This is a genomic window from Streptomyces sp. SLBN-31 (assembly GCF_006715395.1).
In the GTDB taxonomy this organism is placed as follows: Bacteria; Actinomycetota; Actinomycetes; order Streptomycetales; family Streptomycetaceae; genus Streptomyces.
The window spans coordinates 3,518,253-3,575,923 of record NZ_VFNC01000002.1; the positions used below are offsets into that span (position 1 = coordinate 3,518,253).

Here is a 57,671-nt window from a genome sequence, read left to right on the forward strand (position 1 = left end):
CACCTGGACCCGACCCCCGTTAGGCACCTGTATGCCCTGTGGCGCAAGGGAGCCGCCCGTCGTCCGGCGATCGCAGAGACGGTACGCACTCTGCAGGAGATGTGGCCGGAAGTGGCGGCACAACCGTCCCGCTGACCCCTCCCTCACCAACTTCCGGCAGTCGCGCGGAAGGCGGGAACCCACCCCGAACACGGTTCGTCCAACCCGCAGGCTGCCGGATGAGTCTCCGCCGTGCGGTGTCGGCCCTCGCTGCTGGCTGCGATCGCTGACCTACCCTCTCCGCCGTACTGCGGCCGGCAGCGCAGCCGCCATCGGCGCGCCCCCTCCAACAGCGCCGATGGCGGCCCCTTCTTGATCTAGCGTGCGCATTGTCTTGACTGGCAGAAACTTTCTGGATATCTCATCTCCACGGAAGTTTCCTTCAGCGGATCTTCTCCGGAAGGAGCGCACGTGCCCTCCAGACGTACCGTTCTCGCCGCGACGATGGGTGCCACCGCGGCCCTCGCAGTCGGCGGCACCGCCCGGGCCGACGACGACCGGCTGCGCGCCCTCGTCGCCCGTATGACGCTTGAGGAGAAGGTCGGCCAGCTCTTCGTCATGCGGGTCTACGGCAACTCCGCCACCGACCCCGCCCAGGCCGACATCGACGCGAACCTCAAGGAGATCGGCGTCCGCACCGCGGCCGAGCTGGTCGCCAAGTACCGCGTCGGCGGCATCATCTACTTCACCTGGGCGCACAACACCGAGAACCCGCGCCAGATCGCCACGCTGTCCAACGGCATCCAGCGCGCGTCCCTCGGCCTGCCCCGCGGCCTGCCCGTGCTGATCGCCACCGACCAGGAGCACGGCATCGTCTGCCGCGTCGGCAGGCCGGCCACCCTGTTCCCCGGCGCCATGGCCATGGGCGCCGGTGGCTCCCGCGGGGACGCCCGCACCCTCGGCCGTATCTCCGGCGGCGAGCTGCGGGCCATCGGCATCAATCAGGACTACTCCCCCGACGCCGACGTGAACGTCAACCCGGCCAACCCGGTCATCGGCGTACGGTCCTTCGGCGCCGACCCGGACGCGGTGGCCGCGCTGGTCGCCGCCGAGGTCCAGGGGTACCAGCGCTCGCGGGTCGCCGCGACCGCCAAGCACTTCCCCGGGCACGGCGACACGGCGGTCGACAGCCACTACGGCTTCCCGGTCATCACCCACACCCGGGAGGTGTGGGAGAAGCTGGACGCCGTCCCGTTCCGGGCGGCGATCAGGGCGGGCATCGACTGCATCATGACCGCGCACATCCAGTTCCCGGCCCTCGACGACTCCGGTGACCCGGCGACCCTTTCCCACCCGATCCTCACCGGCATCCTGCGCGGCGAACTCGGCTACGACGGGGTCGTGGTGACCGACTCCCTGGGCATGGAGGGCGTCCGCACGAAGTACGGCGACGACCGCGTCCCGGTCCTCGCCCTCAAGGCCGGCGTCGACCAGCTCCTCAACCCCCCTGACCTCGCCGTCGCCTGGAACGCGGTCCTGAAGGCCGTACAGGACGGGGAGCTGACGGAGGCGCGGCTGGACGAGTCGGTCCTGCGCATCCTGCGGCTGAAGTCGAGGCTGCGGCTGTTCGACGACCCGTACGCGCGGCAGGCCGACGTGGACCGCAGGGTGGGCACGAAAGCCCACCTGGAAGCGGCCGACCGCATCGCCGACCGGACGACGACCCTGCTGGTCAACGAGGGCGGTCTGCTGCCGCTGTCCCCACGCACTCAGAAGAAGGTTCTCGTCGTCGGCGCCGACCCGGCTTCTCCCTCCGGCACCACCGGCCCCCCGACCGGCGTCCTCGCGGCGGCCCTCACCGAACTGGGCTTCACGGCGACGGCCTTGTCGACGGGCACGACCCCGTCAGCCACCACGGTCGCCAAGGCGGTCACGGCGGCGGGGAACGCGGACGCGGTGGTCGTCGCGACCTACAACCTCACCGCGACGAGCGCCCAGAAGACCCTCGTCGAGCAGCTGGTGGCGACCGGGAGGCCGGTGGTCGCCGTCGCGATCCGCAACCCCTACGACGTGGCCCAACTACTGACCGTGAAGGCCCACTTGGCGTCCTACTCGTGGACCGACGTCGAACTGCGCGCGGCGGCCCGGGTGATCGCCGGGAAGGTCGCGCCGCGCGGACGGCTGCCGGTGCCGGTGCAGCGGGCGGACGACCCGGCGCAGGTGCTGTACCCCATCGGATACGGACTGTCGTACTAGAAGGGACGTAGGGCACCGTACGTCGCACAACCGGCGTACGCCCCCCAAGGGGCCCAAAGCATCCCGCGCGTCTGGCGTGCGCCCGCTGTGGCGGGTCACGCTGGGCGGGGGGTATGTGGGGGGAATGCGATGCGTGCGAGATGGTCGGTGGGGGCGCTCGGCGTGCTCCTGTTCCTGGTCGCCGGGGTGTCGAGCGGGTGCGGGATGCTGCCGCGGTCCGGTCCGGCCGGGGACGGGGTGAGCGGGACGCCGACGGGGAGCGCGGCGGTCGCCTCGGCGCGGCCGTCGGGGTACGGCGCGGTGTTCCTCGCCGTCGACGAGTGCAGTTCCTTCGGCACGAGCACCTTCACCGAGGTGCCGTGCACCAGCGAGCGGGCGGCGGCCCGGGTGGTGGCCCGCTTCGACGGCGCGGTCGCCCAGGGGCCGCTGTGCCCGGCGACCACCGACTTCGTGCTGCACATCAGCGAGCGGAGCCCGTCGTCCGACGAGGACGGCGACGGCTCGGTGCCGCAGGGCTACGCATGCATGCGCAACCTGGAGCCGCCGCATCCCGGCGATCCGGGCGGCGGGGGCGGCCCGCGCACCATCGTCGGCGACTGCGTCTACGGCTCCGGCGACGGACAGGTCCGCGAGACGGCGTGCGACGGCAGCGGAAAGAGGAAGCCGCAGTACGAGGTGGTGAAGGCGGCGGCCGTGCGGGCCGAGTGCCCGCGGGACACGGCCCTGTACGTACGGCTGAGGGGGACGGACCCGGTGGGCTGCGCCCGGCGGCTGTGACGACCGCCGGGCGCAGCACGCGGGTTACGGCCGCAGCGCCGGCTCGCGGTCGACGTCCCGCACGTCCAGCGCGGCGTCGAAGCGGGCCAGCGGCTTCGCCTGCGCCGTGGACACGGCCGGGACACCGGCCCACTGAAGGATGCGGGCGGTCGCGAAGGTCTTCTCGTCGGCGACCAGACCGGCCACGTTCGCGCCGTGGTTCATGCCGGGCGCGGTGAGGACGTAGGAGTCCTTCGCCCCCTTGTCGACGCGGAACCGCTCCGAGCCCCACGGATCGTTCTGGCCGTACACGTAGAGCGTGTGACGGGCGTCGTGGCGCACCCAGTTGTCGACGTCCCGCATGGCCCACGGCTGGAACCGGGTCGGGATCTCGCGCGGGACGAAGTTCCGGGGCGGCTGGTAGCCGTAGCGGACGTACCGCTTCTCGATCGACGGGAAGTGGATGGTCGGCGCGCCGAGTTGGGTGGCCGCCTGGTAGTAGTACGGCGTGTACGGCTCCAGGCCCTGGTCGGCGTAGGCGGAGAAGCCGGAGATCGTGTCGATGGAGTTCCAGATCTGGTCGTCGCTCGCGCGCTGGGCGTCCGGCGGGATCAGGCTGTCGTCACCGCAGTTGGCGAGCAGGTTGTACTGCCAGAAACCCCACACGTAGTCGAGGACGACCGCCTCGTACGCCTTGTCGAGGCTGCCGACGGTGGTGAAGGTGTAGCCGTTGTCGGCCGCGTACGCCGCGTACTTCTTCTCCAGCGGCTCCCGGCGCACCAGGGCCTCGCGCTGCACCGCGTTGAGCCGGTCGCGGCACTGCTTGGTGCCGACCTTGGTGAAGAAGCGGTCGTAGGCGGAGTCCTCGCTGTTGACGACGTCGTTCGGGGCGACGTAGGCGACGGTGCCGTTCATGTCGCGGGGGTAGAAGCGCTCGTAGTACGTGGCGGTCATGCCGCCCTTCGAGCCGCCGGTGGCGATCCAGTTGGCGGAGTAGATCGGCTTCAGCGCCTGGAAGATGCGGTGCTGGTCGCTGGCCGCCTGCCAGATGTCCAGCTTGGACCAGTCGGCCGGCGCGGGACGGGACGGGGTGAAGAAGCGGTACTCCATGGAGACCTGGTTGCCGTCCACGATCTGGGTGGGCTCGCGGCGGCTGGCGTTCGTGGAGACGTTGTAGCCGCTGGTGTAGAAGACCGTCGGGCGGCTGACGTCCTTGTGCAGCACGGTGATCCGCTGCTGGAAGGTGCCCTTGGACGGGTGCCGGTGGTCGACCGGCTGGGTGTAGTTCAGGACGAAGAAGCGGTAGCCGGGATACGGCTTCTCCTCGATCATGCTCATCCCCGGTATGGAGAGCAGCCGATCCTTGATGTCGGTGCCGGTGGCCTCCGACTGGGCGGCGGTGGCCGCTCCGGTCGTGCTCAGCGTGCCTATCAGCACCGCGAGCGCGAGCAGCCATCTGAGCGCCTTGCGCATGCACCCTCCCCTGTGAGTACAGATGTCCGCCGGAAGCTAACCGAGCAACGGACGCGTGCGAAAGGGGAGTTCAAGAAATACCCGTGAGAATCCTGTGATTCAGCAAAGGATCCAGCCGGAGCTGACCGTGCCCCGGCCCACGGAGCCGGTGATCCACACGCAGCGGTGTCCGGCGTGCACGGTCACCGGGCCCGCGTGGTGGCTGTAGCGGCCCCTGTCCACGACGGGGCGGTTGCCACGCGCCTGGACGCCGACGGACATGGAGCGCCTGGCGGTCGACGGCTTGGCGGGGAAGGTGACGGCGCAGACGTAGCCGTCGTGCTTGTAGACGTGCACGACCCCGGTGGAGAACGACAGGTCCTTCACCTTGCGCCCCCCGCAGTACGAAGCGGCCTGCGCGTCCCCGGGCGCCGCGAGCGCGAGCAGTGCGGACGCGCTCAGCACGGCCATGCCGAGCGCGATCCGCCGACGTATCGCACCAGTGTCCACCGTCGTCCCTCCCCTACCGCCGCCAACGAACGTACTGATGTACGGACGCATGACGTATGTCGGATGGTTGCACGACGGTCAGTGGGAGGCGGCGACGGGCTCCTCGGGGTCCGGCTGGCCGATGAACGTCCGCCACAGCTCGGCGTACCGGCCGTCGCGGGCGAGGAGTTCCTCGTGCGTGCCGTCCTCGACGACCCGCCCGTGGTCCATCACCACCACCCGGTCCGCCCGGGCCGCGGTGGTCAGCCGGTGGGCGACCACGAGCGTCGTACGGCGGCCGGCCAGCCGGTCCGTCGCCAGGTTGACCTGCGCCTCCGTGGCGAGGTCGAGGGCGGCGGTCGCCTCGTCGAGGAGCAGGATGTCGGGGTCGACGAGTTCGGCGCGGGCCAGGGCGATCAGCTGCCGCTGGCCGGCGGAGAGGTTGCGGCCGCGCTCGGCGACCCGGTGCAGGTAGCCGCCCTCCAGCGTGGCGATCATGTCGTGCGCGCCGACCGCGCGGGCCGCCGCCTCCACCTCGGCGTCGGTGGCGTCGGGGCGGCCGTAGGCGATGGCGTCGCGGACGGTGCCCTGGAAGAGGTACGCCTCCTGCGGGACCACGCCCAAGCGGTGGCGGTAGGCGGTGAGGTCCAGCGCCCGCAGGTCGGTGCCGTCGACCGTGACCCGGCCGCCCGTGGGGTCGTAGAACCGGGCCACCAGCTTCACCAGCGTCGACTTCCCGGCGCCCGTCTCGCCGACGAACGCCACCGTCTGCCCGGCGGGAATCTTCAACTCGATGCCGGCGAGGGCCTCTTCGTCGTCACCGTAGGCGAAGTGCACGTCCTCGAAGGCGACTTCGCCGCGCAGGGACGGGACGTCGAGGGGTTCCTCGGCGGCCCGGGTGGAGGTCGGCTCCCGGAGCAGTTCCTGGATGCGGCCGAGGGAGACGGTGGCCTGCTGGTAGCCGTCGAAGACCTGGGAGAGCTGCTGGACCGGCGCGAAGAACAGGTCGATGTAGAGGAGGTAGGCGACCAGGGCGCCCGTGGTGAGCGTGGTGTCCTCCACCCGCCCCGCGCCCGTGTACAGCACGGCGGCCGCCGCGACGGACGACAGCAGCTGCACGAACGGGAAGTAGACGGAGATCAGCCACTGTCCCCGGATACGGGCCTGGCGGTAGCTGTCGCTGCGCTCCGCGAACCGCGCCCCGCCGTCCCGCTCGCGCCGGAAGGCCTGCACGATCCGCAGCCCGGAGACCGACTCCTGAAGATCGGCGTTGACCAACGCGACCCGCTCACGGGCGAGTTCGTACGCCTTCACGCTCGCCCGCCGGAAGAAGTACGTGCCGACGATCAGCGGCGGCAGCGTGGCGAACACGACGAGCGCCAGCTGCACGTCGATCACCAGCAGGGCGACCATGATGCCGAAGAAGGTGACGACGGAGACGAAAGCGGTGACCAGGCCGGTCTGCAGGAACGTGGAGAGGGCGTCGACGTCGGTCGTCATCCTCGTCATGATCCGGCCGGTCAGCTCCCGCTCGTAGTAGTCGAGGCCGAGCCGCTGGAGCTGGGCGAAGATCTTCAGCCGCAGCGCGTACAGGACCCGCTCGCCGGTGCGCCCGGTCATCCGGGTCTCGCCGATCTGCGCCGCCCACTGGGCGAGCACGGCGGCCAGACCGAGCAGCGAGGCCGCCCAGACCGCGCCGAGGGCCAGCGCGTTGACCCCCTTGTCGATGCCGTGCCGGATCAGGACCGGCAGCAGCAGGCCCATGCCGGCGTCGACGGCGACCAGCGCGAGGCTGATCAGCAGCGGCGGCCCGAAGCCCCGCAGCAGCCGCCTGAGCCCGTAGGACACCTCGGGCCGCACTGCGCTTGCCTCGTCGATGTCCGGGATGTCGGTCGCCGGGGGCAGCGCCTCGACCTGCGCGAGGAGTTCGGGGGTGGCCGGCATGCCCTCCGTCGCCGTGTCGCGCGGCGTGCGCTCGCCGGCCCACAGCCGCGGAGTGATGCCCCGCTCGGCGTCGAACTCGGCGTCCAACTCCTCCCGGACGGAGGTGTCCTCGCGCGGGCAGGCGGGCTGGGTGTGGCCGGGCGAGACCCCGCCGAGTTCGTCGGGGTCGGTGAGCAGGCGGCGGTACAGGGCCGAGCGTTCCTGGAGCTCTTCGTGGGTGCCGATGTCGGCGAGCCGGCCGTCCTCCAGGACGGCGATGCGGTCGGCGAGGTTCAGGGTGGAGCGGCGGTGGGCGATGAGCAGGGTCGTACGGCCCCGCATGACCTGCTTGAGGGCCTCGTGGATCTCGTGCTCGACCCGGGCGTCCACGGCCGAGGTGGCGTCGTCGAGGACCAGCAGGCGGGGGTCGGCGAGGATCGCGCGGGCGAGGGCGACGCGCTGGCGCTGGCCGCCGGAGAGGGTCAGGCCGTGCTCGCCGACCGTGGTGTCGTAGCCGTCCGGGAGCTCCGCGATGAAACGGTCCGCCTGGGCGGCGCGGGCGGCCGTCAGGATCTCCTCCTCGGTCGCGTCGGGGCGGCCGTAGGCGATGTTGTTGCGGACGGTGTCGGAGAAGAGGAAGGAGTCCTCGGGGACCAGGCCGATCGCGGCCCGGAGCGAGTCGAGGGTGAGCTCGCGGACGTCGTGGCCGCCGACGAGGACGGCGCCGTGGGTGACGTCGTAGAAGCGCGGCAGCAGCAGGGAGACGGTGGACTTGCCGGAGCCGGAGGAGCCGACGACCGCGAGGGTCTCTCCGGGGCGGATCTCGAAGGACAGGCCCCGCAGGACGGGGCGCTCGTCGTCGTAGCCGAAGGACACGTCGTCGAACTCGACGGTCGCGGGCGCGTCGGCGGGCAGCGCCTTCGTGCCGTCGGTCATCGACGGCTCGGTGTCGATCAGCTCCAGGACGCGCTCGGTGCCCGCGCGGGCCTGCTGCCCCACCGTGAGCACCACGGCCAGCATGCGGACGGGGCCGACGAGCTGGGCGAGGTAGGTGGAGAAGGCGACGAAGGTGCCGAGGGTGATGTGCCCGCCGACCGCCAGCCAGCCGCCGATCGCGAGCATGGCGACCTGGCCTAGGGCGGGGACGGCCTGCAGGGCCGGGGTGTAGGTGGAGTTCAGCCGGATGGTGCGCAGCCGCCCGGCGAAGAGCCGTCGGCCGACCTCGCGCAGCTTCGCGGTCTCCTGCTCCTCCTGCCCGAAGCCCTTGACCACGCGTACGCCGCTGACGGCGCCGTCGACCACGCCCGCGACGGCGGCGGCCTGGGCCTGGGCGTACCAGGTGGCGGGGTGCAGACGGGAGCGGCTGCGCCGGGCGATCCACCACAGGGCGGGGGCGACGGCGAGGGCGACCAGGGTGAGCGGCAGCGACAGCCAGGCCATGATGACCAGGGAGATCAGGAAGAGCAGGATGTTCCCGATGGTCATCGGGAGCATGAAGAGCAGGCCCTGGATCAGCTGAAGGTCGCTGGTGGCCCGCCCGACGACCTGGCCGGTGGACAGCTCGTCCTGCCGGCGGCCGTCGAGCCGGGTGATCGTCCCGAACATCTCGGTCCGCAGGTCGTGCTGGACGTCGAGGGCGAGGCGGCCGCCGTAGTAGCGGCGGACGTAGGTGGCGGCGTAGACGAGGGCGGCGGCGCCGAGCAGGGCGCCGACCCAGGGGCTCATGGAGCGGCTGTGGTCGCCGATCACGTCGTCGATGATCACCTTGGTGATCAGCGGGACCACGGCCATCACGGCCATGCCGGCGAGCGAGGAGCCGAGCGCCAGGACGACGTCCTTCGGATACCGCCACGCGTACGCGGCCAGTCGCCGTGCCCATCCCCGTTGCTCGCTCACGCGGGTGCCCTCCGTCGAATGTCCTGGTCTGCCGGAAGGCACCAACACACGAGGAAGCGGATTTCATCCCTCCGCAACAAAACGGGGCGCGGCGCTCGGCTCCGTACCCGCGGGTCGGCTCAGATCCGTACCCGCAGGTGGTAGAACCGCGTCGTCTGTACCGCGTTCTGGTTGTCGTCGCTGACCAGCAGCACCTTCAGGCGGCCCTTCGAGTACCCCGTGACGGCCATGCCCTCGATGTTGTCGAGGACCGGGTTCGGCTGGGGCTGCCTGGCGGTGGCGCCGAGGGAGGGGCAGGCGGCGATGTCGGCGAGGAGGGTCTTCCGGATCGGCCGGAAACCCGGCTGACCGGTCAGGTTCTCGACGCCGGAGGTGTCCGTGGCGTGGCGCGGGTCGGCCAGGTAGAGGCGGACGGTGTTGCCGACGCCGGAGGTGAAGCCGCGTTCCAGGACGAGGAGGCGGCCGTCGAGGGTGGCCTGGACCTCGGGGACGCCGAGGCCGGGGTCGACGGGATAGGCGTACTGGGCCGCCGGGCGGAAGTGGCCGCCCTTGGCGCGGGTCCAGGTCTGGAAGCGGACGAGGATCGCCGAGTCGCCGGAGAGCGCGTTCTCCATCGAGGCCAGGAGGGTGCGGCCGCCGGGCAGGAGGGTCAGGCCCTCGAAGGTCTGGTTGGCCGTGGCCCGGCCGGCGGGGGCGATGAGGAGCGGGGACGGGACCGGGAGCCGGTCGAGGATCCTGCCGTCGGCGCTGTAGCGGCGGATCGACGGCTCGGTCTCGGAGCTGATCAGGCGGGTGCCGTCCCGGTCGATGGCGAGGCCCTCACTGTCGAGCGCGGCGCCGCTCTCGTCCGCGAGCGGGACGACCCGCTTCGGGGCGAGGGTCCGGGCGTCCAGGTCGAACAGGGAGGAGCGGTCCTCCAGGGCGGCGATCGAGCCGTCCTCGTCCACCGCGAGCGCGGAGAAGTTGCCGACGAAGGTGCCGTCGTACGTCGTCTTGTCGAGCGCGTCGGAGAAGCGGTCGAGGGAGACGGTCGGCGAACAGGCATGAGAGGCCTGCGGGGTGGCCGTGGCGGGCCCGGCGGCGGAGAGACAGGTGGCCGCCGCCAGGGCCGCGGTGGTGGTCGCGAGTACGGTTCTCAGGCGCATGGGCGCCACCGTAGGGCGGGACGGTGACGAGCGGGAGACCGACGGGCGTCAACTGGCCGCGAGGTCCTTGTGGATGACCTTCGCCACGCCCTGGATGGTGTTGATGCCGTAGCTCATGGTGCTGTTGCCCCAGGTGAGCACCGTGATCATGTAGTCGTGGCCGCCGCCGTTGAACGTGCCGAGGCTGTGCACCCGCCAGCCGTGCGTGGAGCGCTGCAGCCAGCCGTTCTTCACATGCCAGGTGACCCCGGACGGGGTGCCGTACGGCGTTCCCCAGCGCTGCGAGGAGATGACCTGGCCCATCAGCTTCAGGATGTAGGCACGGGAGTTGTCGCTCAGCACCGAGTTCTTGCCGGTGATCAGCTTCAGCAGCTTCTGCTCGTCGGTGACGTTGACCTGCGTCAGCCCCCAGTATCCGTCGGCGCCGGGGACGGTCTTCGTCATCCCGGCGGCGGTGAGGAAGCCCTTGATCTTCGTCAGGCCGAGTTGCTTCCACAGCTTGCTGGCCGCCGTGTTGTCCGACTGGGTGATCATGACCTTGGCGAGCGAGACCTCGGTGTCGGTGAGGTAGCGGTTGTGCTTCTTCGCGTCCCACAGCAGCGTGGCGAGGATGGTGACCTTGACGATGCTGGCGGAGTCGTAGGAACTGGTGGCGCGCAGCGAGCAGGTCGTGTTGGTGGTGCGGTCGTAGAGGCCGACGGCGATGGTGCCCGAGCGGCCGGCGACGGCGGCGGTGATGTCCTTCTGCAACTTGGTGGCCAGGGCGGCCTTGGAGGACGTGCAGCTGACGGCGGTGGCGGCCGCCGCGGGCGTGGCGGCCACGACGGGTATGAGGACGCCGAGTCCGACGGCGCCGGTGACGAGCGCTCTGGCACGTCTGGTGGAAGTCCCGAGATTCATGCCCCTGTTGACACACAGGTTCGGGTGAAAGGTTGTACGCGTCACCGGCCGCGTTGGGCAAAGCCTGTCCAATGTGCTACCGCGGCTTGGCCGATTCACAGCCGGGAGCAAGGTCCGGCACAGCCCGCACCCACGCCCCCTCTGCACGATGCACTCGTGACATCTGCCACCGATCCGCATCCCCCCACCGAGCCCGCGTCCGCCGACTGGCCGCCGCCCGCCCCACCGACGGCACCCCCGGAGCAGGCACCGCGCTGGTCGCTGCCCGCCCTGCTCGCGATCCTCGTCCTGGCGGCCGTCCTGTACGCCTGGAACCTGTCCGGGTCCGGCATGAACACCTTCTACAGCGGTGCCATCTGGGCCGGCACGCAGAGCTGGAAGGCCTGGTTCTTCGGCTCGCTGGACCCCGGCAACTTCCTGACCGTCGACAAACCGCCGTTCGCGCTCATGGTCATGGGCCTGTCGTGCCGCGTCCTGGGCTTCGGCACCTGGCAGATGATGGTGCCTCAGATCGGGGCCGCCCTCGCCACGATCTGGATCCTGCACTCCTCCGTGAAGCGGGTGTCGGGCCATGTCGCGGCGACCGTCGCCGCGCTGGTGCTGGCACTGACCCCGATCACCGTCGCCATCAACCGCGACAACAACCCCGACACGCTCCTGGTGTTCCTCATGGTGGCGGGCGCGGCCCTCGCGCTGCGCGCCACCCGTGACGAGCGGCTGCTGCCGCTGCTCGGCGCGGCGGCCTGCTTCGGACTGGCCTTCAACACCAAGCTGCTCGCGGGCTGGATCGCCCTGCCGGCCGTCTTCGCCCTCTACGTCTACGCCTCGAAGGCCCCCTGGGCCAGGCGGATCGTCAACCTCGCACTGGCCGCCGTCGTGCTGGCCGTCTCCAGCTTCTGGTGGGCGATCGCCGTCTCCCTGGTCCCGGCCGACGACCGGCCGTACATCGGCGGCTCGACGGACGGTTCCGCCTGGGACCTGATCATGGGCTACGACGGCCTCGGCCGCGTCTTCGGCGGCGAGGGCAACGGCGGAGGCGGCGGTGGCGGAGGCGGCTTCTCCGGCTCCGCGGGCCTCGGCCGCATGTTCAACGACATCCTCGGCGGCCAGATCTCCTGGCTGCTGCCCTTCTCCGCGATCGCCCTCGTCGGCGGCCTGGTGCTGTGCGGGCGGGCCCCGCGCACCGACCTGAAGCGGATGGCGCTGGTGCTGTGGGGCGGCTGGACCGTCCTGCACTACGTCATCTTCGCGACCGCCCAGGGCACCATGCACCCGTACTACACGACCGCACTCGCCCCGGGCATCGCGGCACTGTGCGGCGGCGGTGGCGTGATGCTGCTGGACGCCTTCCGACGCGACCGGCGCTGGGCGTGGGTCCTGCCGGTCGCCTTCGGCGTCACCGGCCTCTGGGCGATCGTCCTGCTGCGCCGCGCCTCCGGCTGGAACGGCTGGCTGTGGCCGGTGGTCGGCGCCCTGACGGCGGCGGGCATCGTGGGCATGCTGGTCCTGCGGTCCGGCAACCGGGGCCGGCTGCTGACGGTGTCCGTGGCGGCGGCCGCGGTCGCCGCCCTCGCGGGTCCGACGGCGTACGCGGCGTCCGAGCCGTTCGGCTCCACCGGCGGCGGCATGGGCGGCACCAACCCGACGGCCGGCCCCTCCACGGGCAGCGGCTTCGGCGGACCCGGCGGCGGCACCCGGGGCGGCTTCCCGGGCGGTGGCGAGATGCCGGGCGACATGGGGCAGAACCGACAGAACGGCCAGGCGGGCGGTTTCCCCGGGGGCGGCGAGCTGCCGGGCGGCGGTGAGCCGGGCGGCGGGCAGGCGATGCCCGGCGGCGGCAACGGGGAGCTGCCCCAGCAGGGCAACGGGACCGCTTCGGGCCAGACTCCGGGCGGTACGGCACCGGGCGCGACCGGTGAGGCCGGGCAGCGCGGCGGCATGGGCGGCGGGCCGGGCGGCATGGGCGGCGCGGACAGCGAGCTCATCGCGTACCTGAAGAAGCACCGGGACGGCGCCAAGTGGCTGCTGGCGGTGTCCAACTCCCAGTCCTCCGCGCAGATCGAGCTCAGCGCCAGGGAACCGGTCATCTCCATGTGGGGCTTCACCGGCTCCGACAACGCGATGACGGTCGCCAAGCTCAAGGAGCTCGTGAAGAAGGGCGAGCTGCACTACGTCCAGATCGGCGGCGGCATGGGCGGCCCGGGCGGTGGCAACAGCGTCAGCACCGCGGTGTCGAACTGGGTGAAGAAGCACGGCACGGTGGTCAAGGAGAGCGCCTACAGCAAGAGTTCGACGTCGTCCTCCACAGCGGGCACGTCGGGCACGGACTCCTCGTCCCTGTACCGGCTGGACCCGTCCGACGCCGGCTGACGCGCGGCGACCTTACGAGAACGGCTCCCGACCACCCGGTCGGGAGCCGTTTTTAACGTCCAGTTCATCGACAAGCCCGCATGTCCATGTCACCCTCCCTGTTGCCGCCTTCAATCAACCCGCGTAGATGGGACAACCTTTATGCCGGCGACACGCGTACGGCGATGGAAGTCGGTGGCCCTGGCCACCGCAGCCGTGATGGCGGGCCTCACCGCCCCGGCCCTGACGGCCTCCCCGGCCGCCGCCACGACGACCGCGTACGACTCGACGTACTACAAGAACGCGGTCGGCAAGACGGGCACGAGCCTGAAGTCGTCCCTGCACACCATCATCGGCTCCGGTGTCACCAAGCTGTCGTACTCGGCGCTGTGGGACGCGCTGAAGAAGACCGACCAGGACCCGGACAACAGCAACAACGTGATCCTGCTGTACTCGGGCATCTCCCGCAGCAAGTCGCTCAACGGCGGCGACAGCGGCGACTGGAACCGCGAGCACGTGTGGGCCATCTCCCACGGCGACCTCACCACCTCGACCGGTCCGGGCACCGACCTGCACCACATCCGCCCGGAGGACGTCGCGGTCAACGGCAAGCGCGGCAACCTCGACTTCGACGAGGGCGGCTCCACCTTCACCAACAGCGGCGGCAGCAAGGTCGACTCGGACTCCTTCGAGCCGCGCGACGCCGTCAAGGGCGACGTGGCCCGCATGATCCTCTACATGGCCGTCCGCTACGAGGGCGACGACGGCTTCGCGAACCTGGAGCCCGACGACAAGGTGGCCAACGGCTCCAACCCCTACATCGGCAAGCTCTCGGTCCTCAAGCAGTGGAACGACGAGGACCCGCCCTCCTCCTTCGAGGAGAACCGCAACAACGTCATCTACAACACGTACCAGCACAACCGGAACCCGTTCATCGACCATCCGGAGTGGGTGGACGCGATCTGGTAGGTGCCGCCGCTGCTGCACTCCCCTTCTTCTCACGGGGAGTGCAGCCCGACTCGTCATCTCGAACGGCATCCAGTCGACACCGCGTTCCCGCAGTCAAGCACGCAATTGTCGCAGGGGGTTCGGATGCCCCGGCATGTTCCCGACGCTCAGCACCTGCACTCCCCCGGCCTGCTGCACCGGTTCCCTCTCCTCCTCCGGCTCGAAGCCTTTCACCCGTCCACTTCGCTCTCGTCGTCGTCCAGAAGCCACCCGCGCTCAACCATGCGCTGCCTGAGCCGCTCCACCTGTTGAGCAGAGGGTTTCCGGACGGACAGCGCCGCCGCCATCCCATTGCGCACCACGTGCCGCTCATGCCCGAAGGCGGCCTCGACCACGACGCCGAGATTCCGCTCCGACAGGACGTCCCAGAGGATGACGAGCAACGGGTCGTAGTCGGCGTCGCCTTCGCGCACCCCCTCGGGAAACACCGCACGCAACTGAGCGACGACGTCGGCGAGATACGGCTCGACGTGCATCGGTCCTCCCACGGAAACCCTCACTCCTGTCACGCTCCGGGCCCTCGGACCAGGGGTGGGCGGTCGGGGTCGTACAAATCCGCGCCCGACGCGAGCAACACCCCCAGCCCGTCGGCATGGAGAGCTGTCCGCTCAGAGGGATAAGCGGGATGGGCGCCGACGATCTCGATGAGTTCGCCGGCATCCGCGCCCTGAACGGCCACATCGATCGGGTCCGCGAGGCCCAGCCCGGGTGCAGGCAGGGCCAGCACAAGGCTGTTGAGACGGGAGGGCGGTACGTACGGCCTCTTGTAGCCGATCACCATTCCCGGGTCGAACAGGCACACGCCCCGCAGCGCGGCCACGGTGATGGCCGGCACCTTCGCCCATCGCGGATCGGCCGACCGCATCGTGATGCAGAGCTCGCGGACCGGCGCCTGCCCCTTCGCCCGCCGGAACGGTGACAGCCCGTAGGTGAAGCCGGTCACGAACCCGCGCTCGGGCACGCCCGAGCACACCAGGGCGAAGACGCGCCCGTCACCGGGCACACGCGGTGGAACCTCCTCGACGTCCGGCTCCGCGCCGAACCTCGTCCTCAACCGCTCCATGAAACGCCCGAGCCGCTCGTAGCCGTCCGTTGGCACCACCTGGCCCTAGCCTCCCCTCATGCGAACCGTGCACCAGCAGGACGAGCGTGGGACGGTTCAAGTCTCGATGGACAAGGCTTTCGGCCCCCGGCCGACAGGGGCGGGGGCCGGAAGCCTTCTCACATCACGGCCGACGGTCGTGTGTCATGGTCGCCGTCAGTCCAGCCGCTCAGGACGGACTCTGTCGACCAGATGCACCAACGCTTCCTCCGGGCTCCCGCCATAGAGGGCGAGAAACGCATCGTAGGCGCCGTACGTCCGGCCCCCCTCGGCGACGAGGAGCACAAGAGGACCGGAAGCCGCCGTGCCCACGGGCGTCAGCTTCTCTCCCGTTCGCTGCTCGTATCCCCTCAGCTTTTCGCCGTTGACGATGCGACTCGCCCGCTCGGCGTTCACTTCGCAGCTGTGCGTCCCCGGATCGAGCGGATGGCGCGGGTAATCGAAGCCTGTTCCGTTGAATTCCTCGACGAAACGCAGCGCCCTGGGCGAGCAGTGGATTCCCAGCTCATCCCATACATCCCTGACATGTCGAATGTCCGCCTCGGAGGCCACCCACCGGGCGTCCTCCGCCAGGATGTCCGCCAGCCTTTCCCGCAGCCCTGCCTCGCGGGGGCTGTCCGGCCGCTCCGTCACTCGCGCCGCCTCCTCCCAGAATTCTTCCGCACCAATCGCACGACGGGAACGGTGCTCAGTCCGCCGCAGCCAGCGGTGTGCCGTCCACGATCGAGAACCCCTGGCACGGCGCAGGCGTTCCGCGAGAGGTATCTGATCCGGGGGCGATCTCGTCCAGCCCCTTGCCGCCCAGGCCGACGTAGGCATGGCCGTCCGGGCGGAGGCCGTTTCAAAGAGTTACTGATGCGTCGGCGCGAACATCCGCAGCAGTGCCGGGAGTACGACGACCGCCGGGCCCGGGGAGGCGAGCGCCTTCGTCAGGTCCTGTTCCAGGGTCTCGGGGGTGGTGCGGACCCCCGGGACGCCGAAGGCCTCCGCGAGGGCGACGAAGTCCGGGCGGGTCAGTTCCGTCGCCGTGGTCTCGCCGAAGGCGTCCGTCATGTACTCGCGCAGGATGCCGTAGCCGCCGTCGTCGACGATGAGCCAGGTGACGTTCAGGTCGTGCTGCCTCGCCGTCGCCAGCTCGGCGACGGAGTACAGGGCGCCGCCGTCGCCGGAGACGGCCAGCACCGGCCGGGTCGGGTCCGCGACGACGGCTCCGAGCGCGGCCGGGAAGGCGTAGCCGAGGCCGCCGGCGCCCTGGGCGGAGTGCATGGTGTTGGGGCGCCTGGGGTCGAAGGCGGACCAGGCCCAGTAGGACAGGATCGTCATGTCCCACAAGGACGGGGCGTCGGCGGGCAGCGCCGCGCGGATCGACGACAACAGGCCCTGTTCCAGGGAGAGTTCCTGGGCGGCGAGGCGCTCGCCCACCCGGGACAGCAGCTCCCGCACCCGCTCCGGCGCGGTGGCGTCCTCGCGCGGCGGCACCGTCTCCAGCAGGGCCTGGAGCGCGAGGCGGGCGTCGGCGTGGATGCCCAGCGCCGGGTGGTTGGCCTCCAGTTTGCCGAGGTCCGCCTCGATCTGGATCACCCGGCCGCGGGGCCTGAACGTGTGGTAGTTCGAGGAGAGTTCACCCAGGCCCGAGCCCAAGACGAGCAGGACGTCCGCGTCTTCGAGGAAGTCCGTGGTGTGCCGGTCCTCTAGCCAGGACTGGAGGGACAGGGAGTGGTTCCAGGGGAACGCGCCCTTGCCTCCGAAGGTGGTCACCACCGGGGCCTGGAGGCGCTCCGCCAGCTGCCTCAGCTTGCCCGAGGCGTCCGCCCGCACCACTCCGCCGCCCGCGAGGATCACCGGACGCTCGGCGCGCGAGAGCAGGTCGGCGGCCACGGCGGTCAGTTCGGGCCGCGGGGGCAGCTCGTCGGGCGTCGCGTCCGCCGCCGTCACCACCGGCAGCGCCGTCGCGGCCGCGAGCACGTCCTGCGGGATCTCCACCCACACCGGCCCGTGCGGGGCCGTCAGCGCCGACTTCCAGGCCTCCGCGATCGCCGAGGGGATCTGGGACTGGGCGCGGACGGTGTGCACGGACTTGACCACGCCCCGGAACGAGGCCGCCTGGTCCGGCAGTTCGTGCAGGTGGCCTCGGCGGCCACCGCCCAGCCCGGCCGTGGGGACCTGGCTGCAGATCGCCAGTACGGGCGCGGAGGCCGCGCGCGCCTCCTGCAGCGCCGCGAGCGAGGTCAGCGCGCCGGGGCCGGTCGACAGCAGCAGCGGGGCGGCCTCGCCGGTGATCCGGCCGTAGGCGTCCGCCGCGAACCCCGCGTTGTTCTCCACGCGCAGGCCCACGTAGCGCAGGTCGGAGCGGCGCAGGGCGTCGAAGATGCCGAGCGCGTGCTGGCCGGGCAGGCCGAAGACGGTCGTCGCGCCGAGCCCGGCGAGCGTCTCCACGACCAGGTCTCCGCCGGTGCGCCCGGGCGGAGGGTTCAGCGCGGCCTCCGTCTGGGCCGGCGTCGGGCGGAGCTCCAGGTCGTGGTCGTGGGTCACTTCGCGCGGGCCTCGGCAATCTGGCGGGACATGATGGTGGTCAGTTCGTACGCCGTGTGGGACGCGGCCACCGACGTGATCTCCGCGTGATCGTACGCGGGCGCCACCTCCACGACGTCCGCCGAGACCAGGTTGCAGGACGCGAGGCCGCGCAGGATCTCCAGCAGCTCGCGGGAGGTCATGCCGCCCGCCTCGGGGGTGCCGGTGCCGGGCGCGTGGGCCGGGTCCAGGCAGTCGATGTCGATGGAGATGTACAGCGGGCGGTCGCCGATGCGCTGCCGCAGCTGGTCGGCCACCTCGTCGGCGCCGCGGCGGTAGACGTCCGCCGAGGTGACGATGCCGAAGCCCATCTTCTCGTCGTCGGTGAGGTCCTGCTTGCCGTAGAGCGGGCCGCGGATGCCGACGTGGGAGAGCGCCTCGGTGTCGAGGATGCTCTCCTCCACCGCCCGCCGGAACGGCGTGCCGTGCGTGTACTCGGCGCCGAAGTAGGTGTCCCAGGTGTCGAGGTGGGCGTCGAAGTGGAGCAGCGCGACGGGGCCGTGCCGCTTGGCGACGGACCTGAGCAGCGGCAGCGCGATGGTGTGGTCGCCGCCGAGCGTCATCAGCCGGGCGCCGGTGCCGAGGAGGTCGTCGGCCGCCGCCTCGATCGTCTCGACGGCCTCGTTGATGTTGAACGGGTTCACGGCGATGTCCCCGCCGTCCGCTACCTGGGCGAGGGCGAAGGGGGACGCGTCCTGCGCCGGGTTGTAGGGGCGCAGCAGCCGGGACGCCTCGCGGATCGCGTTGCCGCCGAAGCGGGCGCCGGGCCGGTAGGAGACGCCCGAGTCGAACGGCACGCCCACGACGGCGACGTCGGTGCGGCCGACCTCGTCGAGGCGGGGCAGCCGGGCGAACGTCGCGGGTCCGGCGTACCGCGGGACGCGGGAGGAGTCGACGGGGCCGCGGGGCGTCTCGTTGCTGCTCATGGGGTCATGCCTACTTTCCTACGCTTCGTCGCGTATGCGCTGCTTCCGCTACGACTCTAGTGGGCGGCCGGAACCGGCCCGTTGCCGAAGCCGACGGCACCGGCCGCTTCGACAGTAGGTGGCCGGACGGCGGCGGCGAAGTGTACGTTTCATCCATTCGAGCCGTACGGGATGGAGGAAACGCACATCATGCCGGAGCCGGCCGTCCCGCCCACGCCGCCCGTGACCCTGGCGGCCCTGCTGGCCCGCGAGGACCTGGCGCTGCGGCAGATCGCGGGGCCCCGTGACCGGGCCACGGCGATCCACTGGGCCCACGCCTCCGAGATGGCCGACCCCTATCCCTATCTGCTGGGCGGCGAACTGCTGCTGACGGCGGGGGTGCACATTCCCGAGGCGGCGGGTTCGGGCACCTCCTTCGACGACTACGTCTCCCGGATCGTCGCGGCGGGCGGCGCGGCCCTCGGCTTCGGCGTGGCGCCGGTGCACGACACGGTGCCGCGGGCGCTGGTGGCGGCCTGCGACGCGTACGGGCTGCCGCTGGTCGAGGTGCCGCCGCAGACCACGTTCTCGCAGGTGGGCCGGGCGGTGTGGCAGCTGATGGCCGAGGCCCGGCTGGCGGAGCTGCGCCGGGTGACGCAGGCCCAGCGGTCCCTGGCGGCCGCCGCCTCCCGCCCGGACCCGGTGCCGTCGGTGCTGCGGCAACTGGCCCGGCGGATCGGAGGGCGGGCGGTGCTGTACGGGCCGGAGGGTGCGCGGGTCGGGGCCGCGGGGCGGCCGGCGGGGAGCGGCGCCGAGGAGGCGCTGGACGCGCTCGCGGAAGTGGTGCGCCCCTCGCGGCCGGGGACTCCCGCCTCGGCCACCGAGACCGCCGCCGGCGTCCACCTCGCCGCCTACGCCCTCGGCACCGGTCAGGGCTTCGTCCTCGGTGTCGCCGCCCCACGGCGCGAGCAGGGCGACCACACGATCGCCTCCGTCGCGTCGGTGCTGCTGTCGCTGCTGACCGGTGAGCACCACGAAGGCACCGGCGCCGCCCGCTCGTCGGCGCTGGTCCGGCTGCTGCTGGGGGCTGCGCCGGAGGACGTCGCCCCGCTGCTCGGCGCCGGCCGCTGGCTGGTCGTGCACGGCTGCCCGGACGCGGGGTCCGCCGACGCCCTCGCCGCCTCCGCCCTCGGTACGGCGCTCGGGTCGCCGCTGGTCGACCCGGCGGACGATGTCGTACGGGTGCTGCTGCCCGCCGACCGCGATCCGGACCCGCAGCCCGGCTGGACGCTCGGCGTCAGTGCCGCCGTCGGCCCGGACGCCTTCCCCGCCGCGGACGCCCAGGCCGCCGGCGCCCTCGCCCGCGCGCGGGCCACCCGCGGCGCCCTGGTCCGGCACGGCGAGCGGGCGGCGCTCGCCGACCTGGTGCCGGAGGACCTGGCAGCCGCGCACGCCCGTACTCTCCTCGCGCCGATCGCCGGCACCCCGGCCCTGACCGAGACGCTGCGCGCCTGGCTGTCGCTGCACGGCAGTTGGGACCGTACGGCCGTAGCGCTGTCCGTGCACCGCAACACCGTCCGGCAGCGGATCGCCCGGTGTGCGGCGCTGCTCGGCACCGACCTGGACGATCCGGACGTCCGCATGGAGCTGTGGTTCGCGCTGCGGCGGCAACAGGCGGCCGGCAATAGGTAGCGGTGCTCAGGACGATGAGTACGTGACCCGCGTCGCAGCGTCCGGGACGCCAGGGACGCGCACAGTCGGCTGCCTCACAATGGGTTTCATGCCGATACCCGGGACACCCAGCCGCGCCGAGCTCGTCGACCACCTCGTACGGACCCGCATCGCGGGCGACGTGGCGACACCCCGCGAGAACAACCTCAACCACTACCGGAAGCTGGCGAACGGCGACCGCCACTACTGGCTCGGGCTGGAGCTCGGCGACCGCTGGCGGGACGAGCAGGACGTGCTCGCGGTGATGGCGGAGCGGGTCGGCGTCAACGACGACCCGGAGTACCGGTACGGCCAGGACACCATCGACCCCGAGCTGACGGTCGCCGCCCTGGAGCGGATGGCGGGCCGGCTGCGCAAGGCGGCCGAGGGCGGGCAGCGGGTGCTGCTCGCGACCGGCCACCCGGGCGGCCTGCTCGGGGTGCACAACGCCACGGCCGTCGCGCTGCGGGCCGCCGGCTGCGAGATCGTCGTCATCCCGGACGGGCTGCAGACGGAGGAGGGTTACGTCATGCAGTTCGCGGACGTGGCGGTCCTCGAACACGGCGCCACCCTGTGGCACACGCACTCCGGCGAGCCGATGCGGGCCATCCTCACCGCGCTGGAGCGCGAGGGCCGCCCGCTGCCCGACCTGGTCGTCGCCGACCACGGCTGGGCGGGGTACGCCGGCCGGCACGGAGTGGACTCCGTCGGCTACGCCGACAGCAACGACCCGGCCCTGTTCCTCGCCGAGGCGGAGGGAACCGTGCAGGTGACGGTCCCGCTCGACGACCACGTGGTCAGCCCGCGCTACTACGACCCCATGACCGCCTACCTGCTGGCGGAGGCCGGTCTCGCCTAGCCCGAGCCCCGCCTAGATCCCTGCGATCGAGGCGGGCGCCCGCTCGGCGCGGGACAGGGCCCGGACGACGTCGGCCGGGCCGTGGCGGCGGACCGCGAGGCGGGTGAGCAGGTCGATCACCGGGGCGGTCACGGACTCCGGGAAACCGGGGGTCGGCAGGCCCACGCTGCACGCGAGGTCGTCGCTGTGGACGACGAGTTCCATCGCCCGGGTCAGCAGCAGGTCGTCCAGCTCCAGCGACCACTCGCCCCAGGTGGCCACGTGCACGGGGCGTTCGGCGGGGACGTCCGGCAGCAGGCCCCGCAGCACGGCGAGGACCTCGTCGACGCGCCGGCGCAGCGCCTCGTGCCCGTCGGCCGCGGCGGCCTCGCCACCCTGTCGGATGCGCCCACTGACCGGTGCGTCGACGCCGGCGTCCAGCCAGGTCACCCGCTCCAGGTAGTAGGCGCGCAGGGAGACGACCGGCTCGGCCGGAACGGGCGCGGCGAGCATCCCCGGCAGCGCGAACTCCGGCCAGAACATGTGCCCGGCAAGCCCCCTCACGCTCCACTTCGGCAGCACGCTCGGCCTGTCCCACGCCTCGGCGACGGCGGGCTCGGCCACCAGGCGGCCGGCGATGTCCGCGGCCTCCAGGTAGGCCTCCCGGATGCGTCCGCCCCGCCGGTTCCACGACTCGGTCATGGACTCATCCCACCCGGAACGCCCCGCCGCCTCAACCGAATTCAGCGCGGGACGCGCACCACGCCCTCCTGGATGACGGAGATGGCGAGGCGGCCGTCCTGGGTGTAGATGCGGGCCTGTCCGAGGCCGCGTCCGCCGTGCGCGGACGGCGACTCCTGGTCGTACAGGAGCCATTCGTCGGCCCGGAAGGGCCGGTGGAACCACATGGCGTGGTCCAGCGAGGCGCCGACGACGTCACCGACCGCCCAGCCGCCGCGGCCGTGCGCGAGGAGGACGGAGTCGAGGAGGGTCATGTCGGAGACGTAGGTGGCGAGGACGACGTGCAGGAGGGGGTCGTCGTCGAGCTTGCCGTTGGTGCGGAACCACACCTGGGAGTGCGGTTCGCGCGGTTCGCCGAACTTCCCGTACGGCGGTTCCTCGACGTACCGCAGGTCGACGGCCTCGCGGGCCTCCAGGAACCGCTCGACGACCGCCGGGGCGAGGTGGTCGTAGCCGCGCAGCCGCTCGTGGGAGGTCGGCAGCGTCGCCGGGTCGGGCGCGGGCGGCATGGGGGCCTGGTGGTCGAGTCCGTCCTCATGGGTCTGGAAGGACGCCGACAGGTGGAAGATCGGCTTGCCGTGCTGGACGGCGACCACGCGGCGGGTGGTGAAGGAACGTCCGTCGCGGATGCGGTCGACGCTGTAGACGATGGGCGCGCCCGGGTCGCCGGGGCGCAGGAAGTACGCGTGCAGGGAGTGCGCGGGGCGGTCGGCGGGGACCGTGCGCCCGGCGGCGACCAGTGCCTGCGCCGCCACCTGTCCCCCGAAGACCCGGGGGACGACGGCGGAGCGGGACCGGCCGCGGAAGATGTCCTCCTCGATCTGCTCCAGGTCGAGCAGATCGAGGAGGTCCTGAAGTGCCTGGCTCATGGCGTCCAGTTGTAGCGGCCGGTGGTTGCGGTGGGCTTACAGACCCATGTCCTTGGCGATGATCGTCTTCATGATCTCGCTGGTGCCGCCGTAGATGCGGTTGACGCGGTTGTCCGCGTACAGGCGGGCGATCGGGTACTCGTTCATGAAGCCGTAGCCGCCGTGCAGCTGCAGGCAGCGGTCGATGACGCGGTGGGCGACCTCGGTGCAGAACAGCTTGGCGCTGGCGGCCTCGGCGGGCGTCAGCTCACCGGCGTCGAGGGCCTCCAGGGCGCGGTCGGCGACCGCCTCGGCGGCGTCCACCTCGGCCTTGCAGGCGGCCAGCTCGAACTTGGTGTTCTGGAAGGAGGCGACCGGCTTGCCGAAGACGGTGCGGTCCGTCACGTACTGCTGGGCGAACCGGACGGCGGCCTTGGCCTGCGCGTAGGCGCCGAAGGCGATGCCCCAGCGCTCGGAGGCGAGGTTGTGGCCGAGGTAGTAGAAGCCCTTGTTCTCCTCGCCGAGCAGGTCCTCGACGGGGACCTTGACGTCGACGAAGGCCAGCTCGGCGGTGTCGGAGGTGCGCAGGCCGAGCTTGTCGAGTTTGCGGCCGATGGAGTAGCCCTCGGACCTGGTGTCCACGGCGAACAGGGAGATGCCGTGGCGGCGGTCCTCGGCGGTGGGCGCGGCGGTACGGGCGCACACGATCACGCGGTCGGCGTGGACGCCGCCGGTGATGAAGGTCTTGGAGCCGTTGAGGACGTAGTGGGTGCCGTCCTCGCTGAGCTTGGCGGTGGTCTTCATGCCCGCGAGGTCGGAGCCGGTGCCCGGCTCGGTCATCGCCAGGGCCCACATCTCCTCGGCGGAGACGAACTTCGGCAGGAAGCGCTTCTTCTGCTCGTCGGTGGCGAGCATCTTGATGTACGGCAGGGCGAGCAGCACGTGCACGCCGGAGCCGCCGAAGTGGACACCGGCACGCGCGGTCTCCTCGTACATCACGGCCTCGAACTTGTACGAGTCGATGCCGGCGCCGCCGAAGTCCTCGGGGACGTTGATGCCGAAGAGGCCCAGCTCGGCGAGCTTGTAGTAGAAGTCGCGCGGCGCCTGGCCGGCCGCGAACCACTCGTCGTAGACGGGGACGACCTCGGCCTCGATGAAGGCGCGAAGAGTCTCCCGGAACGCCTCGTGGTCCTCGTTGAACACCGTACGGCGCACTCCGCCACCTCCAGCTGGCTCGATAGCTCCATGTCTAAGCGCTTGCTCAGATCACTAAGGTACCGGCGGGTAGGGAGGGGCGTCCAGAGGAGATCCCGTAACGCTCGTCACTCCGCCCCGGCCGCCGCGAACGCCCCCCTGGCCATCCGGTGCAGCAGCTCGGCGGTGGCCCCGCGGCCCGGCAGGGAACCCGGGCGGCCCAGGTGCGGGGTGGAGTTCAGCAGGCCGAAGACGGAGTGGACGGCGGAGCGGGCGGCGGGCTCCGCCAGGCCCGGATAGACCTCGCGCAGGACCGAGACCCACAGCTCGACGTACTGCCGCTGGAGCTGGCGCACCAGCTTGCGGTCGCTGTCCCGGAGGCGGTCCAGCTCGCGGTCGTGCAGGGTGATCAGGGGACGGTCGTCGAGCGCGAAGTCGATGTGCCCCTCGATGAGCGAGTCGAGGACCGCCTCGGCCGGAGTGCCGTCCACCTCCGCGAGCCGACGCTTGGCGCCGGTCAGCAGCTGGCCGCTGATGCCGACCAGCAGCTCGGCCAGCATGGCGTCCTTGCCCGCGAAGTGGCGGTACAGACCGGGGCCGCTGATGCCGACGGCGGCACCTATCTCGTCGACTCCGACCCCGTGGAAACCGCGCTCGGCGAACAGCCGCGCGGCCTCCTTGAGGATCTGCTCGCGGCGGGTGGGGGCGTCGGTTCTGGTGGCCATGAAGGCAATTCTAGACAGGGAGGTTAGCGGTCGTTAACCTAAAGGAAATGGTTAACGCTCATTAACAGTCGACCACTGGGTGAGGGGACCGCAAGGATGCACGAGGCACCGGAGCTTCACAGCGCGGCCGACCCCGCGTCGGAGGCCTGGAAAGCCAACGAGCGGGCTCATCGCGCGCTCGCCGAGGAGCTGCGCGGCAAGCTGGCCGCGGCCCGCATGGGCGGGGGTGAGAAGGCGCGGGCGAGGCACACCGCGCGCGGGAAGCTGCTGCCCAGGGACCGGGTGGACGCCCTGCTCGACCCCGGCTCGCCCTTCCTGGAGCTCGCGCCCCTCGCCGCCGACGGGATGTACGACGGCGCGGCCCCCGCGGCCGGGGTGATCGCCGGGATCGGGCGGGTGAGCGGCCGCGAGTGCGTGATCGTCGCCAACGACGCCACGGTCAAGGGCGGCACGTACTACCCGATGACGGTGAAGAAGCACCTGCGCGCCCAGGAGGTGGCCCTCGACAACCGCCTGCCGTGCGTCTACCTGGTCGACTCCGGCGGCGCCTTCCTGCCCATGCAGGACGAGGTCTTCCCGGACCGGGAGCACTTCGGGCGGATCTTCTACAACCAGGCCCGTATGTCCGGTGCCGGTATCCCGCAGATCGCCGCCGTCCTCGGCTCCTGCACGGCCGGCGGGGCGTACGTCCCCGCGATGAGCGACGAGGCCGTGATCGTCCGCAACCAGGGCACGATCTTCCTCGGCGGACCGCCGCTGGTGAAGGCGGCCACCGGCGAGGTCGTCACGGCCGAGGAGCTGGGCGGCGGCGAGGTGCACTCCCGGATCTCCGGCGTCACCGACCACCTCGCCGAGGACGACGCGCACGCGCTGCGGATCGTGCGGAACATCGCGGCGACGCTCCCCGCGCGCGGGCCGCTGCCCTGGGAGGTCACCGAGTCCATCGAGCCGAAGGTCGACCCGTACGGCCTGTACGGCGCGGTCCCGGTCGACTCCCGCACCCCGTACGACGTGCGCGAGATCATCGCGCGCGTGGTCGACGGCTCCCGCTTCGCGGAGTTCAAGGCCGAGTTCGGGCAGACCCTGGTCACCGGGTTCGCCCGCATCCACGGACACCCGGTGGGCATCGTCGCCAACAACGGCATCCTGTTCTCCGAGTCCGCCCAGAAGGGCGCCCACTTCATCGAGCTGTGCGACCAGCGCGGCATCCCGCTGCTGTTCCTGCAGAACATCTCCGGGTTCATGGTCGGCAAGGACTACGAGGCGGGCGGCATCGCCAAGCACGGCGCCAAGATGGTGACCGCGGTGGCCTGCACGCGCGTGCCGAAGCTGACGGTCGTGGTCGGCGGCTCCTACGGCGCGGGCAACTACTCGATGTGCGGCCGGGCCTACTCGCCCCGCTTCCTGTGGATGTGGCCCGGCGCCAAGATCTCCGTCATGGGCGGCGAGCAGGCCGCCTCCGTCCTCGCGACCGTCAAGCGGGACCAGTCGGAGGCGCGCGGCGAGGAGTGGCCCGCGGACGACGAGGAGTCGTTCAAGGCGCCGATCCGGCAGCAGTACGAGCGCCAGGGCAACGCCTACTACGCCACCGCCCGCCTGTGGGACGACGGCGTGATCGACCCGCTGGAGACCCGCCAGGTGCTGGGTCTCGCGCTGACCGCGTGTGCCAACGCGCCGCTGGGCGAGCCCCAGTTCGGCGTCTTCCGGATGTAAGGGGGGAGGGACCATGTTCGACACAGTGCTCGTGGCCAACCGGGGCGAGATCGCCGTCCGCGTGATCCGTACGCTCCGCTCACTGGGCGTGCGCTCGGTGGCCGTCTTCTCCGACGCGGACGCCGACGCCCGGCACGTCCGCGAGGCCGACACGGCGGTACGGATCGGTCCGCCGCCCGCCTCCGAGAGCTATCTGTCCGTGGAGCGGCTCCTCGAGGCCGCCGCCCGCACCGGCGCCCAGGCGGTCCACCCCGGCTACGGCTTCCTCGCGGAGAACGCGGCCTTCGCGCGCGCGTGCGCCGACGCCGGGCTGGTCTTCATCGGGCCGCCCGCCGAGGCCATCGCCCTGATGGGTGACAAGATCCGTGCCAAGGAGACGGTGCAGGCGGCCGGAGTGCCTGTCGTGCCCGGCGGCCGCGACCCGGAACTGGCGGAGGCGGCCCGCGCTTTGGGCGCACCCGTGCTGCTGAAGCCGTCGGCCGGCGGTGGCGGCAAGGGCATGCGCCTGGTGCGCGACCTGTCCGTGCTGGAGGACGAGATCGCCGCCGCCCGCCGTGAGGCCCGCGCCTCCTTCGGCGACGACACACTGCTGGTGGAGCGCTGGGTGGACAGCCCCCGGCACATCGAGATCCAGGTCCTGGCCGACGGCCACGGCAACGTCATCCACCTCGGCGAGCGCGAGTGCTCGCTGCAGCGCCGGCATCAGAAGATCATCGAGGAGGCGCCCAGCGTGCTCCTCGACGAGGCGACGCGGTCCGCGATGGGCGAGGCCGCGGTGCAGGCGGCGCGCTCGTGCGGGTACCGGGGCGCGGGCACGGTGGAGTTCATCGTGCCGGGCGAGGACCCGTCGTCGTACTACTTCATGGAGATGAACACCCGGCTCCAGGTCGAGCACCCGGTGACCGAGCTGATCACCGGCCTGGACCTGGTGGAGTGGCAGCTGCGGGTGGCGGCGGGTGAGCGACTGCCGTACGCGCAGGACGACATCACGCTGACCGGGCACGCCATCGAGGCGCGGGTGTGCGCCGAGGATCCGGCGCGCGGGTTCCTCCCCTCGGGCGGCACGGTGCTGAGGCTGGCCGAACCGCAGGGCGACGGCGTCCGCACCGACTCCGGGCTCAGCGAGGGCACGGAGGTCGGCTCGCTGTACGACCCGATGCTGTCCAAGGTGATCGCGTACGGGCCCGACCGGGCGACGGCGATCAGGAAGCTGCGGGCGGCCCTGGCGGAAACCGTGACGCTCGGGGTGCAGACCAACGCCGGGTTCCTGCGCCGGCTGCTGGCGCATCCGGCGGTGGTGGCGGGCGAGTTGGACACCGGGCTGGTGGAGCGCGTGGTGGACGACCTCGTCTCCACGGACGTGCCCGAGGAGGTGTACGAGGCCGCGGCGGCCGTACGCCTGGACGCGCTGCGGCCGCGCGGGCGGGGCTGGACCGACCCGTTCTCCGTGCCGAACGGCTGGCGGCTCGGCGGCACGCCCAGGCCCGTCGGCTTCCCTCTGCGCGTGCAGGACCCCGTCGAGTACGTGCCCCGCGGCACCCACACCGTCACCGACGACACCGTCTCGGTCACCCTCGACGGTGTCCGCCACACCTTCCACCGCGCCGCCGACTGGCTCGGCCGCGACGGCGACGCCTGGCAGGTGCGCGACGGCGACCCCGTGGCCGCGTCCCTGACCCGCGCGGAGCACGCCGGCGCCGACTCGCTCACCGCGCCCATGCCCGGCACGGTCACCGTGGTGAAGGTCGCCGTCGGCGACGAGGTGGCCGCGGGCCAGTCCCTGCTGGTCGTCGAGGCGATGAAGATGGAGCACGTCATCTCCGCCCCGCACGCCGGCACGGTCGCCGAACTGGACGTCGCGCCGGGCACCACGGTCGCCATGGACCAGGTGCTCGCCGTCATCACCCCGGCGGAGGAGGACCAGTGACGCTCCCCATGGTCGTACCGGCCCCGGACCTGCCCGCAAGGGTCCGCATCCACGAGGTCGGCGCGCGCGACGGCCTGCAGAACGAGAAGTCGACCGTGCCGACGGAGGTGAAGGCGGAGTTCGTGCGCCGCCTGGCCGACGCGGGACTGACGACGATCGAGGCGACCAGCTTCGTGCACCCCAAGTGGGTGCCCCAACTGGCCGACGCGGAAGCGCTGTTCCCCATGGTCCGCGACCTGGCCGTGGACCTGCCCGTCCTGGTGCCCAACCAGCGCGGGCTCGACCGGGCCCTCGCCCTCGGCGCGCGCCGCGTCGCCGTCTTCGCCAGCGCCACCGAGTCCTTCGCGAAGGCCAACCTCAACCGCACGGTCGACGAGTCCCTCGCGGTGTTCGACCCGGTCGTGCGGCACGCCAGGGACGAGGGCGCCCATGTGCGCGGCTATGTCTCGATGTGCTTCGGCGACCCCTGGGAGGGCGCGGTCCCGGTCCCCCAGGCCGTCCGCGTGTGCCGGGCGCTGATGGACATGGGCTGCCAGGAGCTGAGCCTCGGCGACACCATCGGCGTGGCGACACCGGGACACGTGGGCGCACTGCTCGCCGCGCTGAACGCGGAGGGCGTGCCCACCGACGTCATCGGCGTGCACTTCCACGACACCTACGGCCAGGCCCTCGCCAACACCCTGGCCGCGCTCCGGCACGGCGTCACGACCGTCGACGCCTCCGCCGGCGGACTCGGCGGCTGCCCGTACGCCAAGTCCGCCACCGGCAACCTCGCCACCGAGGACCTCGTGTGGATGCTGCGCGGTCTCGGCATCGACACCGGAGTCGACCTCGGCCGTCTCGTCGCCACCAGCGCGTGGATGGCCGAACACCTGGGCCGACCCAGCCCTTCCCGCACCGTCCGAGCCCTGTCCCACGAGGACACCGGCGCCCCCGAGGAGCAGTGACCATGGACTTCCGTCTCTCCCCCGAACTGGAGGAACTCCGCCGCACGGTCGAGGCGTTCGCCCACGACGTCGTGGCGCCGAAGATCGGCGACTTCTACGAGCGGCACGAGTTCCCGTACGAGATCGTCCGCGAGATGGGCCGCATGGGCCTGTTCGGGCTGCCGTTCCCCGAGGAGTACGGCGGCATGGGCGGCGACTACCTGGCGCTGGGCATCGCCCTGGAGGAACTGGCCCGTGTCGACTCGTCGGTGGCCATCACCCTGGAGGCGGGCGTCTCCCTGGGCGCGATGCCGATCCATGTCTTCGGCACGCCGGAGCAGAAGGCCGAGTGGCTGCCCCGGCTGTGCTCCGGCGAGATCCTCGGCGCCTTCGGCCTGACCGAGCCCGACGGCGGCAGTGACGCCGGGGCGACCCGGACGACGGCCCGCCTGGACGAGGCGACGAACGAATGGGTGATCAACGGCACGAAGTGCTTCATCACCAACTCGGGCACCGACATCACGGGGTTGGTGACGGTCACGGCGGTCACCGGGCGCAAGCCGGACGGCAGGCCGCTCATCTCCTCGATCATCGTCCCCTCCGGCACCCCGGGTTTCACGGTCGCGGCGCCGTACTCGAAGGTCGGCTGGAACGCCTCCGACACCCGTGAGCTGTCCTTCCAGGACGTGCGGGTCCCGGCCGCCAACCTCCTGGGCGAACAGGGCCGCGGTTACGCCCAGTTCCTGCGCATCCTCGACGAGGGCCGGGTGGCCATCGCGGCGCTCGCCACGGGGCTCGCCCAGGGCTGCGTGGACGAGTCGGTGAAGTACGCCAAGGAGCGGCACGCCTTCGGCCGGCCGATCGGCGCCAACCAGGCCATCCAGTTCAAGATCGCCGACATGGAGATGAAGGCCCACACGGCCCGGCTTGCCTGGCGGGACGCGGCGGCCCGGCTGGTGTCCGGCGCTCCCTTCAAGAAGGAGGCGGCCCTGGCCAAGCTGCACTCCTCCACCGTCGCCGTCGACAACGCCCGCGAGGCCACCCAGATCCACGGCGGCTACGGCTTCATGAACGAGTATCCCGTGGCCCGCATGTGGCGCGACTCCAAGATCCTGGAGATCGGGGAGGGCACGAGCGAGGTGCAACGCATGCTGATCGCCCGCGAGTTGGGGCTCGCCGGCTGACGCCGGGTTCGTAGCGGCACAGGCTGCTCGCAGGCTCGGTGCGGAGCGCAGCACCCACTGGACATCGACTGAGGTTAGGCTAACCTACATTCGAACCTGTCCGGCGGGCGCTCCGCCCCGTTCGAAAGCAGTCATACCCATGCCCCATGCCCGTGCCACCCACCTTTCCCGACGCGGCGTCCTCGCCGCGGGCGGGGCCCTCGGCCTCGGTGCCGCGCTCGCGGCCTGTGGGGACGACGACGCGAAAAGCGGGAGCTCGGGCAGCGGCGAGACGGCGGCCGCCAAGTCCGGTCCCTGGTCCTTCAAGGACGACCGGGGCCAGACCGCCAAGGCGGACAAGGTCCCCTCGAACATCGTCGCGTTCGTCGGTGTCGCCGCCGCGCTGTACGACTACGGCATCCAGGCCAAGGGCGTCTTCGGCCCGACGAGGACCAAGGACGGCAAGGCCGACGTCCAGGCCGGCGACATGGACGTCAGCAAGGTCACCGTCCTCGGCAACGAGTGGGGCCAGTTCAACATCGAGAAGTACGCGGCCCTCGCGCCCGACGCGCTGATCTCCACGATGTTCGACGACGCGGGCACGCTCTGGTACGTCCCGGAGGAGACGAAGAAGAAGATCCTCGCCGTGGGCGCGCCGAGCGTCGGCATCTCCGTCTACGACCGCCAGCTCACCGAGCCGCTGCAGCGGATGCTCCAGCTCGCGAAGTCCCTCGGCGCGGACACCGCTTCGAGCAAGGTGACGGCGGCGAAGAAGGCCTTCGAGGACGCCGCCGCCCGGCTGCGCGCGGCCACCAAGGCCAACCCGGACATCAAGGTGCTGGCCGGCTCCGCGAGCCAGGACCTGTTCTACGTCTCCGGCTCCAACCTCTCCATCGACCTGGAGTACTTCAAGGCCCTCGGCGTGAACCTCGTCGAGCCGCCGGAGAAGGCCAAGGCGAAGGGCGGCGGCTGGTACGAGTCGCTGAGCTGGGAGAACGTCGACAAGTACGCGGCGGACATCATCATGATGGACAACCGCACCTCGGCCATCCAGCCCGCCGACATCACCGAGGCGACCTGGAAGAAGCTCCCCGCGGTCAAGGCGGGCCAGGTCATCGCCCGCAACCCCGAGCCGATCCTGTCCCACGACAAGTGCACGCCCCTGCTGACGAGCCTCGCCGAGGCCATCGAGAAGGCGAAGAAGGTCGCTTGACATGACTACGGCCGTAGCCGCCCCGTTCCGTTTCTTCTCCCTCCAGGTGACCCGGACGAGGCGGCTCGGCCCGTCCCTGGTCCGGGTCACCTTCACCGGCGAGGACCTGGCCCAGTGCCTCTCGCACGGCCTCGACCAGTCGCTGTCGCTGTTCGTGCCGCACCCCGGCCAGTCCGCGCCCGTGGTGCCGCTCGACCTCGGTGACGGCTGGTGGCAGGCCTGGCGCGAACTCCCGGACGACGTACGGGCCGTGATGCGCTCGTACACGCTCCGGGCGCTGCGCCACGATCCCGACGAGATCGACATCGACTTCGTGCTGCACACCCCCGCCGGCCCCGCCTCCGCCTGGGCCGCCCGGGCGGTCGCCGGCGACAACGTGCTGATCCTGGGTCCGGCGATCGCCGACAACCGCGCGATCCGCTTCCGCCCGCCCGCGGACACCGACCTCATGGTGCTGTGGGGCGACGAGAGCGCCCTCCCCGCGGTCTCGTCCGTACTGGAGTCCCTGCCGCCCGGCACCCCCGCCCGGGTCTGGCTGGAGGTGCGCGACGCCGGAAACATCCAGGACCTGCCCACCGCCGCGGACGCCGAGATCACCTGGCTGGTCCGGGACGACGGCCCCGCCCCGTGCTCCCCGCCGGCCCTCGACGCCCTGCGCGCCGCCCAACTCCCGCCCGCGCAGAAGCCGTACGTGTGGATCGCGGGTGAGTCGGGCTGCGTGAAGGAGCTGCGCAGGCACTTCGTGCGCGAGCGGGGCATCGACCGCCGGCGGGTCACCTTCGTCGGTTACTGGCGCCAGGGCCTGAGCGAGGAGCAACTGCGCGCACAGGAGTGACGCCGGTCACTGGAGGGAGAGGATTCGACGCGAGGAACTTAGGTTAGGCTAACCTAAGTTGAAGCCGAGGCTTCCTTCTCTCTCCCACCCCGCACGGACTCCCCACCGGAGGGCCCCCACATGCGCTCGCACCTGCTCAATGACCTCACCGCGGAGCACTACCGCCGCTCCGTGACCGAAGGAGTAGAGCGGGTGGCGGCCAAACTCGCCACCACCGACCGTCCGTTCACCGGTGTCACCGTCGACGCCCTCACCCCCCGGATCGACGCCGTCGACCTGGACCGGCCGCTGGGCGACACCCGCGCCGTCCTGGACGAGCTGGAGGAGGTCTACCTCCGCGACGCGGTCTACTTCCACCACCCCCGCTATCTCGCCCACCTCAACTGCCCGGTCGTCATCCCGGCCGTCCTCGGCGAGGCCGTCCTGTCCGCCGTCAACTCCTCCCTGGACACCTGGGACCAGTCCGCCGGCGGCACCCTGATCGAGCGCAAGCTCATCGACTGGACCGCCGCCCGCATCGGCCTCGGCCCCGGCGCGGACGGCGTGTTCACCTCCGGCGGCACCCAGTCCAACCTCCAGGCCCTGCTGCTCGCCCGCGAGGAGGCCAAGAGCGACAGCCCGGCGAAGCTGCGCGTCTTCGCCTCCGAGGCCGGCCACTTCAGCGTGCAGAAGTCCGCGAAACTCCTCGGCCTCGGCCCGGACGCCGTCGTCACCGTCCCCGTCGACCACGACAAGCGGATGCAGACCGTCGCCCTCGCCCGCGAACTGGAGCGCTGCCGCGAGGACGGCCTGATCCCCATGGCCGTCGTCGCCACCGCCGGCACCACCGACTTCGGCTCCATCGACCCGCTCCCCGAGATCGCCGAACTGTGCGCCCAGTACGGCACCTGGATGCACGTCGACGCCGCCTACGGCTGCGGACTGCTGGCCTCCCTCAAGCACCGGCACCGCATCCAGGGCATCGAGCGCGCCGACTCCGTCACCGTCGACTACCACAAGTCCTTCTTCCAGCCGGTGAGTTCGTCCGCCGTCCTGGTACGCGACGCCGCGACCCTGCGCCACGCCACCTACCACGCCGAATACCTCAACCCGCGGCGCATGGTGCGCGAGCGCATCCCCAACCAGGTCGACAAGTCCCTGCAGACCACCCGCCGCTTCGACGCCCTCAAGCTGTGGATGACGCTGCGGGTGATGGGCGCCGACGGCGTCGGCGAACTCTTCGACGAGGTCTGCGACCTGGCGGAGGAGGGCTGGCGGCTGCTGACCGCCGACCCCCGCTTCGACGTCGTCGTCCGGCCGACCCTGTCCACCCTCGTCTTCCGCTACGTCCCGGCCGGCGTGACAGACCCCGCCGAGATCGACCGCGCCAACCTGCACGCCCGCAAGGCCCTGTTCGCCTCCGGGGCCGCCGTAGTCGCGGGCACCAGGGTCCACGGCCGCCACTACCTGAAGTTCACCCTGCTCAACCCCGAGACGACGGCCGAGGACATCGCCGCCGTCCTCGACCTGATCGCCGGCAACGCCGAGCAGTACCTGGGAGAGTCCCTTGACCGCGCTTGCTGAACCCGCCCCGCACACCTACGACTTCGTGGGCATCGGGCTCGGCCCCTTCAACCTCGGCCTGGCCTGCCTGACCGAACCGATCACCGAACTCGACGGCCTCTTCCTGGAGTCCAAGCCGGACTTCGAGTGGCACGCGGGCATGTTCCTGGACGGCGCCCACCTGCAGACCCCGTTCATGTCGGACCTGGTCACCCTCGCCGACCCCACCTCGCCCTACTCCTTCCTCAACTACCTGAAGAGCAAGGGCCGGCTGTACTCGTTCTACATCCGCGAGAACTTCTACCCGCTGCGCGTCGAGTACGACGACTACTGCCGCTGGGCGGCCGGCCGGCTCAGCAGCGTCCGGTTCGGTACGACGGTGCGCGAGGTGACGTACGAGGACGGGCTGTACGTCGTGCGCACCGAGGCCGGCGACACCTTCCGCGCCCGCCGTCTCGTCCTCGGCACCGGTACGGTCCCCTACGTCCCGGAGCCCTGCCGGCACCTGGACGGCGACCTCATCCACACCGCGCAGTACGTACACCGCAAGGCGGAACTGCAGCGCAAGGCGTCGATCACGGTCGTCGGCAGCGGGCAGAGCGCCGCGGAGATCTACCACGAACTCCTCGCCGAGATCGACGTCCACGGCTACGAACTCAACTGGGTCACCCGCTCCCCTCGGTTCTTCCCGCTGGAGTACACCAAACTCACCCTGGAGATGACCTCCCCGGACTACATCGACTACTTCCGCGCGCTGCCCGAGGAGACCCGCTACCGGCTGGAGAAGCAGCAGAGGGGCCTGTTCAAGGGCATCAACTCGGATCTGATCGACTCGATCTTCGACCTGCTCTACCAGAAGGACGTCGAGAGCGGCGACCGCCCGGTCCCCACCCGCCTGCTCACCAACTCCTCGCTGAACAAGGCCTGTTACCAGGACGGCCACTACACCCTGGTCTTCCACCAGGACGAACAGGACAAGGACTTCGAGATCCGGACCGAGGGTCTGGTGCTGGCCACGGGCTACCACTACGAGCCGCCGGCCTTCCTCGCCCCGATCCGCGACCGCCTCCGTTTCGACGGCCACGGCCGCTTCGACGTCGCCCGCAACTACTCCATCGACACCACGGGCCGGGGCGTCTTCCTGCAGAACGCGGCCGTGCACACGCACAGCGTCACCTCCCCCGACCTGGGAATGGGCGCCTACCGCAACAGCTACATCATCCGCGAGCTGCTCGGCACCGAGTACTACCCGGTCGAAAAGACCATCGCCTTCCAGGAGTTCGCCGTATGACCTTCACCTTCCGCCCCCTGGACCCGCTGCGGGACGCCGAGCTGCTCCACGCCTGGGTGACCCATCCGAAGGCGGCGTTCTGGATGATGCAGGACGCGAAGCTGGAGGACGTCGAGCGGGCCTACATGGAGATCGCGGCCGACGAGCACCACCACGCGCTGCTCGGGCTCGACGAGGACGGCGTGCCCGCCTTCCTCATGGAGAGGTACGACCCGGCGCACCGCGAACTCGTCGGCCTGTACGAGCCGTTGCCCGGGGACGTGGGCATGCACTTCCTCACACCGCCCACCGACACACCCGTCCACGGCTTCACCCGCGCCGTCATCACCGCCGTCATGAGGCATCTCTTCGAGGACCCGGCGGTCAGGCGCGTGGTCGTCGAACCGGACGTCTCCAACAAGGCCGTCCACGCCCTGAACGAAGCCGTCGGGTTCATACCCGAGCGGGAGATACAGAAGCCGGAGAAGAAAGCGCTGTTGAGCTTCTGCACACGCGAGCGGTTCGAGAAGGCGGTGCCGGCATGACCCTCGCCGACGCCGTCTCCCACCTCTCCCCCGAACGGTGGGAGAAGGCCAACCGCCACCTGATCCGCAAGGCCCTGGCCGAGTTCGCGCACGAGCGGCTGATCACGCCGGAGGAGGACGGCGACGCGTACGTCGTCCGCGGCGACGACGGCCTGACCAGCTACCGCTTCACCGCCGTCCGCCGCGCCCTCGACCACTGGCGGATCGACCCCGCCTCCCTCTCGCGCACCCGTGCCGGAGCCGAACTCCCCCTTGCCGCACTGGACTTCTTCGTCGAGCTGAAGGACACCCTCGGCCTGAGCGACGAGATACTCCCGGTCTACCTGGAGGAGATCTGCTCCACCCTCTCCGGCACCTGCTACAAGCTCACCAAACCGCAGGTCCCGGTCGCCGAACTGGCCCGCTCCGGCTTCCAGGCCATCGAGACGGGCATGACCGAGGGCCACCCCTGCTTCGTCGCCAACAACGGACGGCTCGGCTTCGGCATCCACGAGTACCTGTCGTACGCCCCGGAGACCGCGAGCCCGGTCCGTCTGGTGTGGCTGGCCGCCCACCGTTCCCGCGCGGCCTTCACCGCGGGCGTCGGGATCGAGTACGAGACCTTCGTGCGCGACGAGTTGGGCGAGGCCACCGTCGAGCGCTTCCACGGCGTCCTGCGCGAGCAGGGCCTGGACCCCGCCGACTACCTGTTCATCCCCGTGCACCCCTGGCAGTGGTGGAACAAGCTCACCGTCACCTTCGCCGCCGAGGTGGCCCGCCGCAACCTGGTCTGCCTGGGCGAGGGCGACGACGAGTACCTGGCCCAGCAGTCCATCCGGACCTTCTTCAACCGCTCCCACCCCGAGAAGCACTACGTCAAGACGGCCCTGTCCGTCCTCAACATGGGCTTCATGCGCGGACTCTCGGCCGCGTACATGGAGGCGACGCCGTCGATCAACGACTGGCTGGCGCAGCTCGTCGAGGGCGACCCGGTGCTGAAGTCGACGGGGCTGACGATCATCCGGGAGCGGGCCGCCGTCGGTTACCGGCACCTGGAGTACGAGAAGGCGACCGACCGCTACTCGCCGTACCGCAAGATGCTGGCCGCGCTGTGGCGCGAGAGCCCGGTGGCCGGCCTCCGGGACGGCGAGTCGCTCGCCACGATGGCCTCCCTGCTGCACGTCGACCACGAGGGCGCGTCGTTCGCGGCGGCCCTGATCGAGCGGTCGGGTCTGGCGCCGGTCCAGTGGCTGCGGCAGTACCTGCGGGCGTACTTCGTGCCGCTGCTGCACAGCTTCTACGCCTACGACCTGGTCTACATGCCGCACGGCGAGAACGTGATCCTCGTGCTGAGGGACGGCGCCGTGCAGCGCGCGATCTACAAGGACATCGCCGAGGAGATCGCCGTCATGGACCCGGACGCGGTGCTGCCGCCGGAGGTGCGGCGGATCCGGGTCGAGGTGCCGGAGGACAAGAAGCTGCTGTCGATCTTCACCGACGTCTTCGACTGCTTCTTCCGCTTCCTCGCCGCGAACCTCGCCGACGAGGGCGTCCTGGAGGAGGACGACTTCTGGCGGACGGTCGCCGAGGTCACCCGCGAGTACCAGGCGTCGGTGCCCGAACTCGCCGGGAAGTTCGAGCGGTACGACCTGTTCGCGCCCGAGTTCGCGCTGTCCTGCCTCAACCGGCTGCAGCTGCGGGACAACCGGCAGATGGTCGACCTGGCGGACCCGTCGGGCGCCCTCCATCTGATCGGAACCCTCGACAATCCCGTCGCCCGGTTCTGATCACGGCGGGCGGGCACCCCGGAGTACGGTCCTCGGGGGTGCCCGCCCGGCATCAGCGGCCTACCGCGCGGGCCACGGCACCTGCGGAGACCGGTAGTACCCGATGCCCAGCGCGTCCCACCGCGGCCCCTGCGCGGCGAGGCGCACCCGGTAGGCGTCCCAGCCGAGCGCGGACGCCCGCGACCAGCCGAGTTCGGCGGCACCCGCGAGCCGCGGGAAGGCCATCTGGTCGATGTCGGCGCTCGTCGCGATCGTCTCGGTCCACAGCGGTGCCTCGACGCCCTTGACCGCCGAACTCGGCGCTCCGGGAAGGTAGTCGCCGGGATCCCAGTCGTAGGACCGCCTGACCTCCACCAGGCCGGCCCAGTCCTGGCCGAGCGGGGTGTCCTCGGTGTACTTCATGTCGAGGTAGATCCGGTCGGCGGGCGAGAGGATCAGCCCGGTGCCTGCCTGCGCGGCCTTCGCGACCTGCTCCTTCTCCGCGGCGCTGGTGTCGTCCAGGCCCCAGTACTGGGCGAGGGCGCCCTTGGCCGGGTGCGCGCCGGTCAGCTGGTGCCAGCCGATCACCGTCTTGCCGTACTTGGCGACGACCGGCTGCACCCGGTCCATGAACTTCACGTAGTCCTCGTGGCTGGTGGAGTGCGCCTCGTCGCCGCCGATGTGCAGGTAGCGGCCGGGCGTGAGCGCCGCCAGCTCGCGGATGACGTCGTCCACGAAGTCGTAGGTGAGGTCCTTGCCGACGCACAGCGAGCTGAAGCCGACGTCGGTGCCGGTGTAGAGCGGGGGTGCCACTCCGTCGCAGTTGAGGTCGGCGTAGGAGGCGAGGGCCGCGTTGGTGTGGCCGGGCATGTCGATCTCCGGCACGACCTCCAGGTAGCGGGAGGCCGCGTAGCGGACGATCTCCTTGTAGTCGGCCTTGGTGTAGTGGCCGCCCGCGCCGCCGCCGACCTCGGTGGAGCCTCCGTAGGTCGCCAGGCGTGGCCAGGAGTCGATCGCGATGCGCCAGCCCTGGTCGTCGCTGAGGTGCAGATGCAGCTTGTTGATCTTGTAGAGGGCCAACTCGTCGATGTAGCGCTTGACCTGGGCCACGGTGAAGAAGTGGCGGGAGACGTCGAGCATCGCGCCGCGGTAGGCGTAGCGCGGGCGGTCGGTGATCCTGCCGCCCGCGACCAGCCACGGTCCGGGCTGTACGGAGTCCTTCTCGACGGCCGCCGGGAGCAGTTGGCGCAGGGTCTGGATACCGTGGAAGAGGCCGGCGTGCTCGTCGGCCGTGATGCGGACGCCGTCGGGTCCGCTGTCGAGGCGGTAGCCCTCCGGCCCGAAACGGCCGTGGGTCAGGCGCAGTTGGATGCCGGTGCTGCCGTGTGTGACCAGGGGCAGCCGGTAGCCGGTCGACGGGCGCAGGATGTCGGCCAGGTACTGGCCGAGCCGGCGCGCTTTCAGGGTGTCGTCGACGCGGATGACGGTGGAGTCGGTGATCCGGTACGAGCCGCCGCCCGGTCTGACCGACTCGGGGGCCGGGACCACCCTGTCGAGGGGGGCCGGACTCGCTTTCGTCACCGAGGTCACCGTGGTCGCTCCTACCGTGAAGGTGCCTGCCGCCGCCACGAGCAGCAGCGATCCCAGAACGCGGTGCAGTCTCACATGCACTCCCTCCGATTGGTAGAGACCACTCTCCCGCACAACCGGTGAAACAATCCCCCCATGGCGGAAATCATCCAGAAGGACGGCACGTGGGCCTTCGACGGCGATGCCCTGCGGCTGACCCCCGGACGGGACAGAAACGTCAGCCTCCTTCGCCGGACCCTGGGTGAACTCATCGTCCCTCTGGGCGCGTTGGCCGGTGTCTCGTTCGAGCAGGGCAAGAAGTCGGGGCGGCTCAGGCTGCGGCTGCGCGACGGCGCCGACCCGCTGCTGCACGCCTCCGGGGGCCGTCTGACCGAGCCCAACGACCCCTACCAACTGCTCGTGGAGTCCGACCGCTACGGGGTGGCCGAGTACTTCGTGGACGAGGTCCGCAGCGCCCTGCTGCTGGACGAGGTTCCGTCCGAGCCGGTGAACGAGTACCTGCTGCCGGGTCCCTCCGTGCCCCTGTCGGTCTCCGCCGGGGACGGCACGGCGAGCTTCGACGGCGAGCACGTACGCCTGGAGTGGAACTGGAAGACGGAGGACGCCAAGGCCGCCGCCGGTACCCGCACGCTCGCCGTCACCGATCTGCTCGGGGTGGAGTGGCAGCCGGCCGTCGGCCTGGAGAACGGGCATCTGCGGTTCGCGGTGCGGGGCGCGCAGACGAGCGCGCCGGCCAAGTACGACCCGAACTCCGTGGAGCTGTGGGGCTTCAGGAAGGACCCGCTGATGGCTCTGGTCGCGGCGGCCGTCCAGGCCCGGCTGCCGCACCCGTCCGCGGCGACGTCGGCGGCGACGTCCGAGGAGCCGCGGAAGGAGCTGCGGGAAGCGCCCCGGGACGACCACGACGCGCTGCTGCGCCGGCTGCGCGAGCTCGGGGAGCTGCACCGCACGGGCGTGCTGACGGACGAGGAGTTCCAGATGGCCAAGCAGGCGGTCCTCAAGCGCATGTGAGGACCGTGTCGGGGGCGGTGGTGAAGGTGCCCAGGGTGCCCAGCAGGTGGGCCTCGGCCGGGTCGAAGCCCTCGTGGCCGACGCCGTAGTAGTACGTGCGGCCGGGGCGCAGGTGGGTGAGCCTGGCGTGCAGGTAGTACTGCGTGTGGTCGCCGCTCGCGCCGACGCCGGCCGGGGTGTGCAGGCTGCGGACCTCGGCCTCGATCCTGCGGGAGAGGTCCCAGGGGTGGGCGCCGACGCGGATGAAGGGCTTCTTCACGGTGACCGGGACCTGCCAGGAGATCGTCATCTCGGTGCGCGGGTCGTTGCCGAAGGCGAGGTGGCGGCCGAAGGGGGCGACGAGCGCGCCGTCGACGTACTCGGCCCGGTTCTGGCTCTGGGTCGGCACGGCTGCCCGGGCGACCGCGCCCGGCACGAACGCGCCACCGGCGACGGCGCCTATCGTGACGGCGCCGCCTCTCATCAGGTTGCGCCGGGAGAATCTGGCGCGCAGGTACTCGTGCTGCTCGGCCATGCTCATGCGCTCGGCGAGCTGCTCGGGTACGCCCATACGAGGAATGTCCATGGCGTCTGAAACTCGTCCACACGAGCGACCGGACACCAGGCGGGGGATGGCCGGGCCGCAAACAGAGGTTCATGAGAACCCCAAAGAACGCCTCCAGGACCTTGCCCGATATCGGGCAGGATTCTTGCGAAAGCCTCGCTCTTACCCCAGGATCTACCGGGTGCACGACGAACTCGTTGATCATCTGACGCGGTCCACGCCTCTGAGCCGGGGCGAGGCACTGCGGGTGATCCAGGACGTGCTCGCCTACTTCGACGAGACGACCACGCAGTACGTCCGTCGCCGCCACCGCGAGCTGCAGGCCCAGGGCCTGGTGAACGCGGAGATCTTCGAACGGATCGAGGCGGACCTGCACTACCGTGCGGTGGCTCCGCCGGAGCTCACGCTCAGGCAGCTGCGCCGCATCGTCTACGGCTGACTCCTACGGCCAGAGAAACGGGATACCTATACATGTGCGGAATCGTCGGATACATCGGGAAGCGTGACGTCGCCCCCCTGCTGCTGGAGGGCCTGCAGCGCCTGGAGTACCGCGGCTACGACTCGGCGGGCATCGTCGTCACCTCTCCGAAGACGGCCGGCCTGAAGATGGTCAAGGCCAAGGGCCGGGTGCGCGACCTGGAGGCGAAGGTCCCGGCCCGCTTCAAGGGCACGACCGGTATCGCCCACACCCGCTGGGCCACCCACGGCGCCCCGTCCGACGTGAACGCCCACCCGCACATGTCGGCCGACCACAAGGTCGCCGTCGTCCACAACGGCATCATCGACAACGCCTCCGACCTGCGCCGCAAGCTGGAGGCGGACGGCGTCGAGTTCCTCTCCGAGACCGACACCGAGGTCCTCACCCACCTGATCGCCCGCTCGCAGGCCGAGAAGCTGGAGGACAAGGTCCGCGAGACCCTGCGGGTCATCGAGGGCACGTACGGCATCGCCGTGATGCACGCCGACTACCCCGACCGCATCGTGGTGGCGCGAAACGGCTCCCCGGTCGTCCTCGGCATCGGCGAGAAGGAGATGTTCGTCGCCTCGGACATCGCCGCGCTGGTCGCCCACACGCGGCAGATCGTGACCCTCGACGACGGCGAGATGGCCACCCTCAAGGCCGACGACTTCCGCACCTTCACCACCGAGGGCACCCGTACGACGTCGGAGCCGACCACCGTGGAGTGGGAGGCGGCCTCCTACGACATGGGCGGCCACGACACCTACATGCACAAGGAGATCCACGAGCAGGCCGAGGCGGTCGACCGCGTGCTGCGCGGCCGCATCGACGACCGCTTCTCCACCGTGCACCTCGGCGGCCTCAACCTGGACGCCCGTGAGGCCCGGCAGATCCGCCGGGTGAAGATCCTCGGCTGCGGCACCTCGTACCACGCGGGCATGATCGGCGCCCAGATGATCGAGGAACTGGCCCGCATCCCCGCGGACGCCGAGCCGGCCTCCGAGTTCCGCTACCGCAACGCGGTCGTGGACCCCGACACCCTGTACGTCGCCGTCTCCCAGTCCGGCGAGACCTACGACGTCCTGGCCGCCGTCCAGGAGCTCAAGCGCAAGGGCGCGCGGGTGTTCGGCATCGTCAACGTGGTCGGCTCGGCGATCGCGCGCGAGGCGGACGCGGGCATCTACGTCCACGCCGGCCCGGAGGTCTGCGTCGTCTCCACGAAGTGCTTCACCAACACCACGGTCGCCTTCGCCCTGCTCGCCCTGCACCTGGGCCGCACCCGTGACCTGTCGGTGCGCGACGGCAAGCGCATCATCGAGGGCCTGCGCAAGCTGCCCGAGCAGATCACCGAGGTCCTTCAGCAGGAGGACGAGATCCAGAAGCTGGCCGAGCAGTACGCCGACGCCCGCTCGATGCTCTTCATCGGCCGGGTCCGCGGCTACCCGGTGGCCCGTGAGGCCTCCCTGAAGCTCAAGGAGGTCTCCTACATCCACGCGGAGGCCTACCCCGCCTCGGAGCTCAAGCACGGCCCCCTGGCCCTCATCGAGCCGGCCCTTCCCACGGTGGCGATCGTCCCCGACGACGACCTGCTGGAGAAGAACCGCGCCGCGATGGAGGAGATCAAGGCCCGCAGCGGCAGGATCCTGGCGGTGGCCCACCAGGCCCAGGAGAAGGCCGACCACACGGTCGTGGTGCCCAAGAACGAGGACGAGCTGGACCCGATCCTGATGGGCATCCCGCTCCAACTACTCGCCTATCACACGGCACTTGCCCTCGGCCGGGACATCGACAAGCCGCGGAACCTCGCGAAGTCGGTGACGGTCGAGTAGTAACCACCGTGTCCGCGGCGGGAGATGAGCGGCGCGGACGTGAACGACCCCCTGTGTGCCACCAACACAGGGGGTCGTTCCTTCAGGGACCGGAACCGCCCAACGCTCCGGTCCGCCGCTGCGTCAGCCGGTGGCCGTCACCCCCCGGCCTGCAGCGCGTCGCGCAAGAGGTATGCCCTTCACAAGGACACAAACACCTCTACGCGCGAGTAGTTTCGCGCTGCACAAGGGAGTTGGGAGAGCGGGGAACTCAGGGGATGACGATGACGGGCCGCTTCGCCCGCTTGGCGAGCCGCCCCGCGACGGAGCCGAAGAGCCGTCCGACGATGCCGTGCGTCGACCCGACGACGATCGCGTCGGCCTCGTACTCGCGCCCCACCTCTTCGAGTTCGTGGCAGATGTCACCGCCGCGCTCGACCAGGATCCACGGCACTTCGGCGAGGTAGTCGGCGCAGGCGAGTTCGAGCCCGAGCACCTCGGTCCGGTGGTCCGGCACGTCCACGAAGACCGGCGGCTCACAGCCGGCCCACACCGTGGTGGGCAGCCGGTTGGCGACGTGCACGATGATCAGGCCCGAGCCGGAGCGGTGGGCCATGCCGATGGCGTACGCGAGGGCGCGCTCACTGGACGTGGAGCCGTCGAAGCCGACGACCACGCCGTGCTTGAAAGCGGGATCGCAGGAATGGCGTGGCTCTTCCGCCGCCAGGGGCTCGGCCGCCGTGGGGTCGGCGACGGGCCGCTTGCGGTCCCTGGGTTCGAAGAATTCGTGACCGGCCATGGCTGTCTCGGCGTTGTGATCCTTTATGGGAGGGACGACAGTGTGCGGCGGAGCTGTCCGGGAATCATCTTTCCCGCCCCATACCCCCAAGGGTACGGCGGCACGCCTCCTTAGCCCAGATCCTGCCCTCCGTCGGTGGGGGTTCCAGGGAGCATGCACGAGGGGGCGCCCGTAACGCAATGGTTGCTGCGCTGTACAGGCGGTTCGCGCAGGATTCACCCGGCGCGGGCCCACATCCGGCACGGACGTGCAGTGACCGACCGGTCGAACACGCGTTGAACCGCGTGACTCGTCCCCCAGGGAGCACGTATGCCCGGACCGCCCCACGCCCCCGACCCGTCCCGCCCGCCCGAGAACCCGGCGACCGACGTCGTGCGCTGGGCGGCCTTCAGCTGCGTCCTGGTGCCCGTGGTCCTGCTCTGGTACGGCACCTCGCTCGCCGGAGCGGCGGGAACCGCCCTCGGCCTCGCCGCCGTCACAGCGGTGTGCAGGCTGCTGCTGCGCCAGTCCGAGCGGGGCGCGGCCCGGCTCCCGGCCGAGGAGAGCGCACCCCACCGCGGGCGCCGTCACAGAACGGGTACGGGCGCTCACCGAGGCGGACGTCACACCGGCGGAAGCACACCGGTCGGCTGACCGGTTTCCGCGCACGCGCCCGACACTTTTCAGCCAACTTCCGATACCCGCGCATCCCACCCCCGGACCACCCCCCAACCCCCGTTCGACCTGCACGGAAAGGGGGTACGGGGCCCCGCGTACCCTATGTGGATTGGCCACCGCGACAAGGCGCACTTCCCTGCACGGCCCACGAGTGCAACGCTTCGTGATCGAATGCTTCACGCCAAGTTGCCATGTCGACAATGTGCCGGTTCCCGAACTGGGTCACCCCGGCACCACGCAACACAGTAAATTCGATCTTGACGTCTTACGGCGGGGGACTCGTGCAGGACCGAGGGGAAACGTGCAGGAGCGACACAACCGAGGAGCCGCGACCACCGAGGGGGGCTTAGCAGTATGAGCCACGACTCCACCGCCGCGCCGGAAGCCGCGGCCCGGAAGCTTTCCGGGCGACGCCGCAAGGAGATCGTCGCGGTGCTGCTGTTCAGCGGCGGCCCCATCTTCGAGAGTTCCATTCCGCTGTCGGTGTTCGGGATTGACCGCCAGGACGCCGGCGTGCCGCGCTACCGCCTGCTGGTGGCGGCCGGCGAGGAAGGCCCGCTGCGGACCACAGGGGGCCTGGAACTCACCGCGCCACATGGCCTGGAGGCGATCTCACGCGCCGGGACGGTCGTCGTACCGGCCTGGCGTTCGATCACCTCACCGCCGCCGGAGGAGGCGCTCGACGCTCTGCGCCGGGCGCACGAGGAAGGCGCCCGCATAGTCGGGCTGTGCACCGGCGCCTTCGTGCTGGCGGCGGCGGGCCTGCTGGACGGCCGCCCCGCGACCACACACTGGATGTACGCACCGACGCTGGCCAAGCGCTATCCGTCGGTGCACGTGGATCCGAGGGAACTCTTCGTCGACGACGGAGACGTACTGACATCGGCCGGTACGGCGGCCGGAATCGACCTCTGTCTCCACATCGTCCGCACGGACCACGGCAACGAGGCGGCCGGCGCGCTCGCCCGCCGCCTGGTGGTCCCGCCGCGCCGGACAGGAGGCCAGGAACGCTACCTGGACCGCTCTTTACCCGAGGAGATCGGCGCCGACCCGCTCGCCGAGGTCGTCGCCTGGGCGCTGGAGCACCTCCACGAGCAGTTCGACGTGGAGACGCTCGCCGCGCGCGCGTACATGAGCCGCCGCACCTTCGACCGCCGTTTCCGGTCGCTGACGGGCAGCGCCCCGCTGCAGTGGCTGATCACGCAGCGGGTGCTGCAGGCCCAGCGTCTGCTGGAGACGTCGGACTACTCGGTGGACGAGGTCGCGGGCCGCTGCGGCTTCCGCTCGCCGGTGGCGCTGCGCGGCCACTTCCGCCGTCAGCTGGGCTCGTCCCCGGCGGCGTACCGCGCCGCGTACCGGGCCCGGCGTCCGCAGAGCGAGAAGCCGGCCGACGTCGAGGGCGCCGCCGGCCCGCCGCCCCTGCTGCACCCCGACCAGCCGGTGCCGCTGCAGAGCCGGCGGGCGGCGGCGAGCGCGGTGGGAGCGGGACCGTCCCTGTCGACGGCGACCGCGTCCGCGGACAACGGCCGCGAGGCGTACATGGCCGGCCGCGCGAGCGTGCCGGGCCAGCGCAGCGGTACCTGACCTCGGAACGCCGGGCGGATTCCAGCCCGTCCGGCGTTTGAGGACGAGGCCTTCGGGCCGAAGCGGGGGTCCAGGGGGCGGCAGCCCCCTGGGACACCGACCCCGACACCGGTCACCTAAAAAGCAAGCGCCAGCTTTAGGGTGGTCGCATGAACGATCGCATGGTGTGGATCGACTGCGAGATGACCGGCCTCTCGCTGTCCGACGACGCGCTCATCGAGGTGGCCGCCCTCGTCACCGACTCCGAGCTGAACGTACTCGGCGACGGAGTCGACATCGTCATCCGGCCGCCGGACCAGGCCCTGGAGACGATGCCGGAGGTGGTGCGTCAGATGCACACCGCGTCCGGGCTGCTGGCGGAGCTCCCCGGCGGCACGACGCTGCAGGACGCCGAGGACCAGGTCCTCTCCTACGTCCGCGAGCACGTCAAGGAACCCGGCAAGGCTCCGCTGTGCGGCAACTCGGTCGGCACGGACCGCGGCTTTCTGCTGCGTGACATGCCGACCCTCGAGGACTACCTCCACTACCGGATCGTCGACGTCAGCTCCATCAAGGAGCTCGCCCGGCGCTGGTACCCCCGCGCCTACTTCAACAGCCCCGAGAAGAACGGCAACCACCGCGCCCTCGCCGACATCCGGGAGTCGATCGCCGAGCTGCGCTACTACCGCGAGGCCATCTTCGTACCGCAGCCAGGACCGGACTCGGACACCGCCAGATCGATCGCGGCGAAGCACGTCCTGCCTGCTCAGCAGGGGTGACACGGGTCGCCGGAGGGGGGCCGCGAAAGCCGTGCGCGAGCACCCCTTCGGACCCTGTACACTTTTTCTCGGCCGGTCGGAAAGACCCCAAGTCCTCGACCGGTCATGGTGGGTGTAGCTCAGCTGGTAGAGCACCTGGTTGTGGTCCAGGATGTCGCGGGTTCGAGTCCCGTCACTCACCCTGAACAATCAGCCGGTGGCTCCGTGAAGACGGAAGCCACCGGCTGATTCGCGTTTCGGGCATAGGGTGCCGACGATGACCGAGACCACTTCCCTCCTCACGGAGCCGTTCCGCACGGCCCGCCTGGACGCGGTCCCACTGGCCGTCGGCCACGCCGACGAGATGGCCGCCGTACTGGCGGACCCGGCGCTGCACACCTTCATCGGCGGCAGCCCGCACTCCCCCGAAGCCCTCCGCGCCCGCTACGAACGTCTGGTCGCCGGCTCCCCCGACCCGGGCGTCTCCTGGTGCAACTGGGTACTGCGGCGACGGGAGGACTCCCGGCTGGTGGGAACGGTGCAGGCCACCGTCGCGGGATCGGACGCGGAGATCGCCTGGGTGGTCGGCACGCCCTGGCAGGGTCGCGGCTACGCCTCCGAAGCGGCCCGCGGACTCGTGGCCCTGCTCGGCCGGCATACCTCTGTGTTCACGGTGTCGGCGCACATCCACCCCGACCACGCGGCCTCCGCCGCCGTCGCCCGGGCAGCCGGCCTGACCCCGACGAACGAGGAACACGACGGCGAACGCCGCTGGCACCTGGCACTGCCCCGCTGAACGCGGGGCCCACTACGACACCGACGAAAGCGTGCTACGTCCGCCTGCCGGACGGCCCTACGACGACGCCCGTGCCTCCAGCTCCGTGGCGAGGACCACCTGCCGGCGCTCCAGCCCGCGGGACGCGGCCGGGCGGCGGTCGGCGATCTCCTCCAGGAGGAGGTCGATCATGCGGCGGCCCATCTCCTCGATGGGCTGGCGGACGCTGGTGAGCGGCGGGTCCATGTGGCGGGCGATGGCCGAGTCGTCGTAGCCGACCAAGGCCACGTCATCGGGGATGCGGCGGCCCTCCTCGCGCAGGACCTGGCGGGCGCCAGCCGCCATGACGTCCGAGCCGGCGAAGACCGCGTCCAGGTCGGGGCAGCGGGACAGCAGGCGGGTCATCGCACGGCGGCCGCCCTCCTCGGTGAAGTCGCCCGGCTCGATCAGGGCCTCGTCGACCTTCTGGCCCGCGTCGCGCAGGGCGTCGCGGTAGCCGTCGACGCGCCGCTGGGCGCCGTAGACGTCGAGGCGGCCGGTGATGTGAGCGACCTTGCGGCGGCCCCGGACGAGCAGGTGCTCGGTGGCCGAGCGGCCGCCGCCGTAGTTGTCGGAATCCACCGAGGTCAGGGTCTCGGCGGCCGAGCGGGGGCCGCTGATGACCGCCGGGATCTCCAGCTGGGCGAGCAGGTCGGGGAGCGGGTCGTCCGCGTGCACCGAGACCAGCAGGACGCCGTCCACCCGGTGCGCGGCCAGGTACTGGGCGAGCCTCCTGCGCTCCCGGTCGCTGCCCGCGAAGATCAGCAGCAACTGCATCTCCGTGTCGGAGATCTCCGCGCCCACGCCCTTGAGCATGTCCGAGAAGTAGGGCTCGGCGAAGAAGCGCGTCTCCGGCTCCGGGACCACCAGGGCGATCGCGTCGGTGCGGTTGGCGGCCAGGGCGCGCGCTGCCGTGTTGGGGACGTAGCCGAGTTCGGCGACCGCCGCCTCGACCGCCGCACGGGTCGCCTGGCTCACCCGGGGAGAGCCGTTGATGACCCGGGAGACCGTGCCGCGGCCCACGCCGGCGCGCGCGGCGACCTCTTCGAGGGTGGGCCGGCCTCCGCTTCGACCCCGCGCTCCGTGGCCTGTTGCCATTGGCTCCGCCCTCCCATGGACCTACGTTGGCTGGAATCTAACAGCCCCGCCAGCAGCGGTGACTGCCACAGGGTGCCGTCGTCCCCGGGCCGGGGACCGTCCGGAGGGAGCAGGTCACGGACCCCGCTATTCCACTTAACGGCCCGATAACTGAACGCATAACTCCGCGTCTGCTCCCTTGACACCCCCGCCCGAACCGACGAACCTTCAACACATCACCTGTGGGAGCGCTCCCACGGTACCTGACACATACACATCCCGCACGTTCCCCGCCCGAGCCGCAGCGAGCACGAACGGGCCCAACAATGCCGTTGGCCGGGGGGTCGGCACGTCAGGCAACAGGAGGACGCAAATGGGCACGAGTACCCGACGGTCCCGCAGGCTCATGGCCGTCGCGGCCGTGGCCGCGCTGGCCACGGGGCTGCTGGCCGGCTGCTCCAAGGACTCGGACAGTGGCTCGTCGAACGACGGCGGTGGCAGTGGCAAGGGCAAGACCACACTGACCATCGGCACCTTCGGTGTGTTCGGCTACAAGCAGGCCGGCCTCTACGACGAGTACATGAAGCTGCACCCGAACATCAGCATCAAGGAGAACGTCACCACTCGTACCGACGTGTACTGGCCGAAGGTGCTCACCCGCCTGCAGGCCGGCTCCGGCACGGACGACGTCCAGGCCATCGAGGTCGGCAACGTCACCGAGGCCGTGCAGACGCAGGGCAGCAAGTTCGTCGACCTCGGCAAGGACGTCGACAAGTCCCAGTGGCTGGACTGGAAGAACGCCCAGGCCACCACGAAGGACGGCAAGCTGATCGGGCTCGGCACGGACGTCGGTCCCATGGCGATCTGCTACCGCAAGGACCTGTTCAAGAAGGCCGGCCTGGAGACGGACCGCACCAAGCTCGCCGCGCAGTGGAAGGGCGACTGGGCGAAGTACGTCGACCTGGGCAAGGAGTACATGAAGAAGGCGCCCAAGGGCACCAAGTTCGTGGACTCGGCCTCCTCGATCTACAACGCGGCCCTCGGTGGCGCGAGCGAGCGCTACTACGACAAGGACGGCAACGTCATCTGGGACAAGTCCGCGGGCGTGAAGAAGGCCTGGGACGTCGCGATGTCGGTGGCGACCAGCAACATGTCGGCCAAGCTGAAGCAGTTCGACAAGCCGTGGGACCAGGGCTACGCGAACGCGTCCTTCGCCACGGTGGCCTGCCCGGCCTGGATGATCGGCTACATCGAGCAGAAGTCCGGTGTCGCCGGCAAGGGCAACTGGGACGTGGCCGCGGCCCCGACCGCGTCCAACTGGGGCGGCTCCTTCCTCGGCGTGCCGACGGCGGGCAAGCACCAGAAGGAGGCCATCGCCCTGGCGAAGTGGCTGACCGCGCCCGAGCAGCAGGCGAAGGTGTTCGCCAAGCAGGCCAGCTTCCCGTCGACCCCGTCGGCGTATGCGAGCCTGAAGCCGGCCGCCGACACCACGGCGTACTTCTCCGACGCACCGATCACGCAGATCTTCGGTGACTCGGCGAAGACCATCCCGGTCCAGGTCTTCGGCATCAAGGACCAGCCGATCAACACCGCCCTCACGGACGTCGGCATCCTGCAGGTCGAGCAGAAGGGCAAGAGCCCCTCGCAGGGCTGGGACGCGGCCAAGAACGAGATCAAGGACGTGCTCGGCCAGTGACCAGCTCCAAGGCTCTCGCGCAACCCGCGACGAGCGCCGACGCCGCGCCCGGCACTTCGCCGGGCGCGGCCCGGGGCGCTCACGGTCGCGGTACACCCCCCCAGGGCCCCTCGTCCTGGCGCAGCCGGCTGTACCGCTGGGACATGAAGGCGTCCCCGTACGCGTTCATCGCTCCCTTCTTCGTCATCTTCGGGGCCTTCTCGCTGGTCCCGCTGCTGTACACGGCCTGGTACTCGCTGCACAACGTGCAGCTCTCCTCGCTGGACACCCAGACCTGGGCCGGCCTGGACAACTACAAGAACCTGCTCAGCTCGGACTTCTTCTGGAACGCCCTGAAGAACACCTTCACGATCGGCCTGATCTCGACGGTGCCGCAGCTGATGGCCGCGATCGGGCTCGCCCACCTGCTGAACTACAAGCTGCGCGGCTCCACCGTCTGGCGGGTCGTGATGCTGACCCCGTACGCCACCTCGGTGGCGGCGGCGACGCTCGTCTTCACGCTGCTGTACTCGTGGGACGGCGGCATGATCAACTGGATCCTGCACTTCGTCGGGATCGATCCGATCAACTGGCGTGAGTCCGACTGGGGTTCGCAGTTCGCGGTGTCGTCGATCGTCATCTGGCGGTGGACCGGCTACAACGCGCTGATCTACCTCGCGGCGATGCAGGCGATCCCGACCGACCTCTACGAGTCGGCGGCGATCGACGGGGCCAACCGCTGGGAGCAGTTCCGCCACGTGACGATCCCGCAGCTCAGGCCCACGATCCTGTTCACCGTGGTCGTCTCCACGATCGGCGCGACCCAGCTCTTCGGCGAACCCCTGCTGTTCGGCGGGGTCAGCGGCTCCAAGGGCGGGTCGGAGCACCAGTACCAGACGCTCGGTCTGTACATGTACGACCAGGGCTGGATCATCGGCAACCTCGGCAAGGCGTCGGCGATCGCCTGGACGATGTTCCTGATCCTGATGATCATCGCGGTGATCAACCTGCTGTTCACCCGACGCCTGAGGAAGTCCCAATGACCACGAGTGACCTGACGCTGCCTCAGGCGAGGCCGAAGAAGACCCGCCGTGTGATGGGCGCGGGCAAGCAGCTGCACGCGGGCCCGATGACCTACGTCGTCCTGGGTGTCTTCGCGCTGGTCTCGCTGGCGCCCCTGGTGTGGACGGCGATCGCGGCCTCGCGCACCGACCGGCGGCTGGCCCAGACGCCCCCGCCGCTGTGGTTCGGCGGCAACCTGTTCAAGAACATGCAGGCCGCCTGGGACCAGGCCGGCCTCGGCACGGCGATGCTCAACAGCGTGATCGTCGCGGGCACCATCACCGTGAGCACGGTGGTGTTCTCCACGCTCGCCGGGTTCGCCTTCGCCAAGCTGCGGTTCAGGTTCTCCGGGGTCCTGCTGCTGCTGACCATCGGCACGATGATGATCCCGCCACAGCTGGCCGTCGTGCCGCTGTACCTGTGGATGTCCGACCTCGGCTGGTCGAACCAGCTGCAGACGGTCATCCTGCCGACGCTCGTGACGGCCTTCGGCACGTTCTTCATGCGCCAGTACCTGGTGCAGGCGCTGCCGAGCGAGCTGATCGAGGCGGCCCGGGTGGACGGGGCCAGCAGCCTGAGAGTGGTCTGGCACGTGGTCTTCCCCGCGGCACGGCCCGCGATGGCCGTCCTCGGCCTGCTGACCTTCGTGTTCGCCTGGAACGACTTCCTGTGGCCGATCATCGCCCTGACGCAGCAGAACCCGACCGTGCAGGTCGCCCTGAACTCGCTCGGCACCGGGTACGTCCCCGACCAGGCCGTGATCATGGCGGGTGCGCTGCTGGGCACGCTGCCGCTGCTGATCGCGTTCCTGCTGTTCGGCAAGCAGATCGTCGGCGGCATCATGGCCGGCGCGATCAAGGGCTGACGCCCTGACATCCCTCTTACGAATTCTCCGGTCCGTACGACCTCTCATGGGAGCGCTTCCATGCCTCAAGCCGCAACGCCGGCCACCCCGGTGACCTTTCCTCCCGCCTTCCTCTGGGGCGCGGCGACCTCCGCGTACCAGATCGAGGGGGCGGTGCGGGAGGACGGCCGTACGCCCTCGATCTGGGACACCTTCAGCCATACGCCCGGCAAGACCGCCGGCGGCGAGCACGGTGACATCGCTGTCGACCACTACCACCGCTACCGCGACGACGTGGCGCTGATGGCGGAGCTGGGCCTGACGGCGTACCGGTTCTCGATCTCCTGGTCGCGGGTGCAGCCGACGGGCCGGGGACCCGCCGTCCAGGTGGGCCTGGACTTCTACCGCCGCCTGGTCGACGAGTTGCTGGACCACGGCATCAGGCCGGCCGTCACCCTCTACCACTGGGACCTGCCCCAGGAGCTGGAGGACGCGGGCGGCTGGCCGGAGCGGGACACGGCCTACCGGTTCACCGAGTACGCGCAGATCGTCGGCGAGGCGCTGGGCGACCGGGTGGAGCAGTGGATCACGCTCAACGAGCCGTGGTGCAGCGCCTTCCTCGGTTACGCCTCCGGCGTGCACGCGCCGGGCCGCACGGACCCCGAGGCGTCGCTGCGGGCCGCGCACCACCTCAACCTGGCCCATGGGCTGGGCACTTCGGCGCTGCGCGCGGCCATGCCGGCCCGCAACACCGTCGCGCTCAGCCTCAACTCCTCCGTGGTGAGGCCGCTTTCGCCGCAGGACCCGGCGGACCTGGCCGCGGTGCGGAGGATCGACGATCTGGCCAACGGGATCTTCCACGGCCCGATCCTGCACGGCGCCTACCCCGAGTCGCTGCTGTCGGCGACCGAGTCGATCACCGACTGGTCGTACGTCCTCGACGGCGACCTGCGCGCGATCCACCAGCCGCTGGACGCGCTGGGCCTCAACTACTACACGCCGTGCCTGGTCTCGGCGGCGGGTGCCGAGGTGACCGGTCCGCGCACCGACGGGCACGGCGCCAGCGAGCACTCCCCGTGGCCGGGCGCCGACGACGTCGCCTTCCACCAGACGCCGGGCGAGCGCACGGAGATGGGCTGGACGATCGATCCGACGGGCCTGCACGAGCTGATCATGCGCTACACCCGGGAGGCACCCGGTCTGCCGCTGTACATCACCGAGAACGGCGCCGCCTGCGACGACAAGCCCGACCCCGACGGCCGCGTCCACGACCCCGAGCGCATCGCCTACCTGCACGGGCACCTCTCGGCGGTCCGCCGCGCGATCACCGACGGCGCGGACGTCCGCGGCTACTACCTGTGGTCGCTGATGGACAACTTCGAGTGGGCGTACGGCTACGAGAAGCGCTTCGGCGCGATCTACGTCGACTACGCCACCCTCGCCCGTACGCCGAAGTCGAGCGCCCACTGGTACGGGCAGGCGGCGCGGTCCGGAACGCTGCCGCCGGTGATCTCCGACTGACGGCAGAACGCCGCCCGGTCGGGCCGGGCGGCGGGAGAGCGGGGGGCGGGGCGCGGCGGCCGACGGGCGCCGCGCCCCGGCTGCGTTCACGACCGGTCAGTTGAAGGCGCCGAAGGCCTTCGAGAAGGCGAACGCGCTCTGGGTGATCGAGCTGCACGTGGCGTCGGCCGTGGGCTTGGTGCCGCCGGGACACTGCTTGTCGCGGGTCGCGGACCACATCGACAGGCCGCCCAGGCCCTTGGACTTGGCGAAGTCCACCAGCTGGGTGGCGTCGTCGACCTTGAAGACCTCGGTGGAGACGTCGTTGACGCCGATCATCGGGGTCACCGCGACCGTCTTCCACGCCGCGCTGTCGGAGAGGCCGAGGACGCTCTTGACCTGCGCCTGGGTGGCGGTCGCGGCCTGCACGGCGTAGGTGCCCATGTCACCGCTGTACGAGGCGCCGTAGTCCATGGCCATGATGTTGACGGTGGAGGTCTTCACGCCGTTGGACTTGGCGTTGGACAGGAGGTTCACACCGTCCTGGGTGAGGCCCTCGGGCATCACGGGCAGGGTGAACGACACGTCCAGGCCGGGGTGCTGTGCCTGGAGCTTGGCTATCGCCTGGGCGCGGCGGGTGTTCGCGGCCGTGTTCGGCAGCGCGCCGCCCTCGACGTCGAAGTCGACCTTGGTCAGCTTGTACGCGTCCACGACCTTCCCGTACGCCGCGGCCAGCGCGTCCGCCGAGGAGCAGGTCGTGGCCAGCTCCGAGCCGGAGGCGCCGCCGAAGGAGACCCGGACGTCGCCGCCCTTGGCGCGCAGCGAGCCGATCTGCGCGGCGACACCGTCGCTGCCGAGGTCCGTCACCCCGCCCCACTTGGGGGTGCAGCCGCCGCCGTCGGTGACGAACGCGAGGTTGTAGGTCTTCACACCGGTGGCGTCGGCGCTCGCGAGGAGGTCGAAGGCCGGGTAGAGGGAGGTGTCGACGTAGGGCGCGAAGCCCGCGCTCGTCGTGGTGCCGCTGCCCGTGCCGGTGCTCTGCGAGGGGGACGCGGTGGGGGTGGGGGTCGCCGTCGGCTTGGGCGTCGCCGTGGGGGTCGGGGACTCGGTGGGGCGGCCGCTCGGCTCGGGCGCCGGGCCGTCGTCCGCGGAGCACTTGGCGCCGTCGATGACACAACCCCGCGGGTCCGCCGTGCCGTTGACGACGAAGCCGACGGTGACGGACTTGCCGGGCGCGAGGCCGTCGGTGTCCCACTTCGCCGGGGTGACGGTGACGTGCTGCCCGCTCACGGCCGACTCGGCGTTCCACAGGGAACTGAGCTTGGCGCCCGACGGAAGGTCGAACTCCAGCTTCCAGGTCTTCTCCGTCGCGCCGCTGTTGTTCGTCACGACGTACTGGGCGGTGTACCCCGTCGACCAGTCGCTGGTCTTCGTGTACGCGGCGCCGACGCCGGCCGCGTGCGCGGTGCCGGTGAGGAGGACCGCGCCACCGCCCACGACGGCCGCGGCGACGACACCGCCGATGACCTTGTTCCTGCCGCTGACCTTGTGTCGATGCATGCTCATGGCGAGGCACGCTAGCGAGCCGGAATCGGGCAAAGTTCCTGATCCGGGCGGGGGTTGAGGATCTTAGGGTGCGCTTAAGGAAGGGATCGGGGGCGGTTAAAGGTCGAGACCAATACGCCTTCGGCGTCGCTCCGACTCACCTCGCGACGGCCCGTCTGCGCCGGCGCACCGACCGGTGGCCCCGTCCGCCCGGCGTCCGTGCCCGCCCGTCCAGCTGGATCCAGATCCGCACCTCGGTGCCGCCGAGCACGGACGACCCGATCCGCACGTCACCGCCGGTCGACTCCGCGAGGCGCCGCACGATGTCCAGTCCGAGGCCGGTGGAGCCGTCGCTGCCCGATCCGCGGCCGCGCGCCATGGCCGCCTCGGGGTCGAGGATGCCCGGGCCCGCGTCGGAGACGAGCACGATCACCGCGTCCTCGCCGTTGTGCAGGTCGACCGCGAAGGCCGTGCCCTCGGCGGTGTGCCGGAAGACGTTGCCGAGCAGGGCGTCCAGCGCGGCCGCGAGATCCGCCCGGGCCACGGGTATCCGCACCGGCCGGTCGGCGCCGGCCACCCGCCACTTGCGGCCCTCGTCCTCGGCCAGCGCCGACCAGAACGCCATCCGCTCGCGCACCACCTCGGCCGCGTCGCACCCGGCGCCCGGCCCGGCCGCGGCGGTCTGCGGCTTGGCCTCCCGGGCGGTGCGGATGATCGTGTCGACCTCGCGCTCCAGCTGGGCGACGGCGGCCCTGGTCTGATCCGCGGCGGGCCCCTCGCCGAGCGAGGCCGCGTTGAGCCGCAGCACGGTCAGGGGGGTGCGCAGTCGGTGGGACAGGTCCGCAGCCAACTCGCGCTCATTGGCCAGGAGTTGTACGACCTGGTCGGCCATGGAGTTGAACGCGACCGCCGCCAGCCGCAGTTCGGTCGGCCCCTCCTCCGGCACCCGTGCCCCCAGCTTGCCCTCCCCCAGCTCGTGCGCGCCCTCGACCAGCCGCTGGGCGGGCTGCACCATCCGCACTCCCAGCCGGTCGGCGACCGCGACGGAGCCGACGATCAGCGCGACGCCGACCCCGGCGAGCACCGCCCAGGCCGTGCCGACGCCGTTGCTGACCTCGGACTCGGGCACGAACACCTCGACGACCGCGATGGCGCCGGAGCTGACCGCGACCGGCGAGAGCAGGGTGAAGCCGCCGGGGACCTCGGTGGTGGAGGCGCGGCCCAGCTTCCGCACGGTGGCGATGTCCTTGCCGGCGGCGCGGCTGCGCCCGATGTCGACGGCAGCCCTGCCGTCGGCCGACGGTATGTGCACGGCCACTTCGGCGTCGGAGCCCGCCGAGGCGACGACCTTCTCCAGCTGGTCGCGCTCGGTGGTGATGGAAAGCGCCGGGGCGACGGCGGCGGCCTGCCGCTCGGCGTTGGAGAACGCCCGGTCCCGGGCCATCTCCTTGATGACGAGCCCGAGCGGCACGGCGAAGGCGACCACGACCATCGCGGTCACCGCCAGACAGACCTTGACCAGCGCCCATCTCATCGGGGCACCTCCCCGCCGGGCGGCTCCAGCTTCACGCCGACGCCCCGCAGTGTGTGCAGATAGCACGGTTGCGCCGCCGTCTCGCCCAACTTCCGCCGCAGCCAGGAGAGATGGACGTCGATGGTCTGGTCGTCTCCGTAGGACTGCTGCCAGACCTCGGCGAGGAGTTCCTTGCGGGCCACGACGACTCCGGGGCGGCCGGCCAGAAAGGCGAGCAGGTCGAACTCGCGGCGGGTGAGGTCGAGCCGGACGCCGTCCAGCTCGGCCTGGCGGCGCAGCGGGTCGACGGTCAGGCCGCCGACGCGCAGGACGCTGGACGGCGGTACGTCGCCGGCGGCGGTGCGGGAGCGCCGTAGCACCGCCGCCATCCTCGCCGAGAGGTGCTCCACCGAGAACGGCTTGGTCAGGTAGTCGTCCGCGCCCGCGTTCAGCAGCCGGACGATCTCCGTCTCGTCGTCCCGGGCGGTGGCGATGATCACGGGCACGTCGGTGATCCCGCGCAGCATCTTCAGCGCCTCGGAGCCGTCGAGATCGGGCAGACCGAGGTCCAGGACGACCACGTCGAAACGGAAATGGGCGACCTCGCGCAGCGCCTCCAGCGCCGTCCCGACACTGCGCACGGTATGCGCGGCATCGGTCAGGTGCCGGATCAGCGCCGAACGTACGAACTGGTCGTCCTCGACCACTAGCACACTTGCCATGCGCGGCACCGTACGCCATGCGGGCGGGCCGCACCGGAGCCTGTGGATAACTCCGAGCATGTG

Annotated in this window: 47 protein-coding genes, 1 tRNA gene and 2 pseudogenes (1 of these 50 only partly in view); 29 read left to right on the plus strand and 21 right to left on the minus strand. The window is 70.9% G+C overall.

Features of this window, described 5'->3' with window-relative positions; all coding sequences use genetic code 11:
- From FBY22_RS35905 to FBY22_RS35915, 3 genes are all read left to right on the plus strand, one after another.
- Positions 1-135, plus strand: the 3' portion of a protein-coding gene (locus tag FBY22_RS35905; RefSeq protein WP_142152131.1) for a LysR family transcriptional regulator. Its footprint begins 783 nt before the window's first position; only the last 135 of its 918 coding nucleotides appear in the window; its start codon lies beyond the left edge, outside the window; it ends in the stop codon at positions 133-135.
- 315 nt (positions 136-450) lie between these two features.
- Entirely contained in the window at positions 451-2,235 is a 1,785-nt protein-coding gene (locus FBY22_RS35910) for a glycoside hydrolase family 3 protein (RefSeq protein ID WP_142152132.1), read from the plus strand.
- 129 nt (positions 2,236-2,364) lie between these two features.
- Entirely contained in the window at positions 2,365-3,012 is a 648-nt protein-coding gene (locus FBY22_RS35915; RefSeq protein WP_142152133.1) for a hypothetical protein, read from the plus strand.
- A 24-nt stretch (positions 3,013-3,036) separates the two neighbouring features.
- Here FBY22_RS35915 and FBY22_RS35920 read toward each other — a convergent pair whose 3' ends face one another.
- The 5 genes from FBY22_RS35920 to FBY22_RS35940 all read right to left on the minus strand — a co-directional run bounded on the left by FBY22_RS35920 (position 3,037) and on the right by FBY22_RS35940 (position 10,796).
- Complete coding sequence (locus FBY22_RS35920) at positions 3,037-4,464, minus strand: S28 family serine protease (RefSeq protein ID WP_142152134.1); 1,428 nt, start codon at positions 4,462-4,464, stop codon at positions 3,037-3,039.
- Between the two features lie 99 nt (positions 4,465-4,563).
- Positions 4,564-4,953 (minus strand): hypothetical protein, encoded by a 390-nt coding sequence (locus tag FBY22_RS35925; protein WP_142152135.1) that lies wholly within the window; start codon positions 4,951-4,953, stop codon positions 4,564-4,566.
- Between the two features lie 78 nt (positions 4,954-5,031).
- The gene (locus FBY22_RS35930; protein WP_142152136.1) at positions 5,032-8,751 is read right to left on the minus strand and encodes an ABC transporter ATP-binding protein; all 3,720 of its coding nucleotides are present in this window, start codon (positions 8,749-8,751) and stop codon (positions 5,032-5,034) included.
- A gap of 119 nt (positions 8,752-8,870) precedes the next feature.
- Positions 8,871-9,896 carry an esterase-like activity of phytase family protein gene (locus FBY22_RS35935; RefSeq protein WP_142152137.1) on the minus strand — a complete coding sequence of 342 codons (1,026 nt, stop codon included), beginning with the start codon at positions 9,894-9,896 and terminating at the stop codon, positions 8,871-8,873.
- 48 nt (positions 9,897-9,944) lie between these two features.
- Positions 9,945-10,796 carry a serine hydrolase gene (locus FBY22_RS35940; protein ID WP_142152138.1) on the minus strand — a complete coding sequence of 284 codons (852 nt, stop codon included), beginning with the start codon at positions 10,794-10,796 and terminating at the stop codon, positions 9,945-9,947.
- Positions 10,797-10,952: 156 nt separating this feature from the next.
- Here FBY22_RS35940 and FBY22_RS35945 point away from each other — a divergent pair, with 156 nt between their 5' ends.
- A complete protein-coding gene (locus tag FBY22_RS35945) occupies positions 10,953-13,166 on the plus strand; it encodes a glycosyltransferase family 39 protein (RefSeq protein ID WP_142152139.1) in 2,214 nt (737 codons plus the stop codon).
- Between the two features lie 141 nt (positions 13,167-13,307).
- Positions 13,308-14,114, plus strand: coding sequence for an endonuclease I family protein (locus FBY22_RS35950; protein WP_142152140.1), 807 nt, complete (start codon positions 13,308-13,310; stop codon positions 14,112-14,114).
- Between the two features lie 209 nt (positions 14,115-14,323).
- On the opposite strand, the gene FBY22_RS35955 is transcribed toward FBY22_RS35950, so the two are convergent.
- From FBY22_RS35955 to speB, 5 genes are all read right to left on the minus strand, one after another.
- On the minus strand, positions 14,324-14,629 hold the full coding sequence (locus FBY22_RS35955) for a DUF3349 domain-containing protein (protein ID WP_142152141.1): 306 nt from the start codon (positions 14,627-14,629) through the stop codon (positions 14,324-14,326).
- A 29-nt stretch (positions 14,630-14,658) separates the two neighbouring features.
- Complete coding sequence (locus FBY22_RS35960) at positions 14,659-15,255, minus strand: suppressor of fused domain protein (RefSeq protein WP_142152142.1); 597 nt, start codon at positions 15,253-15,255, stop codon at positions 14,659-14,661.
- Between the two features lie 156 nt (positions 15,256-15,411).
- A complete protein-coding gene (locus FBY22_RS35965; protein ID WP_160159958.1) occupies positions 15,412-15,888 on the minus strand; it encodes an SUKH-3 domain-containing protein in 477 nt (158 codons plus the stop codon).
- A gap of 216 nt (positions 15,889-16,104) precedes the next feature.
- Positions 16,105-17,787: a thiamine pyrophosphate-binding protein gene (locus FBY22_RS35970; RefSeq protein ID WP_142152144.1), complete on the minus strand. Its 1,683-nt coding sequence runs from the start codon at positions 17,785-17,787 to the stop codon at positions 16,105-16,107.
- Complete coding sequence (gene speB, locus FBY22_RS35975; RefSeq protein ID WP_142152145.1) at positions 17,784-18,752, minus strand: agmatinase; 969 nt, start codon at positions 18,750-18,752, stop codon at positions 17,784-17,786. Before speB ends, FBY22_RS35970 begins: the two co-directional genes overlap by 4 nt.
- Positions 18,753-18,941: 189 nt before the next feature.
- Between speB and FBY22_RS35980 the strand changes: the two genes are divergently transcribed.
- Both FBY22_RS35980 and FBY22_RS35985 read left to right on the plus strand, forming a co-directional pair.
- Positions 18,942-20,423 (plus strand): PucR family transcriptional regulator, encoded by a 1,482-nt coding sequence (locus tag FBY22_RS35980; RefSeq protein WP_174267341.1) that lies wholly within the window; start codon positions 18,942-18,944, stop codon positions 20,421-20,423.
- Positions 20,424-20,511: 88 nt separating this feature from the next.
- Positions 20,512-21,300 carry a phosphatase gene (locus FBY22_RS35985; protein WP_142152147.1) on the plus strand — a complete coding sequence of 263 codons (789 nt, stop codon included), beginning with the start codon at positions 20,512-20,514 and terminating at the stop codon, positions 21,298-21,300.
- A gap of 12 nt (positions 21,301-21,312) precedes the next feature.
- Here the strand turns inward: FBY22_RS35985 and FBY22_RS35990 are convergent, their stop codons facing one another.
- The 4 genes from FBY22_RS35990 to FBY22_RS36005 all read right to left on the minus strand — a co-directional run bounded on the left by FBY22_RS35990 (position 21,313) and on the right by FBY22_RS36005 (position 24,787).
- Positions 21,313-21,981: a maleylpyruvate isomerase N-terminal domain-containing protein gene (locus FBY22_RS35990; protein ID WP_142152148.1), complete on the minus strand. Its 669-nt coding sequence runs from the start codon at positions 21,979-21,981 to the stop codon at positions 21,313-21,315.
- A gap of 41 nt (positions 21,982-22,022) precedes the next feature.
- Positions 22,023-22,889: an acyl-CoA thioesterase II gene (gene tesB, locus FBY22_RS35995; protein ID WP_142152149.1), complete on the minus strand. Its 867-nt coding sequence runs from the start codon at positions 22,887-22,889 to the stop codon at positions 22,023-22,025.
- A gap of 36 nt (positions 22,890-22,925) precedes the next feature.
- Positions 22,926-24,083, minus strand: coding sequence for an acyl-CoA dehydrogenase family protein (locus FBY22_RS36000; RefSeq protein WP_142152150.1), 1,158 nt, complete (start codon positions 24,081-24,083; stop codon positions 22,926-22,928).
- A 107-nt stretch (positions 24,084-24,190) separates the two neighbouring features.
- A complete protein-coding gene (locus tag FBY22_RS36005; protein ID WP_142152151.1) occupies positions 24,191-24,787 on the minus strand; it encodes a TetR/AcrR family transcriptional regulator in 597 nt (198 codons plus the stop codon).
- A gap of 96 nt (positions 24,788-24,883) precedes the next feature.
- Here FBY22_RS36005 and FBY22_RS36010 point away from each other — a divergent pair, with 96 nt between their 5' ends.
- The 10 genes from FBY22_RS36010 (at position 24,884) to FBY22_RS36055 (ending at position 37,687) form a co-directional block, all read left to right on the plus strand.
- The gene (locus tag FBY22_RS36010; RefSeq protein WP_142152152.1) at positions 24,884-26,500 is read left to right on the plus strand and encodes a carboxyl transferase domain-containing protein; all 1,617 of its coding nucleotides are present in this window, start codon (positions 24,884-24,886) and stop codon (positions 26,498-26,500) included.
- Between the two features lie 13 nt (positions 26,501-26,513).
- The gene (locus tag FBY22_RS36015; protein WP_142152153.1) at positions 26,514-28,427 is read left to right on the plus strand and encodes a biotin carboxylase N-terminal domain-containing protein; all 1,914 of its coding nucleotides are present in this window, start codon (positions 26,514-26,516) and stop codon (positions 28,425-28,427) included.
- The gene (locus FBY22_RS36020; RefSeq protein WP_142152154.1) at positions 28,424-29,374 is read left to right on the plus strand and encodes a hydroxymethylglutaryl-CoA lyase; all 951 of its coding nucleotides are present in this window, start codon (positions 28,424-28,426) and stop codon (positions 29,372-29,374) included. Before FBY22_RS36015 ends, FBY22_RS36020 begins: the two co-directional genes overlap by 4 nt.
- Positions 29,375-29,376: 2 nt before the next feature.
- Positions 29,377-30,537 (plus strand): acyl-CoA dehydrogenase family protein, encoded by a 1,161-nt coding sequence (locus FBY22_RS36025; protein WP_142152155.1) that lies wholly within the window; start codon positions 29,377-29,379, stop codon positions 30,535-30,537.
- 139 nt (positions 30,538-30,676) lie between these two features.
- Positions 30,677-31,729, plus strand: coding sequence for an ABC transporter substrate-binding protein (locus tag FBY22_RS36030; RefSeq protein ID WP_142152156.1), 1,053 nt, complete (start codon positions 30,677-30,679; stop codon positions 31,727-31,729).
- Position 31,730: 1 nt separating this feature from the next.
- The gene (locus FBY22_RS36035; RefSeq protein WP_142152157.1) at positions 31,731-32,564 is read left to right on the plus strand and encodes a siderophore-interacting protein; all 834 of its coding nucleotides are present in this window, start codon (positions 31,731-31,733) and stop codon (positions 32,562-32,564) included.
- Between the two features lie 120 nt (positions 32,565-32,684).
- Positions 32,685-34,127 (plus strand): lysine decarboxylase DesA, encoded by a 1,443-nt coding sequence (desA, locus tag FBY22_RS36040; protein ID WP_142152158.1) that lies wholly within the window; start codon positions 32,685-32,687, stop codon positions 34,125-34,127.
- A complete protein-coding gene (locus FBY22_RS36045; protein WP_142152159.1) occupies positions 34,111-35,397 on the plus strand; it encodes a lysine N(6)-hydroxylase/L-ornithine N(5)-oxygenase family protein in 1,287 nt (428 codons plus the stop codon). Before desA ends, FBY22_RS36045 begins: the two co-directional genes overlap by 17 nt.
- Entirely contained in the window at positions 35,394-35,921 is a 528-nt protein-coding gene (locus FBY22_RS36050) for a GNAT family N-acetyltransferase (RefSeq protein WP_142152160.1), read from the plus strand. Before FBY22_RS36045 ends, FBY22_RS36050 begins: the two co-directional genes overlap by 4 nt.
- Positions 35,918-37,687: an IucA/IucC family siderophore biosynthesis protein gene (locus FBY22_RS36055; RefSeq protein WP_142152161.1), complete on the plus strand. Its 1,770-nt coding sequence runs from the start codon at positions 35,918-35,920 to the stop codon at positions 37,685-37,687. Before FBY22_RS36050 ends, FBY22_RS36055 begins: the two co-directional genes overlap by 4 nt.
- 60 nt (positions 37,688-37,747) lie before the next feature.
- On the opposite strand, the gene FBY22_RS36060 is transcribed toward FBY22_RS36055, so the two are convergent.
- The gene (locus FBY22_RS36060; protein ID WP_142152162.1) at positions 37,748-39,331 is read right to left on the minus strand and encodes a beta-N-acetylhexosaminidase; all 1,584 of its coding nucleotides are present in this window, start codon (positions 39,329-39,331) and stop codon (positions 37,748-37,750) included.
- 60 nt (positions 39,332-39,391) lie between these two features.
- On the opposite strand from FBY22_RS36060, the gene FBY22_RS36065 reads away from it, so the two are divergent.
- Positions 39,392-40,267 (plus strand): DUF4429 domain-containing protein, encoded by an 876-nt coding sequence (locus tag FBY22_RS36065; protein ID WP_142152163.1) that lies wholly within the window; start codon positions 39,392-39,394, stop codon positions 40,265-40,267.
- A 7-nt stretch (positions 40,268-40,274) separates the two neighbouring features.
- Here FBY22_RS36065 and FBY22_RS36070 read toward each other — a convergent pair.
- A pseudogene (locus FBY22_RS36070) lies at positions 40,275-40,817 on the minus strand (fibronectin type III domain-containing protein); the annotation flags it as partial.
- Positions 40,818-40,992: 175 nt separating this feature from the next.
- Between FBY22_RS36070 and FBY22_RS36075 the strand changes: the two are divergent.
- Both FBY22_RS36075 and glmS read left to right on the plus strand, forming a co-directional pair.
- The gene (locus FBY22_RS36075; RefSeq protein ID WP_142152164.1) at positions 40,993-41,250 is read left to right on the plus strand and encodes a hypothetical protein; all 258 of its coding nucleotides are present in this window, start codon (positions 40,993-40,995) and stop codon (positions 41,248-41,250) included.
- 32 nt (positions 41,251-41,282) lie between these two features.
- Positions 41,283-43,100: a glutamine--fructose-6-phosphate transaminase (isomerizing) gene (gene glmS / locus FBY22_RS36080; RefSeq protein ID WP_142152165.1), complete on the plus strand. Its 1,818-nt coding sequence runs from the start codon at positions 41,283-41,285 to the stop codon at positions 43,098-43,100.
- 250 nt (positions 43,101-43,350) lie between these two features.
- Here the strand turns inward: glmS and FBY22_RS36085 are convergent, their stop codons facing one another.
- The gene (locus FBY22_RS36085) at positions 43,351-43,878 is read right to left on the minus strand and encodes a universal stress protein (protein WP_142152166.1); all 528 of its coding nucleotides are present in this window, start codon (positions 43,876-43,878) and stop codon (positions 43,351-43,353) included.
- A 309-nt stretch (positions 43,879-44,187) separates the two neighbouring features.
- Between FBY22_RS36085 and FBY22_RS36090 the strand changes: the two genes are divergently transcribed.
- The 5 genes from FBY22_RS36090 (at position 44,188) to FBY22_RS36110 (ending at position 47,652) form a co-directional block, all read left to right on the plus strand.
- A complete protein-coding gene (locus FBY22_RS36090; protein WP_142152167.1) occupies positions 44,188-44,511 on the plus strand; it encodes a hypothetical protein in 324 nt (107 codons plus the stop codon).
- A 378-nt stretch (positions 44,512-44,889) separates the two neighbouring features.
- Positions 44,890-46,119 (plus strand): helix-turn-helix domain-containing protein, encoded by a 1,230-nt coding sequence (locus tag FBY22_RS36095; RefSeq protein ID WP_142152168.1) that lies wholly within the window; start codon positions 44,890-44,892, stop codon positions 46,117-46,119.
- A 149-nt stretch (positions 46,120-46,268) separates the two neighbouring features.
- Positions 46,269-46,877 carry an oligoribonuclease gene (orn, locus tag FBY22_RS36100; RefSeq protein ID WP_142152169.1) on the plus strand — a complete coding sequence of 203 codons (609 nt, stop codon included), beginning with the start codon at positions 46,269-46,271 and terminating at the stop codon, positions 46,875-46,877.
- A gap of 108 nt (positions 46,878-46,985) precedes the next feature.
- A tRNA-His gene (locus FBY22_RS36105) sits at positions 46,986-47,058 on the plus strand.
- Between the two features lie 75 nt (positions 47,059-47,133).
- On the plus strand, positions 47,134-47,652 hold the full coding sequence (locus tag FBY22_RS36110) for a GNAT family N-acetyltransferase (RefSeq protein WP_142152170.1): 519 nt from the start codon (positions 47,134-47,136) through the stop codon (positions 47,650-47,652).
- Positions 47,653-47,709: 57 nt separating this feature from the next.
- Here FBY22_RS36110 and FBY22_RS36115 read toward each other — a convergent pair whose 3' ends face one another.
- Entirely contained in the window at positions 47,710-48,768 is a 1,059-nt protein-coding gene (locus tag FBY22_RS36115; protein ID WP_142152171.1) for a LacI family DNA-binding transcriptional regulator, read from the minus strand.
- Positions 48,769-49,120: 352 nt separating this feature from the next.
- On the opposite strand from FBY22_RS36115, the gene FBY22_RS36120 reads away from it, so the two are divergent.
- From FBY22_RS36120 to FBY22_RS36135, 4 genes are read left to right on the plus strand one after another with little or no spacing between them, the layout of a single operon-like run.
- Positions 49,121-50,443 (plus strand): ABC transporter substrate-binding protein, encoded by a 1,323-nt coding sequence (locus FBY22_RS36120; protein ID WP_142152172.1) that lies wholly within the window; start codon positions 49,121-49,123, stop codon positions 50,441-50,443.
- The gene (locus FBY22_RS36125) at positions 50,440-51,465 is read left to right on the plus strand and encodes a carbohydrate ABC transporter permease (RefSeq protein ID WP_142152173.1); all 1,026 of its coding nucleotides are present in this window, start codon (positions 50,440-50,442) and stop codon (positions 51,463-51,465) included. Before FBY22_RS36120 ends, FBY22_RS36125 begins: the two co-directional genes overlap by 4 nt.
- On the plus strand, positions 51,462-52,349 hold the full coding sequence (locus FBY22_RS36130; RefSeq protein ID WP_174267342.1) for a carbohydrate ABC transporter permease: 888 nt from the start codon (positions 51,462-51,464) through the stop codon (positions 52,347-52,349). Before FBY22_RS36125 ends, FBY22_RS36130 begins: the two co-directional genes overlap by 4 nt.
- Positions 52,350-52,409: 60 nt before the next feature.
- A complete protein-coding gene (locus tag FBY22_RS36135) occupies positions 52,410-53,849 on the plus strand; it encodes a GH1 family beta-glucosidase (RefSeq protein ID WP_142152174.1) in 1,440 nt (479 codons plus the stop codon).
- Positions 53,850-53,945: 96 nt separating this feature from the next.
- Here FBY22_RS36135 and FBY22_RS36140 read toward each other — a convergent pair whose 3' ends face one another.
- The 3 genes and pseudogenes from FBY22_RS36140 to FBY22_RS36150 form a co-directional block, all read right to left on the minus strand.
- On the minus strand, positions 53,946-55,394 hold the full coding sequence (locus FBY22_RS36140; protein ID WP_142152175.1) for a cellulose binding domain-containing protein: 1,449 nt from the start codon (positions 55,392-55,394) through the stop codon (positions 53,946-53,948).
- 74 nt (positions 55,395-55,468) lie between these two features.
- Positions 55,469-56,907 (minus strand): annotated as a pseudogene (locus FBY22_RS36145) (sensor histidine kinase).
- Positions 56,904-57,608, minus strand: a complete 705-nt coding sequence (locus FBY22_RS36150; RefSeq protein ID WP_142152177.1) for a response regulator transcription factor — start codon at positions 57,606-57,608, stop codon at positions 56,904-56,906. Before FBY22_RS36150 ends, FBY22_RS36145 begins: the two are co-directional and overlap by 4 nt.
- Positions 57,609-57,671 lie beyond the last annotated feature (63 nt).

Coding starts and splice junctions, on each gene's coding strand:
- FBY22_RS36115 (WP_142152171.1), bottom strand. CDS start 48,768: ATGGCAACAGGCCACGGAGCGCGGGGTCGAAGCGGAGGCCGGCCCACC.
- FBY22_RS36095 (WP_142152168.1), top strand. CDS start 44,890: ATGAGCCACGACTCCACCGCCGCGCCGGAAGCCGCGGCCCGGAAGCTT.
- FBY22_RS36010 (WP_142152152.1), top strand. CDS start 24,884: ATGCACGAGGCACCGGAGCTTCACAGCGCGGCCGACCCCGCGTCGGAG.
- FBY22_RS35915 (WP_142152133.1), top strand. CDS start 2,365: ATGCGTGCGAGATGGTCGGTGGGGGCGCTCGGCGTGCTCCTGTTCCTG.
- glmS (WP_142152165.1), top strand. CDS start 41,283: ATGTGCGGAATCGTCGGATACATCGGGAAGCGTGACGTCGCCCCCCTG.
- FBY22_RS35950 (WP_142152140.1), top strand. CDS start 13,308: ATGCCGGCGACACGCGTACGGCGATGGAAGTCGGTGGCCCTGGCCACC.
- FBY22_RS35990 (WP_142152148.1), bottom strand. CDS start 21,981: ATGACCGAGTCGTGGAACCGGCGGGGCGGACGCATCCGGGAGGCCTAC.
- FBY22_RS36015 (WP_142152153.1), top strand. CDS start 26,514: ATGTTCGACACAGTGCTCGTGGCCAACCGGGGCGAGATCGCCGTCCGC.
- desA (WP_142152158.1), top strand. CDS start 32,685: ATGCGCTCGCACCTGCTCAATGACCTCACCGCGGAGCACTACCGCCGC.
- FBY22_RS36135 (WP_142152174.1), top strand. CDS start 52,410: ATGCCTCAAGCCGCAACGCCGGCCACCCCGGTGACCTTTCCTCCCGCC.
- FBY22_RS36005 (WP_142152151.1), bottom strand. CDS start 24,787: ATGGCCACCAGAACCGACGCCCCCACCCGCCGCGAGCAGATCCTCAAG.
- speB (WP_142152145.1), bottom strand. CDS start 18,752: ATGAGCAGCAACGAGACGCCCCGCGGCCCCGTCGACTCCTCCCGCGTC.
- FBY22_RS35940 (WP_142152138.1), bottom strand. CDS start 10,796: ATGAATCTCGGGACTTCCACCAGACGTGCCAGAGCGCTCGTCACCGGC.
- FBY22_RS35935 (WP_142152137.1), bottom strand. CDS start 9,896: ATGCGCCTGAGAACCGTACTCGCGACCACCACCGCGGCCCTGGCGGCG.
- tesB (WP_142152149.1), bottom strand. CDS start 22,889: ATGAGCCAGGCACTTCAGGACCTCCTCGATCTGCTCGACCTGGAGCAG.
- FBY22_RS35985 (WP_142152147.1), top strand. CDS start 20,512: ATGCCGATACCCGGGACACCCAGCCGCGCCGAGCTCGTCGACCACCTC.
- FBY22_RS36085 (WP_142152166.1), bottom strand. CDS start 43,878: ATGGCCGGTCACGAATTCTTCGAACCCAGGGACCGCAAGCGGCCCGTC.
- FBY22_RS36035 (WP_142152157.1), top strand. CDS start 31,731: ATGACTACGGCCGTAGCCGCCCCGTTCCGTTTCTTCTCCCTCCAGGTG.
- FBY22_RS36030 (WP_142152156.1), top strand. CDS start 30,677: ATGCCCCATGCCCGTGCCACCCACCTTTCCCGACGCGGCGTCCTCGCC.
- FBY22_RS36110 (WP_142152170.1), top strand. CDS start 47,134: ATGACCGAGACCACTTCCCTCCTCACGGAGCCGTTCCGCACGGCCCGC.
- FBY22_RS36140 (WP_142152175.1), bottom strand. CDS start 55,394: ATGAGCATGCATCGACACAAGGTCAGCGGCAGGAACAAGGTCATCGGC.
- FBY22_RS36065 (WP_142152163.1), top strand. CDS start 39,392: ATGGCGGAAATCATCCAGAAGGACGGCACGTGGGCCTTCGACGGCGAT.
- FBY22_RS36150 (WP_142152177.1), bottom strand. CDS start 57,608: ATGGCAAGTGTGCTAGTGGTCGAGGACGACCAGTTCGTACGTTCGGCG.
- FBY22_RS36120 (WP_142152172.1), top strand. CDS start 49,121: ATGGGCACGAGTACCCGACGGTCCCGCAGGCTCATGGCCGTCGCGGCC.
- FBY22_RS36025 (WP_142152155.1), top strand. CDS start 29,377: ATGGACTTCCGTCTCTCCCCCGAACTGGAGGAACTCCGCCGCACGGTC.
- FBY22_RS35920 (WP_142152134.1), bottom strand. CDS start 4,464: ATGCGCAAGGCGCTCAGATGGCTGCTCGCGCTCGCGGTGCTGATAGGC.
- FBY22_RS35980 (WP_174267341.1), top strand. CDS start 18,942: ATGCCGGAGCCGGCCGTCCCGCCCACGCCGCCCGTGACCCTGGCGGCC.
- FBY22_RS36090 (WP_142152167.1), top strand. CDS start 44,188: ATGCCCGGACCGCCCCACGCCCCCGACCCGTCCCGCCCGCCCGAGAAC.
- FBY22_RS36130 (WP_174267342.1), top strand. CDS start 51,462: ATGACCACGAGTGACCTGACGCTGCCTCAGGCGAGGCCGAAGAAGACC.
- FBY22_RS36055 (WP_142152161.1), top strand. CDS start 35,918: ATGACCCTCGCCGACGCCGTCTCCCACCTCTCCCCCGAACGGTGGGAG.
- FBY22_RS35955 (WP_142152141.1), bottom strand. CDS start 14,629: ATGCACGTCGAGCCGTATCTCGCCGACGTCGTCGCTCAGTTGCGTGCG.
- orn (WP_142152169.1), top strand. CDS start 46,269: ATGAACGATCGCATGGTGTGGATCGACTGCGAGATGACCGGCCTCTCG.
- FBY22_RS36050 (WP_142152160.1), top strand. CDS start 35,394: ATGACCTTCACCTTCCGCCCCCTGGACCCGCTGCGGGACGCCGAGCTG.